Origin of the sequence: Pectobacterium peruviense (assembly GCF_002847345.1) — a bacterium.
GTDB classification, from domain to species: domain Bacteria; phylum Pseudomonadota; class Gammaproteobacteria; order Enterobacterales; family Enterobacteriaceae; genus Pectobacterium; species Pectobacterium peruviense.
In genome coordinates this window covers 1-57,671 of record NZ_LXFV01000012.1, presented here as the reverse complement: position 1 = coordinate 57,671, position 57,671 = coordinate 1, and the positions used below count along the sequence as shown (strand labels likewise).

Sequence of the window (57,671 nt, the reverse complement as noted above, 5' to 3'; positions counted from 1 at the left end):
GGGACAGGATGGTTGGGATTATCCGTTTCAGGTTAGCCATAAAAATCTGTGGAAGCTTGCTGTTGATGGTATGCGCGATCTGGCAGGGGCTAACCCCGATGTGAAATTCGCCATCGAATACAAGCCGCGTGAACCGCGCGTGAAAATGACCTGGGATTCCGCTGCGAGAACGCTGCTGGGTATTGAAGACATCGGGCTGGATAACGTCGGCGTGCTGCTGGACTTCGGGCATGCGCTGTATGGCGGAGAATCACCGGCCGACTCTGCCCAGTTGATTATCGATCGCGGCCGGCTGTTCGGCATGGATGTGAACGACAACCTGCGCGGCTGGGATGACGATTTGGTCGTTGGCACGGTGCACATGACCGAGATCTTTGAATTCTTCTATGTGCTGAAAATCAACAACTGGCAGGGCGTCTGGCAGCTCGATCAGTTCCCGTTTAGGGAGAATCACGTTGAAGCGGCGCAGCTGTCCATCCGTTTCCTGAAGCACATCTATCGTGCGCTGGACAAGCTGGATATCCCTGCGCTTCAGGCGGCACAGGAAGCACAAAATCCGTTACAGGCGCAGCGGATTGTGCAGGACGCGCTGTTGTCATCCATTAACGTTAGCGAGTAGCAGCGGCACGGCTTGTCAGACGCGGAGCAGGGGGGGCGCCTGCGCCTGACATTCCAACTAACGTTGATTGATACCGTACACCCAGCGTCACAAATCGCTGGGTGTGCAATGCGTTAGATCAGCGTCTCAGCGGTTAATCGGTCGGTAATTAATACGTCAATATAGTGGCCGATTAACGCGCCGCGAATGGCCGCGCTTTTTTCGACACCACCCGCCAACGCGACCACGCGTGGGCACTGACGCAACTGTGGTAACGCCATGCCAATCACCGGATCTTCATCATCTTGCAACACTGGCTCGCCTTCCGCGTTGTAGTAATGCAGACATAAATCACCGACGGCACCGCGTTCCGCCAACTGTTGCAGCATTGCTTCGTGATAATAGTTACCGGAGTTTTTCAGCAATTGTGACGGTTCCAGCACGCCGATGCCCACCAGTGCCAGGCTCACTTCGCTGAACTTATCGACTACGCTGGAAACTTCATCGCTGGTCACCAAACGAGCGCGATCTTCCACCGAACGTTCAATGCTCTGTGCCGGTAAGAGATAGGCTGGGCAACTTAATTGGTTAGCCAGCGTTTGTGTCAGGATGGTCGCCTGCACATTGCCGTTTGGTCCCACGCCGCCCAACAGTTGGATGACGCCCTGCGCCTTCACGCTTTGTGGATGCAGGTTGTCCACCATCGCCCGCAGTGTGCTACTCCAGGATGAGATACCGACCAGATCGTCAGGGCGGATACTGGTTTGAACATAGTGCGCCGCAGCGGAACCAATCGCCTGCTTGATTTGCGTCAGCGTTGCGTTGTCGGCGACGTCCACCACGATGGCCTGATCGATGCCGTAGCGCTTCTGAATGGCAGATTCCAGCCCCATGAACATGTTCGGGGGTTGAATTACGCTGATTTTGACCACACCTTCTTTAACACTGCGTGTGATCGCACGCGAGACAAAAGACTGTGACAAATGGAGTGAGGCGGCAATTTCTGCTTGTTTCATCCCTTCGCTATAATAGAGCGTAGCGATCTTGACCAATAATCGCTGTTCGTCCTGTTTTGACATGACTTTTCCCCTTGCTAGCACGCTGCTGTCATTTTTATTCAGTAAAGAATAAATAACAAGCGTAGACGGCAGTGGAGTGTGGTTCTGGATTTCCCTGTCTGTGCTGGACATGGTAATTTAATGGGGTTTGTCGCCAAAATTTGGCATAATTCATCCGGTTAATGGATATCACAGGAAGGAAAATGTGAAATATTTGCTGATTTTTTTACTCGTGCTAGCGATATTCATCATTTCTGTCACACTGGGTGCGCACAACGATCAGGTTGTGACATTTAACTACCTGCTGGCGCAGGGGGAGTATCGAATCTCCACGCTGCTTGCCACGCTGTTTGCTCTGGGCTTTGTCCTTGGCTGGGTTATCTGCGGTCTGTTTTATCTGCGTCAACGCATTGCGCTTGGCCGTGCACTACGTAAAATCAAGCGTCTGGAACAACAGCTTTCTACCTCCACCGAGGAGAATGTGGTGCCAGTGCAGACGGTCACCCACTAAGGAATTCTCTCTATGTTAGAACTGCTGTTTCTGTTGCTGCCCGTGGCCGCCGCGTACGGCTGGTACATGGGTCGCAGAAGTGCGCAGCAGGACAAAGAGCAGGAATCCAACCGCCTGTCCCGCGAATATGTCACCGGGGTTAACTTCCTGTTGTCTAACCAACAGGATAAGGCGGTAGAACTGTTCCTCGACATGCTCAAGGACGACAGCAATACCTTTGAAGCCCATCTTACACTTGGCAACCTGTTTCGTTCACGCGGTGAAGTTGACCGTGCGATCCGCATCCATCAGGCGCTGACCGAAAGTGCATCGTTAACCTTTGAACAACGCCTGCTGGCGGTACAACAGCTTGGCCGTGACTACATGGCAGCTGGGCTGTATGACCGTGCCGAAGAGATTTTCAACCAACTGGTGGATGAAGAAGATTTCCGGCGTAGCGCTTTGCAGCAGCTGTTGCAGATCCATCAGGCCACCAGCGACTGGCAGACGGCGATAGATGTTGCGGAAAAACTGGTCAAGATGGGTAAAGATGAGCTTCGCGTGGACATCGCTCATTTTTACTGCGAGTTGGCGCTGCTGGCGATGGGCAGTGACGATCTGGATAAAGCGTTAACGTTCCTGAAAAAAGGGGCTGCGGCGGACAATCAGTGCGCTCGTGCGTCCATTATGCTGGGGCGCATCTATATGGCTCAGCAGGATTATTCACGCGCGGTGGAAGCCTTGAGGCAGGTTCTCGATCAGGATAAAGAGCTGGTCAGTGAAACATTGCCGATGCTGCAGGAGTGCTATCAGCATTTAGGTAACACCTTGGATTGGGCGCATTTCCTCAAACGCTGCGTGGAAGAAAATACCGGCGCGACGGCGGAATTGATGCTGGCGGATATCCTCGAAAGGGAAGAGGGGGCTGAGGTTGCGCAGGTCTACATCAATCGCCAACTGCAACGTCACCCGACGATGCGTGTGTTCCATCGCCTGATGGATTTCCACCTGCATGAAGCGGAAGACGGCCGAGCAAAAGAAAGCCTTGTGGTGCTGCGCGACATGGTCGGTGAGCAGATTCGTACCAAACCCCGCTATAGCTGCCGCAAGTGTGGCTTCACATCACAATCACTCTATTGGCAATGTCCTTCTTGCCGTACCTGGGCCAGTGTGAAGCCGATCCGTGGATTAGACGGACAATAGCGTCTTGTTATATCGAGTCGTTATTTTTTAATGCTCTTTAGTTACAACATACTAAGGATTGTGCGTGATTTCCGTTTCAGTAAACGTCTTTAACGCCATTGCTCTTCAGGCGGCTGGGATTTCGCAGGCGGGGGATGTAGAATGCGGCGGGAATTTTGGCTTCGCTAGAGACTGGGTGACGAATGAAAAACGAGAATCTACAGCAAAAGAATCAAACGGTATCATCCCCGATTGTTGTCGCGCTGGACTATGCCAGTCAAGATGCGGCGCTGTCGTTTGTTGACCGTATCGATCCGCAGGATTGCCGTTTAAAGGTAGGCAAAGAGATGTTTACCTTATTTGGTCCACAATTCGTGCAGACGTTACAACAGCGCGGCTTTGATGTGTTTCTCGATTTGAAATTCCACGATATCCCGAACACCGTTGCGCATGCTGTTGCTGCTGCCGCCGATCTGGGCGTGTGGATGGTGAATGTACATGCCAGCGGCGGTTCACGCATGATGACTGCGGCGAAAGAAGCGCTGGTGCCGTTTGGTAAAGATGCTCCGCTGCTGATCGCCGTGACCGTGTTAACCAGCATGGATGAAGACGATTTGCGTGGGCTTGGTATTACCGTCAGCCCGGCTGAGCAAGCGGAAAGGCTGGCTGTGTTAACGCATAACAGCGGACTGGATGGCGTGGTGTGTTCCGCACACGAAGCGCAGCGGTTGAAGCAGGTATGTGGTCAGGCATTTCAACTGGTCACGCCGGGAATTCGTCCCGCAGGCAGTGATGTTGGCGATCAGCGCCGCATCATGACGCCCGTTCAGGCGCAACAGGCAGGCGTGGATTATATGGTTATTGGGCGTCCGATCACCCAATCGTCCGATCCGGCTCAGACGCTGCGTGATATTCGCGCGTCGCTGTTAAATGGTTCTGCATCATGAATCATGATAAGAACAGCCAACTGGTTTACTCTACAGAAACCGGGCGCATTACGCCGGAAGAAGAAAAGGCCGTTCGGCCGAAAGGCGATGGTATCGTGCGCATCCAGCGTCAAACGAGTGGACGCAAAGGGAAGGGCGTATGCCTGATTAGCGGTCTCGATCTTGACGATGCTGCGTTGGATAAGCTGGCTGCTGAATTGAAGAAAAAATGCGGCTGCGGCGGTTCAGTAAAAGAAGGCGTGATCGAAATTCAGGGAGACAAGCGCGACCTGCTAAAACAACTTCTTGAAGCGAAAGGGATGAAGGTTAAGCTCGCTGGCGGCTAATCATTATAGATATACTCTAAATAATTCGAGTTGCGTGAAGGCGGCAAGAGAGGGACAAATTCGTCGGGAACGAATTTGACCAGCCAATGGCTGGCCTGCGGTGAGAGACAGGATGTCTCTCATTTCATCCCGATGAGCTTACACAAGTAAGTGATTCGGGTGACAAATTTGCCGGGAGCAGATTTGAACGCTGCTTGCAGCGGCCCTTTAGGGCGAGGCCCACGACGGGCCGAGTATTTGAGCGTAGCCAACGTACATGCAGCTTGAAGTATGACGAGTATGAGAGCAGCAGGCTTACTCCCGTCAACCTGCTGCTCTAAATTCGTTATTTATCGACCTGACGGCCAATCAGCCCGCCGATAGCGGCACCGCCCAGCGTTCCTAATGTTCCGCCATCCGTTAAGATCGCCCCACCTACCGCCCCCGCACCAGCGCCAATGGCGGTATTGCGGTCACGTTTGGACATGTTTGAACAGCCTGCAAGCGTAACAGCAAGCGTAATTGCCAGAGCGGCCGTTGCAACGCGTTTGTTTAATTTCATTTTCTTCCCCTTTCTGCTCTTGGCCTCACGTTTCTTGTGAGGAAAATATCGAACAAAGTGCTTTATGCGGTATTAAATAAAGAAACCGAGCCCTTTACCGCGTAATGACAAGTATAATCATCGGGAAAAACTGCAACAGGTAAAAACTCTTAATTCCCCTACGTTACCTTAACGATAGCAATAATTGATAAATCTGGCTGTTTTTTGCTCAACTCTGTGGCGTGTCTCTTTCTTTTTCCCATAGCAGAACACCGCTAGGTCTTTAGCGATTTAGCCCATAGCGACGAACTCCTCAGGCCGCGAGAATGGTGTCATCGCGCCGATGGGAGGCTGATTATGTTAGAAACGCTAAAAAAACAGGTGTTGGAAGCCAATCTGGCTTTGCCGCAGCACCATCTGGTGACGTTTACCTGGGGAAATGTCAGTGCGGTAGATCGGCAGCGCGGTCTGATGGTGATCAAACCTTCCGGCGTGGAGTATTCGGCCATGACGCTTGAGGATATGGTTGTCGTTGAGCTGGAAAGTGGAAAAGTAATCGAGGGGACGAAGAAGCCGTCGTCAGATACTGATACTCACCGTGTGCTGTATCTGGAGTTTGCTGATATCGGCGGTATTGTGCATACCCATTCTCGCCATGCCACGATATGGGCGCAGGCTGGTAAAGACATCCCCGCCTGGGGAACGACACACGCGGACTACTTTTATGGCTCCATTCCCTGTACGCGACTGATGACGGACGAGGAAATCAACGGCCGTTATGAGTGGGATACGGGAACGGTGATCGTCGAAACTTTCCGCCAGCGCGGCATTTCTCCGGCGGATGTCCCCGCCGTATTGGTTAATTCTCACGGTCCCTTTGCGTGGGGCAAAGATGCCGATAACGCGGTGCATAATGCCGTTGTTCTGGAAGAACTTGCCTACATGGGGATTTTCTCGCGCCAGCTAACGCCTCAGTTGGGTGAGATGCAGCAAACGCTGTTGGATAAACACTATTTGCGCAAACACGGTAAGAACGCGTATTACGGGCAGTAAACCACAGCAGTTCCTCTTCAGTTTACCTTAACGACGTAACCCCGTTGCGTCGTTTGAGTCAAATGTCGCGGCTCCTAACCTGCACGAATTCAACTCTAATTCCCTAAAAACGTTATCTTTGATTAAAAAAATCCCTCCACGCAGGAGGCAGGAGGGATTGAAGAATATACATCGACGGCGTTTAAGGTTGGGCGCCGTCCCGTAAGACAATCGGAGTCTCCCTTGCCGTTGGGACATTACTATTTAGTGCGCGACGAATGACGAAGAACGCGGAAACCAGCATTGTCACCGCCACCAGCATGAAGAACCCGCACAGTGCGGCGTTGATCTGGTTGCTGAAGACGATAGTTTCCATGTCTTTAATCGATTTGGCTGGCGCGATCAGCGTGTTTTGTTCAATACCCGCCGCGAAGCGTTTCGCCTGAGCCAGAAAACCGATGCTCGGTTTTTCATGGAAGATTTTTTGCCAGCCCGCCGTCATCGACGTAATAAACAGCCAGACGGTAGGGACGATAGTCACCCACGCATAGCGCTGTTTCTTCATCTTAAACAACACGACGGTGCCCAGAATCAGCGCCATCGATGCCAGCATCTGGTTACCGATACCGAACAGCGGCCATAGCGTGTTGATACCACCCAACGGGTCGATCACGCCTTGATACACGAAGAATCCCCAACCAGCTACAGCAACGGTCGTACCGGCCAGATTCCCCATCCAGGAATGGCTGTTAGCTAATCTCGGAATCGCAATTCCGACCAGATCCTGCACCATGAAGCGACAGGCGCGCGTCCCGGCGTCAACGGCGGTCAGAATGAACAGCGCTTCAAACAGAATCGCAAAGTGATACCAGAAGGCCATCATCGCCCGGCTGTTAAAGATTTCCGTGATGATATAGGCCATGCCTACCGCGAAGGTTGGCGCACCACCAGCGCGAGAGAGAATAGAGGCTTCGCCGACGTCATTGGCAATCGCACTCAATTCCTGCGGCGTAATCACAAACCCCCAGCTGTTAATGGCCAGCGAGGCGCTCTCAACTGTGGTACCGATCAAGGCGGCGGGTGAGTTCATGGCGAAGTAAATGCCCGGTTCGATAACCGAGGCACAAATCAGCGCCATGATGGCGACGAAGGATTCCATCAGCATCGCACCATAGCCGATGAAGCGGATATGGCTCTCGCGTTCAACCAGCTTCGGCGTGGTGCCGCTGGAAACGAGGGCGTGGAAGCCGGAAATCGCGCCGCAGGCGATGGTAATGAACAGGAACGGGAATAGCGAACCGGAGAATACGGGGCCGCTGCCGTCAATAAAACGAGATACCGCGGGCATTTTCATTTCCGGCATCGCGAACACAATACCGAAGGCCAGCCCGATAATAACCCCGATTTTTAAGAACGTAGAGAGATAATCACGCGGTGCCAGCAGCAGCCAGACGGGCAGAACTGACGCCACGAAGCCGTAGATGACCAGTACCCAAGTGAGTGATGTGCCCTTCAGTGTGAAGAACGGCCCCCAGTACGGATGTGCAGCGATGTTGCCGCCGTAGACAATTGCCAACATCATCAGCACAAAGCCAATGATGGACACTTCAGCGATTTTACCCGGGCGTAAAAAGCGCATGTAAACGCCCATGAAGAGCGCAATAGGGATAGTGGCGGCAATGGTAAATAATCCCCACGGGCTTTCTGCCAGCGCTTTAACAACCACCAGTGCCAGCGCCGAAAGAATGATGATCATGACGCCCAGCGCGCCGAGCATGGTGATAATACCCGCGAACGTACCCAGCTCTTGTTTTGCCATTTCACCCAGTGAACGACCGTCACGACGGGTGGAGATAAACAGCACCAGGAAATCCTGCACGGCGCCTGCCAGCATCACGCCGACCAAAATCCAGATTGTACCGGGGAGGAATCCCATCTGTGCGGCAAGGATTGGCCCAACCAACGGACCCGCTCCGGCGATGGCGGCGAAGTGGTGGCCGAACAGCACCCATTTATTGGTGGGAACGTAATCCAGACCGTCGTTATGACGTTCAGCCGGTGTCAGTCGGCGATCGTCGAGCTCAAACACTTTTTTGGCGATAAACAGGCTGTAAAACCGATAGGCGATGCTGTAACACGATACCGCGGCGATAACCAGCCACACAGCATTCACGTGCTCACCGCGGCTTAGCGCCAGCGTGGCGAACGAAAAGGCGCCCGCCAGACCGACTAACAGCCAAATCACAATGCTCTTTACGTTACTCATAACAACGGCTCCTTCGTTATTCAGAAAGGGTATACCGTAATACTTCAAGCTGCATGTGCGTTGGCTTCTCTTACTCACCCCAGTCACTTACTTGTGTAAGCTCCTGAGGATTCATGCGTTTGCCGCGTTACGAGACTCATAGTGAGCCTCGCCCTCGCGGGCCAATGCTTTGCATTGTTCAAAACGTCAACGTTTTGTCCTGCAACTTGAATTATTTGGGGTATATGGCACGAGTGTTAATGCAATTTAACAATAGTGGGTTTGTTGGCGAAGAGAAGCGGATGGATGAGAAAATGTGAGCGAACGTGAATTTCTGTAAAGAAACTTAAAGGCTAAACAATGGCTAACGTGTTGGTGCAGTAAAATAAGCGCGAAAAAATAACAGGCTCTGCCGAGGGAAATTCAGAGGATGGCAGAGCCAATGCACTTGAGAAAAAACGTTTATTAAGGCAGGACGTTTCCGGCAGCGCGGTAAATCTCGTACCATTCTTCGCGGCTGAGCGTCAGCGTAGACGCCGCAGCGATGTCACGAATACGTTCCGGACTCATGGTGCCGATAACCACCTGCATGGCGGCAGGGTGACGCAGGATCCACGCGGTGGCGATCGCCGTATTGGTGACGTTATGGTGCTCGGCGATGTGATCAATCGTCGCGTTTAGCTTGGGGAATTTCTCATTATCGAGAAAAACGCCTTCAAAGAAGCCGTATTGGAAAGGCGACCAGGCCTGAATGGTCATCGTATTCAGACGGCTGTATTCCAAAATTGCGCCATCGTGGTTCACCGATGCTGGGTTTGTCATATTCACGTTAAAACCCGCATCAATCATACCCGTGTGCATAATGCTGAATTGCAACTGGTTGGCGATCAGCGGCTGGCGTACGGATTTCTTCAGCAACTCAATCTGCAACGGGTTCTGATTGCTGACGCCGAAATGGCGAACTTTCCCGCTGTTTTCCAACTCATCGAATGCGGCAGCCACTTCGTCAGGTTCAAACAAGGTATCCGGGCGGTGCAACAGGAGTGTATCAAGATAGTCTGTTTTTAAACGTTGCAGGCTGCCTTCAACGGACGCGATGATGTGCGCTTTGGAAAAATCAAAAAAGCCCTTACGAATACCGCATTTGGATTGCAGAAAAATTGATTCCCGGCGGGTGGACGTCTTCTGTAAACCTGCGGCGAAAACCTCTTCCGACAAGCCTGAGCCATAGATATCGGCGTGATCGAAGAAATCGATGCCAGCCTCAACGGAAGCATTGAGGATGTCAGCAGCTTCATTCGTGCTTTTCTTCGCCATTCGCATACAGCCCAACGCAATGTTGGAAGCCTGTATCGCGGATGTGCCGATTGTTATTTTCTTCATCGGGAACACTCCTGTTAGTAGGGTTGCATACCGTCTGTCATTGATTGTTTTTAAAACGGATCAGACGCGGCTATATCGTTGGTAAATCATGTAGCGGAATTAAAGATGATGACACGCGAGTCAGTTCACGATGAACGCTCGCGCGGAGATGCTGTATTGCAGCGGTATGACTACTATGCGGCAGGCTTTGCCACGATGCTGCGGTTTTCCAAACGAACTTCAGCGATGATGACGTCCAGCGTATCCCCCTGACGATAAAGCACTTCACCTTTCACTGTGAGGGTACCCATTTCCTGACTGCACACCAGTTCATCGCGCACGGCGTGGATAAAGGAGGACGGAATAAACGCTACCGCACCGTTATCCAGCAGACGAACGCGCAGGCCACCGCGTGTGACATCAATGATTTCCGCGTTGAAGCGAATATCTGTGCCAGCTTTGTCTTTGAGGTAGCGGGCGTACAGCCAGTCACCGACATCACGTTCAGCCATACGGTTCAGGCGACGGCGTTCGGCCAGTTGTACTGTGACGTCATCCTGCGGTTTTTCCGCGGCCTGTCCGGTGATAACCGCTTTCAGCAAACGGTGGTTCACCATATCGCCGTATTTACGGATCGGAGATGTCCAGGTGGCATAGGCTTCCAACCCCAGACCAAAGTGTGGCCCCGGAGTGGTGCTGACTTCTGCAAAAGACTGGAAGCGACGAATACGGCTATCCAGGAACTGCGTCGGCTGGGCATCCAGTTCGCGACGCAGCGTACAGAAGCCATCGAGCGTCAACAGTGTTTGTGCGTCGGCCTTAACACCATGTGTGTCCAGTACGGTGACGGCTTGCTCAATCGATGCAGGATCGAAGCCGTTGTGTACGTTATAGATACCGAAACCCAGTTTGTCGCGCAGCACAATGGCCGCACAGACGTTGGCTGCAATCATGGATTCTTCAACGATACGGTTGGCGATGCGGCGGTGCTCAACCACGATCTCCAACACGTCGCCTTTTTCACCCAGCAGGAAACGGTAATCTGGGCGATCTTTGAACACCAGTGCGTGTGTGGTGCGCCATTCGCTGCGTGCCAGACAGAGGCGGTGCAGCAAACGGATTTGCTCGGCAATCTCTTCGTTCTGCGGCTGCCATTCACCTTGGTTTTCCAACCAGTCGGAGACGTTGTCATACGCTAATTTGGCTTTGGATTCGATCGAGGCGGCAAAGAAGTGGGTATCGTCACCCAGTGCACCGTCGGCGGCAATTGTCACGCGGCAGGCGAGGACAGGGCGACGCTCGTTCGGGCGTAGGGAACAGATATCGTCCGACAGTGCGCGCGGCAGCATTGGGATGTTGAAGCCAGGCAAATAGTTGGTGAAGGCGCGCTGGCGTGCAATGTTGTCCAGTTCGCTGCCTGCATCCACATACGCGGTTGGATCAGCGATGGCGATCGTTAATTGTAGTGAGCCATCACCGTTATCCTGCACGTACAGCGCATCGTCCATATCTTCGGTGCTGGCGCTGTCGATGGTGACAAAGTTCAGTGCCGTCAAATCTTCACGGACGAGCTCGCCATCATGACGTTCAGTGGTTTCAACTTCTGGGGCTGAGCGCTCCAGATTGTGGCGTGACAATGTCACCCACCACGGCACCAGCGGGTCATCGCCCGTGGTGATGTACTGCGTCAGTTCGGCATGAAATCCACGGTCGCCCTTCAACGGGTGACGACGCATTTCTGCGACAGCCCAATCGCCTTCCTGAAAATTGTCGGTGACATCACGCGCGGCGCGGCAGGGAATCGCCTCTTTCAGCAGCGGATGGTCAGGTGTGATTGATAAGCGATCGTCTTTTTTATGAATGCGCCCAACAAACCGGGTAAGGAAAGGTTCGATCAGCGTTTCTGGCTCGACAATTTCCCGATCTTTTTCCGTATGCAGGGTGGCGGTAATGCGGTCGCCGTGCATCACTTTTTTCATGTGTGGAGGGGGAATGAAATAGCTTTTTTGTCCGTCAGCTTCAAGAAAGCCAAATCCCTTATCGGTACCTTTGACGACACCTTCAACACGCGGTGTCTTAGAGTGAAGTTGCTGTTTTAGCTGTGCAAGCAGCGGATTATCTTGAAACATAGCGTCCAGAAATACGATTGTGAGTGGCTTAATTAGCAGTTCACAGTTTTACTCGAATCAGGTGCTGGCGGCAAGAATAATCGGGGATAGCGCGGCCGGATAACGGTAGCAAAAGGGCGAATAAACTCGAATAAAGTCAATGCTGATTGGCGTGAGGCCCCTGTCATGTGCGCCATTAGTTTCGCGACACAACAGGGGGGCGTTTACGCTATAACGTAGACCCTAATGAATAGATCCTTAAGCGATACGCAGCAGAGATTCCGCCTGCATACTGCGACGAACGCTAACGGGCACCGACTTAGAGGTCGGCGTGTGCGTTTCATCTCCAAAGCTGGACAGCGGCACCAGCGGGTTGGTTTCCGGATAATAGGCCGCCAGATTACCGCGCGGAATATTGTAGCTCACCAATTTGAAACCGTTGACGATGCGGGTAATGCCATCATTCCACAGCGTCTCGATATCGACCAGATCGCCATCTTCCAGCCCTAGCGCGGCAATGTCATCCGGGTGCATGAACAGCACTTCCCGCTGACCATAAACGCCGCGATAGCGGTCATCCAGACCATAAATCGTGGTGTTGTACTGATCGTGAGAACGCAGGGTTTGCAGCGTAAAGGGCACGTCGCTGCCTTGTAGCTGCGGGAACAGTGTATCAGGCAGCGCGGCATGGCCGAATTGGGCTTTTTCGTTGAGGGTATTAAAGCGGAGTTCGGCGGCCGCATTGCCGAGATAAAACCCGCCCGGCAGGTCACAGTTGGCGTTGAAATCGGTAAAGCCAGGAATGGTGGCGGCGATATGGTCGCGGATACGTGAATAATCATCCGCCAGCGCCAGCCAGTCGAGTTTTTCATTGCCGAGAACCGCGTTAGCAATACCGCAAACAATGGCCGTTTCCGAGCGCTGCAACGGTGAAAGCGGCTGCCCGACACCCTGTGAGGCGTGCACCATGCTGAAGGAGTCCTCGACGGTAATAAACTGTGCACCGCTGGCCTGCATATCGAGATCGGTGCGGCCGAGCGTTGGCAGAATGAGCGCGTCAACCTTGCCGGTAACTAGATGACTGCGGTTGAGCTTGGTGCTGATGTGTACGGTCAGATCGCAACGACTGAGTGCGTCTTCGGTGCGTGCCGAATCCGGTGCGGCGGCAGCGAGGTTACCACCCAGCGCGATTAACACCTTAACTTCATCGCGCAGCATGGCTTCCAGCGCCTCTACCGTGTTGTGGCCTGCGGCGTAAGGTGGCGTGAAGTCATAATGTGCTGCCAGACGATCGAGAAACGCGGCCGTCGGCTTCTCATCGATCCCCATCGTGCGGTTACCCTGCACATTACTATGACCGCGTACCGGACACAGTCCCGCACCCGGTTTACCCAACTGCCCAAACAGCAGTTGCAGATTGACGATTTCCCGCACGGTGGCGACGGAATGCTTGTGTTGGGTAATGCCCATCGCCCAGGTGCAGATCACGCGCGGTGACTGCTGATAAATTGCCGCCACATAGCGTAACTGTGCTTCGCTCAGGCCGGACTGCTGTTCGATCTTCTGCCAGCTTGTCGCATCGACAACTGCCAGATAGTCGTTTACCTGTTGGGTATGCGTGGACAGGAAATCCTGATCGAATAACCCCGACTCTCCGTCAGACAGACGCTGACGATGCGTTTCCAGCAGCGCTTTTACCATGCCGCGCACGGCAGCCATATCACCGCCCAGATTGGGTTGCAGATAGGTTTCGCTAATGGTGCCGGACAGCGGCGTGAGCAGTTCCAGCGGGTTCTGCGGATTGGCAAAACGTTCCAGACCGCGCTCGCGTAGCGTATTGAAGGAGACGATATGCGCACCGCGATCGGCAGCGTGGCGTAGGCTGTGCAGCATACGCGGATGATTGGTGCCGGGGTTCTGGCCGAAGATGAAAATCGCGTCAGCGTGTTCGAAATCATCCAGTCGGATTGTGCCTTTGCCAACGCCGATGCTCTGTTTCAGGCCGATGCCGCTGGCTTCATGGCACATATTCGAGCAGTCAGGAAAATTGTTGGTGCCCAGCATACGGCCAAAAAGTTGATACAGATAAGACGCTTCATTGCTGGCTCGGCCAGACGTATAAAGCTCCACCTGATTAGTATGTGCCATGTTACCGATGTGGTGAGCGATCAGCGCAAAAGCCGCATCCCAGTCGATGGGAACATAGCGATCGCTGGCGCGGTCGTAGCGCATTGGATGGGTTAAGCGGCCCTGATACTCGAGGAAATAGTCACTTTGCTGGCGTAGCGTTGTAACGCTGTGGGCGGCGAAAAAATCCAGATCGACCGCTTTGCGCGTCGCTTCCCAACTCACCGCTTTTGCGCCGTTTTCACAAAAGCTGAACGTGCTGCTGTTGTCATCACCCCAGGCACAGCCGGGGCAGTCAAATCCTTTCGATTTATTGACCCGTAACAAGTTTCGGATATTTTTCAGCGCTTGCTTGCTGTCGAGGACAAAACGCGTGGTGGCTTCCAACGAGCCCCAGCCGCCAGCCGCGCTGCGGTATGGCTTGATAGATGGTTTGAATTTCATGAAATGTTCCGCAGGTGAATAAACCCGTCATACTTCAAGTTGCAGGTGTGTTGGCTGCGATACTCGGCACACTTACGTGTGCCTCACCCCGTTGGGGCCGCTGCAAGCAGCGTTCAAATCCGCCTCTGGCAGATTTGTCGCTCACCCCAGTCACTTACTTATGTAAGCTCTTGGGGACTCGCTGCGTTGCCGCCGGCCTGAAACTCGAATTATTTAGGGTTTTGTTTTTTTTATGTGAACAAAACTTTAAATGTTTGCTCTTGTTTTGAAGTCTAGGTGCCATCGGCGATCGCGTCTAATCAAATGCGGCTATGGTGGGATAGAGGCTATTTATCGGTATACTTGTCGCTTACCCACTACAGAGTCTGGCGATGGATATTAAACAGCTGCAATACCTGTGCAATTTGGAAAAAGAGCGCCATTTTGGTCGGGCAGCGGAAGCCAGTTTTGTCAGTCAACCAACGCTCTCCATGCGGTTGAAAAATCTGGAGCGGGAGCTGGATCTGGCGTTAATCAACCGGGGTAATAATTTTGAAGGCTTTACGGCTGAAGGTGAGCGCGTACTGGCTTGGGCACGGGAGATCGTCTCGGTTTATCAGGGATTGAAACTGGAAGTCGCCTCGCTGAAGCGCGGCGTAAGCGGGGTATTGCGCATCGGCGCGGTGCCGCAAAGCAGTATTGCATTGTCGAGCCTGCTGGCGGCGGTGAATGAGGAATATCCACAGTTGGATTTCCAGATCTCGCTGTTCAGTGCGGATCAACTGCTGGAAGCGCTGAATGCGCATTCGGTGGATGTTGGCATCGGCTTTTTTGAGTTTTCAACGCTAGAGGAACTGCACTTTCAGGCGTCGCCGCTGACGGAGCAGGGCGTTGATCTGTTGTTCCATCCGCATCATTTCCCTCAGTTGGTGGGGGATGCACCGCTGGCGCTCGATGCGCTTTCCGACGTACCACTCTGTTTAGCGGAAGCCAGTCGCTATTTTCGTCGCTATCTGGATAGTCATTTTCGTGAAATGGGCGTCTCGCCGTGGGTAAAGGTGGAAAGTGCCTCCGTTCTGCAATTAATCCAAAGCGTCTATGTTGGGCTTGGGTGTGGGATTGTGCCCCACGGTAGCCTGATCCCAGAGATGACGCCCGCGTTAACGCTGCGTCCGTTGCAATTTCCCCCGATGCGTCGCCAACCTGCTGTCGTCATCGCGCAGGCTGGCAGAGCGACGCCGCTGGCACAGAATTTCTTTGACGTCGCACAGCAGTGGTTGCTGGCTCAGTCATAGAGGCTCTTGTCCTGCACTGGGGCAACCGATTTACTGGCGCGAAGCCGTCTGACGGACTGACGAATCACCAGCGTACCGTTTAGTAGCAGGTTGCCCACGGGGGCGTCGGGGCGAATCAGACGATATTGCAGCAGCCTGACGGCCTCTTCGCCCAGCGCCTCACGCGGCACATGTACCGATGTTAGCGGCACGTCATGAATCGCGGAGAGATTGAAGCCATCCATGCTCATCACTGAGACGTCCTGCGGGACGCGTAATCCCGCCTTGTTCAGTGCATTCACCGCCCCAACCGCGATGAAATCACCGCCTGCCAGAATAGCCGTGGGCCATTTATCCTGCGGACAGCGGGCTAAAAAATCGGTCATCGCCTGTTCTGCATCCACCGTGCTGAAATTATCCAACGCCAGCAAATGCTCTTCGGTGGTGAAAGGGAGGTTGTGGTACTGATAGGCATCCCGGATACCGTCCAGACGCAGTTCCATCGTATAACGACGCAGGCATAACAGGGTCAACACGTTATGGTGACCCTGTTCAAAGAGATAGTGGGCGGAGAACTCGCCGATTAGCCGATGCGCGGGTGCTACACCCGGTAATCTCATCTTGCGGTCGATGCAGTTAATTAATATGCAGGGTTTACCGCTGTCCGCTGCCAGTGCGTGAATATACGGATCGTCGATGCCGATCAGCAGTGCGGCCTCCGTGGCCGGATCGCGCATTTTGTCTAAAAATAGCGCCACATCGCTGTCATTTTCCTCCAGCCCGCAGTATCGCACTCGCACATCATGGGGTTTCAAGGCGTCAATAATGCTTTGTACGACCTTGTGATAGAAAATGTCTGACCGAATATCAAACGCACGCGGCGGGGCGAAGATGGTCAGTCCGTTCAAGAGCAGGCGGCCGTTGGCGAGATCGGTCAGTACCCCGCACTGGCGGGCGCAGTTGAGAATATCCTCTTTAGCACGCTCGCTGGTATTGGACTGACCAGATAGTACGCGTGAAACCGTACTGATCGAGTAGCCTGTTCGCTGCGCAATTTCACGTATTTTCAGGTTTCCTTTCATTTTGTGATCCCGTTCACCTTCGAAAATGACAAAGTTTTCATTGCTACTTATCGCCTGTTATCAGCTGCTATAGATGTTTTTTTGCCTGCATTTTGACCATAGCATGAAAATGTTTTCAAAAAAGTGAGTGTTTCACGATTTTCAATTGTTCTACTCTCGATTTGGTAAACCAATTTCAGTAGTTAGATACGACAGATATAGGATTTAAGTCAATAAATACAATGACATAAAAATGATTTGGTAGTTCGATAGGCTATAAATACAAAAATGCCTTCGAGATATCAGACCAATGTAACCCTACTTTCCTGTAAAGGAGTCACCATGAGTCTCGACATCAATCCGTCTTCCATCGCTACCAAAGGTAAACGGACATTCAGAAATCTGCGTTGGTGGGTGCTGAGCCTGTTTCTGCTCGGCGTTACCGTTAACTACATCACGCGTAATTCGCTCGGTATTCTGGCGCCAGAACTGAAAACCAGTATGGGCATCACCACCGAGCAATACTCCTGGATTGTAGGTGCATTCCAGCTCGCATATACCATCTTCCAGCCGATTTGCGGCTGGCTGATCGATGTCATCGGTCTGAAAATGGGCTTTATGATTTGTGCGGTGATATGGGCGTTGATGTGCATCTTGCATGCGGGAGCGGGAAGCTGGCTGCACCTTGCGATTCTACGCTTCTTTATGGGGGCGTCCGAAGCTGCGGCAACACCGGCAAACGCCAAAACGCTGGGCGAATGGTTCCCTAAGAAAGAGCGACCGATTGCGGCAGGCTGGGCCGGTGTCGGTTTTTCCATCGGTGCGATGCTGGCACCGCCGATTATTGTCGTCGCGCATGCCTATCTCGGCTGGCAGGGCGCATTTATGTTCACGGGCGCGCTGGCGCTGATGTGGGTGGTGTTGTGGTGGCTGTTCTACCATAACCCAGAAGAACACCCTAATTTAAGCCGCGAGGAGCTGGATTTCATCCGTCAGGACAATGAAGCTCCCCCCGTCAAACTGCCTTTCTTTACCGCACTGAAAACCGTTTCAAAAAACAAACGCTTTTACGGTATCGCTATTCCAGCCTTTATGGCGGAGCCCGCGTGGGCCGTGCTCAGCTTCTGGGTGCCGCTCTATCTGGCGAATGAACGCGGTATGGATCTGAAGCAAATTGCGATGTTTGCGTGGCTACCGTTTCTTGCCGCCGATCTGGGCAGCATCGCCAGTGGCTACCTCACCCGACTCTACACCCGCTGGTTCGGCTGTTCACGCGTCAACTCAATTGTGGCCAGTTCGGTAACGGGTGCGTTTCTGATGCTGTCGCTGGCACTGGTCGCCATCAGCAAAGATCCGTGGGTAGCGATTCTGCTGATTTCCATCGGTGGATTCGGCCATCAGGTGATTTCCTGCATGTTGAGCGCACTGGTTGTGGAATCGTTTGATAAAGGGCAGATGGCAACCGTGAACGGGATGCGCGGTTCGTTTGCCTGGATTGCTAGCTTTCTGTTCTCGCTGCTGATTGGCGTCACCGCCGACAAGATTGGCTTTAACCCGCTGTTTGTGGCGATGGGCTTCTTCGATCTGATTGGTGCCGTCTTCCTTATCGCGTTTATTGCTGAACGCCGTGGGAAAACGCGCACGCAGGCATAACGGTTTATGCCGACCGTTTAATAAGCGAGATACACGGAGCAACCACGGAGTGAGGCTTCTCTACGGGAACCTCACCCCCGTGTTTCTCCTAACAATGGGCTTACGTGACCTGCATCAAGCGTAACGGCTGGTTTATTTTTTCCTGAAAAGGACGCTGTATGAAAACGTTGAAAAATTGGGTGTTTCGTCATCAGAGCACCGATCATGTTGAGCTGCTGGTGGACGACAGACATGTTTTTCGCCTGTACGTGCTGGAGCCGATGTTGGCCCGTGTGCTGATTAAACAGAATGGCGAACTGAGTCTGAACCGCACCTGGAGCATCGCGCCGCAGCAGGATGTTCCCTGGGAGGGACGCAACCGTGAAAGTAGCGACGGTTTCAGCCTACCGGGATTTTTGCTGGAAGAGTTGGACGACGCGCTGCGTATCAGCACCGCGCGGATGCGCATTACGATTCACCAGCCGCTGTGGCTGGCGTGGGAATATCGGGATGAGCAGGGCGAATGGCAGCCGTTTGCCGCCGACCGCCCCACCAGCGCTTATCTGCTGAACCCACACGGTGAGGGTGTTGCGCACTATCAGCGCCGTTTCCCGACAGAGCGCTATTATGGTTTGGGTGAAAAAGCGGGCGATCTTGAACGTACGGGACGCCGATTTGAGTTCCGTAATCTGGACGCCATGGGTTACAACGCGGCGAGTACCGACCCGCTGTACAAGCATGTTCCTTTCACCATCACCCGGCGTGAGGATGTCAGCTTTGGTCTGTTCTACGATAACCTAAGCACGACCTGGCTCGATCTCGGCAATGAAATCGATAACTATCATCTGGCGTATCGACGCTATCAGGCGGAGGCGGGTGATCTCGATTATTACCTGTTTATCGGGCCGCGCGTGCTGGATGTGACAAAAGCCTTCGTGCGGCTGACGGGGAAAACGCACTTTGGGCCAAAATGGAGCTTAGGCTACAGCGGTTCGACCATGCATTACACCGATGCGCCCGATGCGCAGCAGCAGTTGATGAAATTTATTGCGCTGTGCCGCGAACACCATATTCCGTGTGATTCGTTTCAACTCTCGTCGGGCTACACGTCGATTAACAATAAGCGTTATGTGTTTAACTGGAACCACGACAAAGTCCCTCAACCTGAAGTGATGTCGCAGGCGTTCCACGATGCGGGCCTAAAGCTGGCAGCCAATATCAAACCCTGTTTACTGCAAGATCACCCGAAATATGATGAGGTGTCGGCGCAGGGGCTGTTTATCCGCGATTCCGAATCCGATACGCCGGAGCGTTCCAGCTTTTGGGACGATGAAGGTTCGCACCTTGATTTCACCAACCCGGCAACGGTGGCGTGGTGGCAGGAGAACGTCACCCGACAACTGTTGGAGAAAGGCATCGACTCGACGTGGAATGACAACAACGAATATGAAGTCTGGGATGGTGAAGCCCGCTGTCACGGATTCGGCCAACCGATGGCGATCAAAAATATTCGTCCGCTGATGCCGCTGTTGATGATGCGCGCCTCGCTGGAGGCACAGCAGCGCTTCGCCCCAACACTGCGTCCTTATCTGATCTCTCGTTCTGGCTGTGCGGGAATGCAGCGCTATGTGCAGACCTGGAGCGGCGATAACCGCACCAACTGGCAGACGCTGCGCTACAACACGCGGATGGGCGTTGGGATGAGCCTGTCCGGCCTGTTTAATGTTGGGCACGACGTCGGCGGTTTTTCCGGTGACAAGCCGGACGCTGAGCTTTTTGTGCGCTGGGTACAAAACGGTGTGATGCATCCGCGTTTCACTATCCATTCGTGGAATGACGACCATACGGTGAACGAACCGTGGATGTATCCCTCGGTAACGGCGGCAATACGCAGCGCGATTGAACTTCGCTATCGCCTTCTGCCGTATTTTTATACGTTGCTCTGGCAAGCCAGTGCGGACGATGAGCCGATGCTGCGACCAACGTTCCTCGATCACGAACAGGATCGCGCGACGCTGGAGGAAACTGACGATTTTATGCTGGGGCGAGACATTTTGGTCGCCAGTGTTGTGGAGCCAGAGCAACGCCAGCGTACGGTCTATCTACCTGCTAATACCTCTGGCTGGTACGATTTTTATTCCGGCCAATGGTTCAGCGGCGGACAGACTATCGTGCTGGATGCGCCACTGGAACGCCTGCCGCTGATGGTCAGAGCGGGAGCGATGATCCCACTATCGGGGCGAACGGCGTATGTCAGCCAACATGAAGACGAACAGCGCGAATTCCTGCTCTTTCCACCTACCGCTGGCGGTACGGACTCTGGACTGCTGTTTGAAGATGATGGGGAAACGTGGCAATGGCGTGAAGGAAATGCGCTGTGGTTACGTTGGGAAATCCGCGCGGATATCCAACGAATTGACATCACGTTTACGTCAGAAGGACGATATCAGCCAGCCTGGAAGTACGCGACGCTGCGCTTGCCGGTAGGCGAACAGCGCAATTTGTACATTAACGGCGTTCGCACGGATACCTATCAACACCAATAGTCACCGCGATATCTATTGCTTCCTGTTGCGCCTCGGATTTATTACCGAGGCGTTTTTTTTGTTATGCAGAATATAAATAATATTCGATTGGTTATTGTCAGGATAAGGAGATGTTAATGAAGTGAACGGGATATTAAATATAAAAAAGAGTTGTGCTAATACCCTTAATAACAGCGGAACTACACAATAGTTTAAATAGTAAAAAAACGTTTTATAACAGTTAAAAAAATAGATACTTGGTAAGTAATAAGTTCGCGAATTATCAGCCAAAAGAATTAATAAAAACAAACATGGCTGCTTCTGATTCCTTTGCGAACAGAGTTTTTATTTTAAGTGGAGTATTCACTATGAAGAATAGTCACCATGATTTATTTGCCGCTTTTACTCTCCCCAACGGCGCGACGCTGAAAAATCGGGTGCTGATGGCCCCGATGACCACCTGTAGCGGGTTTTACGATGGGAGCGTGACAAAAGAGCTGGTGGAATATTATCAGGCCAGAGCAGGCAGTATCGGCACCGTCATTGTGGAGTGCTGCTTTATTGATGACAAAGGGTTGGCTTTTCCCGGCGCGATAGGGATCGACAACGACGACAAAATTGCCGGGTTGGCCAAAATTGCGGCCGCGATTAAAGAAAAAGGCTCGACGGCGATCCTGCAAATTTATCACGGCGGCCGTATGGTCGAACCGCGTTTTATCGGAGGTGCGACGCCGGTTGCGCCTAGCGCCATTGCTGCACCGCGTGCGGGTGCCATCGTTCCGGTCGCGTTGTCAGGCGATGAAGTCGAAGCCATGATCGGGAAGTTTGGCGCAGCCGTCCATCGTGCCATTCAGGCGGGATTTGATGGCGTGGAAATACACGGTGCCAACACCTACCTGATTCAACAGTTCTATTCTCCCCACTCTAATCAACGCTCAGATCAATGGGGCGGCAGCCGTGACAAACGTGCGGCGTTTCCGCTTGCTGTTCTGGATATCGCCCATGAGGTTGCTGGTAAATACGCCGATCCGTCATTTATCATTGGCTATCGCTTCTCACCAGAGGAGATTGAAGAGCCGGGTATTCATTTTGATGATTCGATCTATCTGCTGGAAAAACTGGCGGCGCGCGGGCTGGATTATGTCCACTTCTCTATGGGGAATATCCTGCGCTCGTCCATTATCGAGACAAATGATCCGACGCCACTGATTAAAAAATATGTTGCTCGTCGTTCTGCGACATTAGCAGCTATTCCGGTTATTGGCGTAGGCGATATCGTCAATCAAGCAGACGCCGATGCGGCGTTAGAAAATGGTTATGACCTGATTGCTGTTGGCAGAGCCTGTATTGCTTATCCCGATTGGACGGATTGCATTGCCGAGCAGAAAAAACTCGATCTTTATATTGCCAGCGATAAACGTGAAGCACTCATGATCCCCGAGCCGCTGTGGCGTTTTTCATTAGTCGAAGCCATGATTCGGGACGTGAATTTAACCGGCAAGAAATTTAAATCTGGGGTGTATCAGGAAAACGTTCAGGACGAATGTGGCGAATTGCAGATTACTGTCCATTTTGAGCAGAATCGGGTCGCTGATATTGCGTTGGATAATTGTGATATCGATGATTCACTGAAAATCAGTTTTGAAATTATCCGTGAACGTATTTTGGATACCAATAGCCCACACGTTGACGCCGTAACGGGCGCAACAGCGCAGAGTGAGGCGATCAAAAAAGCCGTCACCAAGGCGATGGTGAAATCGAGCAAAGACGCCATTATTGCCGATGGTGGTAATCCGAATGCACGCCGCGAAGCGGACGTTGTGGTGATTGGCAGCGGCGGCGCGGGGCTGGCGGCGGCAATTCAGGCTAGCGAAGAGGGCGCTCGCGTTATCGTCATTGAAAAGATGCCAGTCATCGGCGGCAATACCATCAAGGCCTCTGCCGGGATGAACGCGGCGGGAACGGTCTTCCAGCAAAACAGAGGTATCGAAGATAGCCACGCGCTGTTCTATAACGAAACCCTGAAAAGTGGAAAGCAGAAGAACAATCCGACGCTGGTGCAATATTTCGTCGATCACGCGTCTGATGCGATTAACTGGCTGGCACAGCACGATATCGAGCTGAGCGACATCACGACGACGGGCGGCATGAGCGTGGACAGAACGCATCGGCCTGCCAACGGCGCAGCGGTGGGCGGCTATCTGGTCAGCGGACTGATTAAAAATCTCAATAAATACAATATTGAGGTACTGCTGGAAACGTCGGTGACGGAGATTGTGCAAGAGAAGGGCAAAGTGACCGCCGTCAAAGTCGTTAATGACGAACGGGAAGAAAGCCTGATTACGACAAAAGCGGTGATTGTTGCTACGGGTGGTTTCAGCGCGAATCAGGCGATGGTGGAGTCGTACCGTCCAGACCTGAAAGGTTTTGTCACGACCAACCACAAGGGCGCGACGGGCGGCGGGATTCGTCTGTTGGAGCGGATTGGCGCGGATACGGTGGACATGGGAGAAATTCAAACCCATCCAACGGTTGAACAGACGACCTCTTATCTGATCTCCGAATCCATTCGAGGTGGTGGCGCTATTTTGGTGTCACAGCGTGGAGAACGCTTCTTCAACGAGATGGAAACACGCGATAACGTCTCGTCAGCCATTGTTAACCTACCGGAAGAATACGCGTACATCCTGTTCGATGAACAGGTGAGAAACCGCAATCGGGCGGTTGAAGAATACGTCGCCCAAGGGCTGACCGTCAGCGCCAGCAGCGTGACTGAACTGGCCGAGAAACTCGACATGCCACCAGCGGCTCTGCAAGCCACGCTCGAACGTTACAACACCTTTATTGCCGATAAACACGATGAAGATTTTGGTCGTTCAACCGGCATGCGCGATCAGCTGAATCAGGCACCTTACTACGCGATTAAAGTGGCTCCAGGCGTGCACCACACGATGGGCGGTGTGACGATTAACGCGAAAGCAGAAGTGCAGAACTGTCACAAAGAGACGATCTCTGGTGCTTATGCGGCAGGGGAAGTGGTGGGAGGGATTCACGGTGCGAACCGCATTGGGGGGAACGCCGTGGCAGATATCATTATCTTCGGCATTCAGGCGGGGATTCAGGCGGCGGCTTATGCGACGTCACCGCGCCATTCTGGCATTTTTCCTACCAAGGCGCGTAAAGCCAAGTTTGTGACATCGACGGCTAAAACGGCTGAAAAACAGTCTGTTATGATAGAAGAATAGCGCGACTGGCGAGCGTCTGAAAAGGCGCTCGCCATTTTCCACCGTTTCCTCTCAGTACCGCCTTCGTTCATGGGAGCCACCCTATGCCTTCTGTCGATAACGCTTACGTCTATTCCGTTCACCTGATGGGCAGTCCCATCCAGCTTAAACTGTTCGTCCACGATGAGGTTGTGGTCAGACAGGTTTTTCATCGCATTAAGCAGCTCGAAGACCTGCTAACCGTTAATCGGGCGCAGTCGGAAGTGATGAGCATCAACCATGCGGCGGGGAAAGAATACGTTTCGGTCAGCCCAGTTGTTTTTGAACTGATTAAACGCGCCAAAGCCGTGAGTCTGATTGAAAACAGCGGCTTTAACGTGGCAATAGGCCCCGTCGTCAAACTATGGAAAATCGGTTTTAGCGGCTGCACGGTGCCTGATGAAGAATCGATACATCGGGCGCTGGCATTAACGCATCCCGAGCGCATTCTCCTCAGAGAGCAAGACCATGCTGTGTTATTAGAAAATGCAGGAATGGAAATTGATCTGGGCGCGATTGCGAAGGGCTATATTGCTGATATCGTCAGGGATGTCCTGCGTCAACACGCTATTCAGGACGCGCTGATCAATCTGGGGGGAAATGTGCTCGCTATCGGCAGCGCGTTGGCGGATGAGCAAGGGCTATGGAGCGTCGGATTGCAGAAGCCCTTTGCGGATCGCGATAGCCTGCTGGGCATTATTAAGGTGAAGAACAAATCTGTGGTGACATCCGGTGTCTATGAACGCTTTTTTACCGTAGACGACCGTATCTATCATCATATTCTCGATCCCCAGACTGGTTACCCACTGGATAACGAACTGCACAGTGTGACGATTATCTCGAATGACTCTCTCGACGGTGATATCTACACCACACTGCTCTATGGCATGGGCGTGAGCGCAGGCATTCACTTTCTAAAAAACCGGCAAGATATTGAAGCTATTTTTGTGACGAAGAATAAAGAGATAATCTTTTCCTCGCAGCGGCACTATCGGTTTGAATTGCTGGATGAGGATTATTCGGTGACTATGTTGTAGTTATCGTTATTCTAAAATAGACAAATGGATGGCCAAGAAAAATCGGCCATCCATTTTTAGTAATACTATTAATCGATGTGTATTTTTAATTGTTAACAGTGATCGTCGGGTCCCATTGGAAATAACCAAAAAGCTCCTGCGCCCCCCCATTTGGGCGATAGTACAACCCGAATTGCACTTGATAGTTTTCTTTGCCTTTCTGGTTGATATCCGCCTGAATGAACCAGTAAGATTGATCGGTATACGTTACTGGAAAAGGACCGTTCTGCGCTGGCAGCATTGAGGTCTTTGTGTACATTTTAAAGGTTGGGCTGGTAAATACATCTTGCCCACCAAATTTTGGTAAACCATAAATCAACACACTGGAGTCAAAGTTCCCCGATTCTGATGTTCCGGTCCAGCGAATCACATCACCAACATTGGCGCTGATATTAAGATCGGCTGTGCCTGAACCACTAATGGCCGATTCAGAAGCGACAACCATATACGAATATTGATGGCCAATAGGGGTCGGGCTTTTTTCATTTTTGCTGGGATTTTTACCTGTAAAATCATCAATAATGCTATCCGTATCAATAACAACAATGATGTTGATAATACTATTACTGGATTTGAAACTAGATGCATCAGCGTTACTCATAATGACCTCGTTTTAAAATGATAGGTAAATATATTATTTAACTAAACGTTAAATAATTAGCATGTAAATTTTTTTGAAAAATAAAATACGGCTCGACTGGCGCGCAGATAAATAATAGATGAGGATTTGTTTTTTGCGTTCTGCTCTATTATTTCTCATTCTTTTGATTTGATAGGATTTGTTTTTTAATAAATCTGTAATTAATTCACTATTCCCTTGTTATTTAATGAGTATTATGAATATGTGTTTTTTATGGATAAATGATAAAAAGTTAATATTTTTAAATATACAGTTATTAATGTTAGGGGTTGTTTTTTGTATGGAGGTTTATTCTGCATAAATATACTTTTTATGCATATTATTTTGTATGCGTTAATTCAATTATTATATTTTATCTATGAAGGATGATCGTACTGACGATCTTCTTTTGGGGATGGGGAATAACAATGCGCTCCTTTTCAAGAGCGCATTGTTGAAACACCGTTAGCGGTAAGAACTTATTTCAGTTCCAGCTCGTTCATGGCAGCGATGCTGAAGCCGCCGTCAACGTGCAGAACTTCACCGGAGATACCGGCTGCCAGATCGGAACACAGGAACGCAGCAGAGTTGCCCACGTCTTCAATGGTAACGACACGGCGGATTGGCGTAACGGCTTCGCAATGCGACAGCATTTTCTTGAAGTCTTTGATGCCGGATGCAGCCAGTGTACGAATCGGGCCTGCAGAGATGGCGTTGACACGCACGCCCTGAGCACCCATGGCATTTGCCATGTAACGTACGTTCGCTTCCAGAGAGGCTTTTGCCAGACCCATCACGTTGTAGTTAGGGATGGCACGCTCAGCACCCAGGTAGGACAGGGTAACCAGCGCAGAGTTCGGGTTCAGCATCTTGCGGCAGGCTTTCGCCATCGCGACGAAGCTGTAAGAGCTGATGTCGTGAGAAATGCTGAAGCCTTCACGGGTAACGGCATCAACATAGTCACCGTCCAGTTGGTCGCCCGGTGCATAAGCAATGGAATGCACGAAGCCATCAAAGTTCGGCCATACGTTAGCCAGTTCGGTAAACAGTGCTTCGATGCTCGCATCTTCAGCGACATCACACGGCAGAACGATGCTGGAACCCAGCTCGCTGGCAAAACCTTCAACGCGTGCTTTTAATTTTTCGTTCTGATACGTGAATGCCAGTTCGGCACCTTCACGTTGCATTGCTTGTGCAATACCGTAGGCAATAGAACGGGTGCTGGCAACGCCTGTTACCAGAATGCGCTTACCGGTAAGAAAACCCATAGCAGTAATCCTTGTGATCATTGTTGCTGCGATCGCCACTTCTGTGCCTGTAAACCTACGCGGCAAGTGACGACCGAGATGAATAAACCGCGCAATTCTACCATGTTGGGGACGGTAGGGGTACTCCGAGCAGTATCCCTCCTTTGTCACAGTCCTGTGGGCGCAGAGGAATTGCTGTCGTTGTGCGCGAAGATTAACGTTGTGCGCCGTCTCGTCGCCAGGCATCGGCGCTGAGCGCTTCGCCAAAGTGGCTGGCAATCAAACGTTTCGTCAGGTCATGGAGCGGGGCGGACAACACATCGGCGGTACTGCCGCGTTCGACCACTTCGCCTGCCTGCATCACCAGAATCTGGTCGCTGATGTGCTTCATCATGCCCAGATGCTGCGTCACGTAAATATAAGAGATACCGTGCTTTTCCTGTAACTCCAGCATCAGATTGATAATCTGTGACCGCATAGACATATCCAGCGACGCCAGCGCTTCATCGGCAACAATCACTTTCGGTTGCAGAATGAGTGCGCGCGCTAGGCCGACGCGCTGTTTTTGCCCCGGCGCGAGCGCGTGCGGATAGTAATAAGCGTGATCGGGCCGTAACCCGACCTGCTGTAGCGCCTGATTAATTGCTTTTTCGCGTGCTTCGGCGCTGAGGTCGGTATTTAGCCGCAGCGGAACATCCAATAGTTGCCCGATACGCTGACGCGGGTTGAGCGCATTGCTCGCATCCTGAAAAATCATGCGGATGCGCTGGCTGCGGTAGCCATAATCGCCGTAATGCAGTGGATGATCATCGATAACCAGTTCACCGGACGTCGGAGCGATCATGCCTGACAGCATTTTGGCCAGCGTCGATTTCCCCGAACCGTTCTCGCCGATGATGGCGAGCGTCTGGCGTTCACGTAGCGTAAAGCTGACGGATTTCACCGCCTCAACGTGCTGACGACGAAACAGCCCGGTCCGGTAGCGGAACGTCTTGGTCAGGTTGCGGGCTTCAAGTAGCATCTCAACCATCACGGTTCCTCCATGTTGAGCGGGAAGTGGCAGGCATATAAGTGGTTCTTAACAGAGAGCAGCGGCGGCGTTTGCATACACTGCTTTTGTGAATAAGGGCAGCGCGGGCCGAGTCGGCAGCCAATCGGCAGGTGCTCCAATGAGGGAATCGCGCCATTCAGAGTGTTTAACCGGCTTTTATGCGGTAACGAGCGGCCGAAATCAGGCATTGCGCGGATCAGCGCCTGCGTATAAGGATGATGAGGCGCGGTGATCAAATCTTCACAGGTGGCGCTCTCTACCGTTTGCCCGCAATAAAGCACGTTGATCCGGTCTGCCCATTTGCTCATGGTTTGCAGGTCATGGCTGATGAGCAGAATCGTGGTGTTATTGTTTTGGTTCAGGCGCGATAGCAGGCGGAAAATTTGTGCCTGCGTGGTGGATTCCATTGCGTTGGTCGGTTCATCGGCAATCAGCAGACGCGGCTGGTTCGCCAGCGCGATGGCAATCATCACCTTCTGGCACTCACCGTCGCTCAGCTCATAGGGATAGCTGCCCATGATGTCTTTGTGATCTTTAATCCCGACGCGGTGCAGCAGTTCGATAGCGCGGCGCTTGCGCCAGTTAAATCGCTGCCACCAGCGGCCTTTATACGTCCAGCCGGGAATCGCTTGCACCAGCTGCCGGCCCACACTTTCGGACGGGTCGAGACAGGATTGCGGTTCCTGGAAAATCATGGAGACGTTATGACCGACCAGTTTACGTCGCTCGCGCGACGACAGTTGCAGCAGGTCGATATCATCGAAGCGGAAGCGGTCGGCGGTGACGCGCCAGTTCTCTTTGGTAATTCCGCAGATGGCTTTGGCGATCAGGCTTTTGCCTGAGCCAGATTCGCCCACCAGCCCGCGGATTTCCCCTTCGCTCAGCGTCATACTGACGCGATCGACGGCTTTTACGGCACCGTCAGCGGTCATAAATTCAATCGTCAGATTACGGATATCAAGTAATGGCATTGGGAGTCGTCGCCTCTTATTCCGTTTCCGCGACGAGCGCGCGGCGGATGCCGTCGCCCAGCAGGTTGACGATTAATACGCTCAGCGCGATCGCTGCACCGGGCAGCATCACGGTCCACGGCGCGGCATAAACCAGCTCCAGCGAGTTGCCGAGCAGGGCGCCCCATTCGGTGGTGGGCAGTTGTGCGCCCAAATCGAGAAAGCCCAGCGCGGCGATATCCAAAATGGCGATCGACAACGCGCGAGTAAATTCTGAAACCAGCAGCGCGGCAATATTCGGTAAGACAACGTACCAGACCAGATAAAACGTGGAGGCTCCGTCAAGACGGGCGGCGATCACGTACTCTTTGTCCATCTCATCGTGTACGGCGTTGTAGATGGTACGCACCATACGTGGCAACAGCGCCAGCCAGACGGCAAGCATTGCGTGTTCGAGCTTCGGGCCGATAAAGGCAATCACCACTATCGCCAGCAACAGCGACGGAATCGACAGCAGCGTATCCAGAATATGGTTGAGCATTGCCGAACGTAGCCCGCGCGTGACGCCAGCAAAGACGCCCAACACTATGCCGCACAGTGCCGCTGCATAGGTGACGATGAGCGATGCGCCGACGGTGGGTGCGGCACCGCTCAACAAGCGACTTAGTTGGTCGCGCCCTAAATCATCGGTGCCGAGAAAGAACGACACTTCGCCGTAGTGCGACCAGGAAGGGGGCAACAGTTGATAGCCCAAAAATTGCTGGTCAACTTCATAAGGCGCAAGAAATTTGCCGAACAGGCACAGGCCGATCAGGATCAAAAAACCGTATAACCCGACCATCGCCAGCATATCCTGATGGAATGCCCGCCAGGTATCGCCCAGTCGGCTAGGCAGCCGCTTTTCGCTATAGACGTTATCGTAGGGCATACCATTCCTTATGTTTCAACGGATTTGCCATCGCGCCCCAAATATCAGACAGGATGTTGACCGTGATAACCATCGCGCCAACCACCATGACGCCCGCAGAAATCGCAGCGAAATCCTGTTGGCGAATGGCATTCACCAGCCAGCGACCCACGCCCGGCCAGTTAAAGACCACTTCGGTAATCATCGCCAGCGTCAGCATGGTGGAAAATTGTAACCCTAGCTTGGGAATAATCGGCGGCAGCGCGTTGTGAATCAGGTGGCGACGAATGATCGTGAAGCGGGATAGCCCACGCGTTGCTGCCGCTTTAATGTAATTTTTGCTAATAATATCAGTAGTACTTACGCGCATCAGGCGGATCACCTCGGTGGTCGGCCCGACGGCTAGCACGGTAATCGGTAGAATCAGGTGGCGGATGGCGCTGGCGATCATTTCACCACGATGCGGTGAATCGGACAGCCAGGCGTCAATCAGCGCAAATCCGGTCACCGTTTTCACCTGATAGAGCAGATCGAAACGGCCAGAAACCGGCAGCCAGCCGAGATGCAGCGAGAAGAAGAGCGTTAGCAGCAGTGCCAGCCAGAACACTGGCAGGGAAAAGCCGATCAAAGCCAGCGTGCTGATCACGATGTCCGCTCCACGATTCTGCATCACGCCTGCGGTAATCCCCAGTGGAATACCGACCAGCAGCGAGAGCGCAAACGCCAGCAGACAAAGCTCGATCGTGGCTGGGAACACTTCTTTCAGCAGCTCGCTGATGGCTTGCCCGTTAATACTGGAACGACCGAAATCGCCCTGAAGCAAGCTGGTGAGATAGAAGTGATAGGCATCAAACAGCGCTGCACCATTGAGCGGCGCGTTAGGCGTGTAGTAGCTGAGGCTGAAGCCAACCAGCGTCAGCAGTGACAATGTCACGAACAGTAACACCAGACGTCGCAAGGTAAAAATAATCACGGCTGTGCTTCCTCCACGGTTTCTGGTGCAGAGGGTTTCTGCTGCGCCTGTTGATCTTCGCGGAATACGCCCGCGAACGAGGCATTGCCGAATGGGCTCAAGACCAGCCCTTTCATATCATAGCGGTAGGCGAGCAATCGTAATGACGACGCCAGCGGTAGAACGGGTAATTGTTCTGCCAGAATACGCTGTGCCTGCTGATAATAGTCAATCCGCTTAGAGAGCTGTTGTGACGAGAGCGCGTTTTGCAGCACTTCATCAAAAGTAGGGTCGCACCAGTGCGCGTAGTTGCTCTGGGAGCGAATAGCCGCGCAGCTTAACAACGGCCGGAAAAAGCTGTCCGGGTCGTTACTGTCCGTTGCCCAACCTGCCAGCGTTAAATCGTGACTGAGTTCCATCAGTCGTGCTTCCTGAAAGCGACCTTCTACCGGCACGATGGTGACGGTGACGCCAATTTGCGCCAGATCGGCCTGTATCAACTCTGCCGTTTTTAGCGGACTGGGGTTGTAGGATTGTGAGGCGCTGGGCACCCACAGGCGCAGATTCAGGTTCGTGAGCCCCAGTTCCTGCAAGATTTGTCGCGCTTTCTGCGGGTTGTATTCCGTTACCTGTGATTCATTGTCGTACGCCCACGAGGCGCGGGGCAGAATAGAGGCAGCGGTTTCTGCCGTACCGTAATAGATCGACTGCATCAGCCTGTCGTTATTGATCGCCAGCGCGATAGCTTCTCGCACGCGGCGATCGTCCAGCGGCGGTTTTCGTACGTTGAAGGCTAAATAGGCGACGTTCATGCCGGGACGTAGCGACAGACGCAGACGCGGGTCATTACGCAGGATGGTTAGCTGGCTGGCAGCCGGATAGGCAAGAACGTCACATTCGCCCGTCAACAGCTTGGATAAGCGGCCTGTGCCGCCGGAGCCGAGATCGATAACAACCTGCGGCATACGCGGCAAACCGCGCCAATAGTCGGCGTTGCGCGTTAGTCGGATATATTGCCCGTTACGGTATTCATTGAGCATATAAGGCCCAGTACCAACCGGTTCGCGATCCAGCAGTTCTTTCTTATCTTCTTTCGCCAGACGCTGTGCGTATTCATCGGACAGAATCGGGGCGTAGTGGGTAGCCAGATGCCACAGAAACGACGCATCTGGGCTATTTAGGCGGATCTCAACGCTGTATTCGCCTAGTTTGCGAATACTTTGCACTGAATCGGCAAATTGCAGGCTGTCGAAATAGGGATATTCGCCGCCGTTGACATCATGATACGGATGTTTTTTATCCAGCATGCGCTGGAAGCTGAATATCACGTCATCGGCATTCATATTTCGCGTGGGGCTGAACCACTCGGTACGTTGAAACGGTATATCGTGGCGCAGGTAGAAACGGTATGTCGAACCGTTATCCAACACTTCCCAGCGCTGGGCCAGTTCTGGCATCAGGCGATAGGTATAAGGATCGACGTCCAGCAGGCGATCGTAAAGCTGCGCTGCCAGCGTATCAATGGTGACGCCGCTGCGCGCCATCTGCGGATTAAAGGTGTTCAGGACATCATTGACGCAATAGACAAAACCGCTCTGGCGAATATTATCCAGCGGAGCGGGGGGCGTTAGCACGGACTGTGGTGCGGCCAGTGCAGGTAAAGCCAGCCAGGTGAATGCCAGTGCGAAACAGGTTTTTCCGAACATACGGGATTTTTCAGTCAATACGTATATAAAGAGAGTGTATCGTACTCTTGGCATCCTCCCCACTCTTGTTGTGTGCGTCTGGCGACTTTCCAACCGTTTAAGCCATTTGGTGAGCAATTGAAAACGTTATAATGAATGCTAATGGGTTATTCCGTGGGGCATTACGTTTGTTATCGGCAGAACCGATGCTCGGCAGGAACCCTATAGTCAGTATGGAAATGAGAAAAATTCTCAACAAAGTGCTTTACAGATGATACTGATAACTATTATCATCATTTTCGCACTTCAGCAGTGGCTCCTCGCAGACACTGAAGGAGAGCACGACATTGCTCACATTGCTTCCAGTATTATTTTAGCCAGCCTACGTGCTGGCTTTTTTTTTGCCCGCTAAATCTCGCCGCCAGATACTTACCTTGCTTTCTATTTCCTTGTAAATAATTAATTAAATCAATATGGTTGGGAAATTTCCTAAATTATTTGCGAGAGCGGAAATCTCCCTTATCATGCCTATACCCAAGATTATGGGTGTTCACAATGGAGATAAGGAATATGTGGATCAGAAGGAATCAAATCGTCAGGAAATTGACGTTAGGTGTAGTAACAACGGTGCTGGGCATGTCGCTCAGTTTCTCCGCATTATCTGCAACGCCAGTGGAAACGCACGGCCAGCTGTCCGTCGAGAATGGGCGACTGGTGGATGAACAGGGGAAGCGGGTGCAACTGAGAGGGATCAGCTCACATGGGTTGCAGTGGTTTGGTGACTACGTCAACAAAGATTCGATGAAATGGCTGCGTGATGACTGGGGGATTAACGTGTTCCGCGTCGCCATGTACACGGCAGAAAATGGTTATATTGCTAACCCTTCCATCGCCAATAAGGTAAAAGAGGCCGTTGCGGCGGCGCAAAGCCTTGGCGTCTACATCATTATCGACTGGCACATCTTGTCGGATAACGATCCCAATACTTATAAAGCGCAGGCAAAAACTTTCTTTGCTGAAATGGCGGGGTTGTATGGCAACTCGCCGAACGTGATTTATGAAATCGCCAATGAACCAAACGGCGGCGTGACATGGAACGGGCAGATTCGACCCTATGCCCTGGAAGTGACTGACACCATCCGTAGCAAAGATCCCGATAACATCATTATCGTCGGTACTGGCACTTGGAGTCAGGATATCCATGACGCCGCAGACAATCAACTGCCCGATCCGAATACCCTGTATGCACTGCATTTCTATGCTGGCACGCACGGGCAGTTCCTGCGGGATCGTATTGACTATGCACAAAGTCGCGGTGCTGCGATTTTCGTCAGCGAGTGGGGAACAAGCGATGCGTCCGGCAATGGCGGGCCGTTCCTACCAGAATCGCAGACCTGGATCGATTTCCTGAATAACCGTGGCGTAAGCTGGGTGAACTGGTCGCTTAACGATAAATCAGAGGCGTCCGCGGCGCTGGCTCCGGGGGCGAGAAAATCGGGTGGCTGGATGGAGCAAAATCTGTCGACGTCAGGCAAATTTGTTAGAGAGCAGATTCGTGCGGGTGCAGATCTGAGCGGTGGCGATACGCCGACCACGCCAACAGAACCGACTAACCCAGGCAATGGAGCAACGGGTGATGTCGTACTGCAATATCGTAATGTGGACAACAACCCTTCCGATGATGCAATTCGTATGGCCTTCAACATCAAAAACACCGGAAGTACGCCGATCAAACTCAGCGATCTGCAAGTGCGTTACTACTTCCATGATGATGGTAAACCTGGTGCGAACCTCTTTGTTGACTGGGCGAACGTCGGCCCTAACAACATTGTGACCAGCACGGGGACGCCAGCCGCCAGCACCGATAAGGCCAATCGCTATGTTCTGGTTACCTTCAGCAGCGGAGCCGGTTCCCTTCAACCGGGCGCAGAGACGGGCGAGGTGCAAGTCCGCATTCACGCTGGTGACTGGAGCAACGTGAATGAAACGAATGACTATTCATACGGCGCTAACGTCACGAGCTACACCAACTGGGAGAAGATCACCGTGCATGATAAAGGCACGCTGGTATGGGGCGCTGAGCCGTAATAGCGCGCCATAACCCATTAACCGACTGACAGTGCGGGCGTTAATTCGCCCGCATTTTCTTTCCAGATCTTCACTCATTCACCGCGATATCGTGTTTCTTCAATAGCCCACGCAACTGGTGATAGGTTAATCCCAGCAGTTCAGCGGCCTTGCGCTGGTTAAATTTCGCCTGATTTAATGCCCGATCGATCAACCCTTTCTCTTGTTCCAGCAACCACGGCTTCATGTCCAACGGTAAATCCGGCTGGGTGGTTACGGCATGTTGCGACTTTTCCTGAACGGCGGTAGACCGGCTGAAGGGATTAAGAATGATGGTATCGAGAGGCTGTTCGCTATCGCCGTGACGATACACTGAGCGCTCAACCACGTTTTTCAGTTCACGAATATTGCCCGGCCAATCATAATTCAGCAGCGTCGTATGTGCGGCAGAGGTAAAACCGGGAAACAGCGGCAGGTGCAATTCTCGGCACATCTGAATGGCAAAGTGTTCCGCCAGCAACATGATGTCCTGCTGGCGTTCGCGCAGTGGCGGAAGCTGCACGACATCGAAGGCTAGACGATCGAGCAGATCCGCACGAAATTTACCGCTGGCAGCCAGCGCAGGCAGGTCGTCATTAGTCGCACACACCAGACGCACGTCAACTTGGAGCTGATCTCTGCCGCCTACGCGCTCCAGCATGCCGTATTCGATCACCCGCAGTAATTTTTCCTGCACCAGCATTGGCGCGGTGGCCAGTTCGTCCAAAAACAGCGTTCCGCCGTCGGCGCGTTCGAAGCGTCCCAGATGGCGTTTCTGCGCTCCGGTAAAGGCACCCGCTTCATGACCAAATAGCTCGGAATCAAGCAGGTTCTCGTTGAGCGCCGCACAGTTGAGAGAAACGAACGGCCCTTGCCAACGCGGAGAAAGGTAGTGCAAGCGGCTGGCGATCAGCTCTTTACCCGTACCGCGTTCGCCGATCACCAGTACCGGTTTATTTAACTGTGCCAACTGCGACACCTGTTCCAGTACCTCTAAAAAACTGTTGGCTTCGCCCAGCAGGTTCTCTTTTTCCTGAAGCATGATGTTTCACCGTGTTATTTTTACTAACTATTAGTGTATTTGACTAATTTAACGAAAAGGAAAAAATAGTCAAAATTATCTATCCCTTTATTTTCAGTTAGTTAAATTGATTTAAAAGTTGGCATGCTTATTGATATATCTAGAACGAGATCGTGACTGGCTCGGCTGGTCACGATGATAAATCAGGCGTAATCAGACGCTGGAAATCATGAAGAGGATGTAATTATGGGTATTTTTTCTCGTTTTGCCGACATCGTGAACGCCAACATCAATTCATTGCTGGATAAAGCTGAAGATCCGCAGAAATTGGTGCGGCTGATGATTCAGGAAATGGAAGATACGCTGGTTGAAGTGCGTTCAACCTCGGCGCGGGCGCTGGCAGAAAAGAAACAGATTGCCCGCCGTATTGAACAAGCGCACGGTCAGCAAGAGCAGTGGCAGGAAAAAGCAGAGCTGGCGCTGCGTAAAGATAAAGACGATTTGGCCCGTGCGGCGCTGATTGAAAAGCAGAAGCTGACCGACCTGATCGCTGTGTTGCAGCATGAAGCCGAAAACGTGGATGAAACGCTGGATCGCATGAAGCGTGAAATCGGTGAGCTGGAAAACAAATTAAGCGAAACCCGTGCTCGTCAGCAGGCGTTGACCTTACGCCATCAGGCCGCTGCATCATCGCGTGATGTGCGCCGTCAACTGGACAGCGGTAAGCTGGATGAAGCCATGGCGCGTTTCGATCAGTTTGAGCGCCGTATCGACACGATGGAAGCGGAAGCGGAAAGCCACGGGCTGGGGAAACAAAAATCGCTGGATCAGCAGTTTGCCGAGTTGAAAGCGGACGATGAAATCAGCGCGCAGCTAGCGGCTCTTAAAGCTAAAGTTAAGCCAGCAGAGTAATCAAAGCGTAAACGCCATTGGGCGGGCTGTCGTTGCAAAATGGCAGCCAACGCTTAGCCCCGCGCTGTTTGAGGCGTGTGAATAATACTAAGGAGATACAATGAGTGCGTTGTTTCTTGCCATTCCGCTGACCATTTTCATGTTGTTTGTGGCACCGATATGGCTTTGGCTACATTACAGTCAGCGTAAAAACAGTGTTCAACTGGGACAAAACGATATGCAACGTCTGACACGCTTAACGGAAGAATCCAGCCGTATGCGCGAGCGTATCGGGGCGCTGGAAGACATTCTGGATGCAGAACACCCGGACTGGAGAAAATCGTAATGAAAAATACGTGGTCAGGTAAAAAATTATACCGCTTACCGGAAGAAGGCATGCTGAAAGGGGTTTGCGCTGGTTTAGCACGTTATTTTGACGTGCCAGTGAAGCTCGTACGGCTGATTACGGTGCTGTCGATGTTTTTCGGCCTGTTCTTTTTCACGATTGTGGCTTACATCATTCTGACCTTTATGCTCGATCCGGCTCCGGCAGGAATGGGATTTGAGGATGAAAAAGCGGCACGAACACCCAGCCAGCTGCTGAATGAGGCAGATGCAACATTGCAGGCCAGCGAGCAGCGTCTGCGCAACATTGAACGCTATGTCACCTCGGATACGTTTGGCGTTCAGAACCGCTTTCGTCACCTGTAATTTGTTATCAGTTATTACCTCCATTCGTTATAGACGCTATCCACCGTTCGGTTTGCATCGAGAGTGGGTAGCGTCGTGCTGCTTTTTTCTCCGCGATCAATGCGATAACCTGAATGCGCTTTCGTAGCGACAGGTTTTTGCAACGACATGCTTTTTCAACGACAGGAGTGATGGTTCATTCAATGAGTCGACTACAGAACGAAATTAACTCACTGGTCAATCGCGGCGTGGATCGCCATCTGAGGATTGCTGTTACTGGGCTGAGCCGTAGTGGCAAAACTGCGTTTATCACGGCATTCGTCAATCAATTATTGAATACTCACAGCGGCGCGCATCTGCCGATGTTTTCTCCCGTGCGTGAAGAGCGTTTGCTCGGCGTGAAGCGTGTGCCACAGCGCGATCTGGGCGTGCCGCGCTTCGCCTATGATGAAGGCATGACAGCGCTGTATGGGTCGCCGCCAGACTGGCCAACGCCGACGCGCGGTGTGAGTGAGATCCGTCTGGCGTTGCGCTATCGCTCCAAAGATTCACTGCTGCGCCACTTTAAAGACACCTCGACGCTCTATCTCGAAATTGTCGATTACCCCGGAGAGTGGTTGCTGGATTTGCCGCTGCTGGAGCAAACCTATCTGAGCTGGTCGCAGCAGATGAGCGGCTTGCTGCAAGGGGGCCGTACCGAATGGGCGAAGCCTTGGCTGGCACTGTGTGAGAAAATCGATCCGCTGGCACCAGCGGATGAAAATCAGTTAGCCGAGGTTGCGCAGGCCTACACCGACTATTTATACCGCTGCAAACAGGAAGGGCTGCACTTTATTCAACCTGGACGGTTTGTGCTGCCGGGCGATCTGGCGGGGGCGCCCGTGCTGCAATTTTTCCCCTGGCCGCAGGTGAATAACATCGGTGAAGCCAAACTGGCGCAGGCGGATGAGAAAACCAACATTGGCATGCTGCGCAAGCGTTTTGACTATTACTGCCAGTCGGTCGTCAAAGGGTTTTATAAGGATCACTTCGTACGTTTCGACCGACAGATTGTTCTGGTCGACTGTCTGCAACCGCTGAATAGCGGTATTCATGCGTTTAACGATATGCGGCTGGCGCTGACCCAACTGATGCAAAGTTTTCACTACGGTAAGCGTACGTTGTTCCGGCGTTTGTTTTCGCCCTGCATCGACAAGTTGATGTTTGCCGCGAGTAAAGCCGATCACATTACCGCCGATCAGCACGCTAATCTGGTGTCTTTACTTCAGCAACTGGTGCAAGAAGCCTGGCAGAATGCGGCCTTTGAAGGCATTGATATGCGCTGTGAAGGTATTGCGTCGATTCAATCAACGCAGAGTGGGCTGGTCGATCATCAGGGTCAGAAAATCCCCGCGCTAAAAGGGCATCGGCTCAGTGATGGTCAACCGTTGACGGTTTATCCCGGTGAAGTGCCCGCGCGTTTACCGGGCGCTGCATTCTGGCAAACGCAGGGCTTCCACTTCGATCAATTTCGTCCGCGCGAGATGACGGTAGACACGCCGTTGCCACATATCCGGCTGGATACGGTCATGGACTTTCTGCTAAAGGATAAATTGCGATGAACGAGCCATTAAAACCACGCGTCACATTCGACGATGTTTCACCGCAAGAGCCGCAGCCACAACTGCGTGCCGGGTTGGCATTTGACGAGCAGAGCGGCACGCCATTTTCCCCGATTAGCCGCGAAGAGGAAGTGCCGGAAGAAGGCGCGGCGGAAGAGGCTATCAGTGCGGCGCTACGTCCTAAACGCAGCCTGTGGCGGCGTATGGTGATGGCCGGTGTCGCATTGTTCGGCATCAGCGCGCTAGCGCAGGGCGTTCAGTCGCTGCATAACGCCTGGGTGCAACAAGATTGGATCGCGCTGGGCGGTATTACGGCGGGTAGCCTGATTGTGGCGGCGGGCGTTGGCTCGCTGGCCGTCGAGTGGCGACGGCTCTATCGCCTGCGAGAACGCGCGGAAGAGCGCGATGTGGCGCGCGATCTACTGCACAGTCATGGTGTGGGACGCGGACGCGAATTCTGTGAAAAACTGGCGCGGCAGGCAGGGTTGGATAACGGTCATCCGGCGATACAGCGCTGGCAGGCTTCACTCCACGAAACGCACAACGACCGTGAAGTGCTGGAACTGTATGCGCGTCTGGTTCAGCCCGTACTGGACACGCAGGCACGGCGTGAAATCAGCCGCTCGGCGGCGGAATCGACCTTAATGATCGCCGTCAGCCCGCTGGCGCTGGTGGATATGGCATTTATTGCCTGGCGTAATTTACGACTTATTAATCGTATTGCCGCGCTGTACGGCATCGAACTCGGCTATTTCAGCCGCATTCGCCTGTTCCGTCTGGTATTGGTGAATATTGCGTTTGCTGGTGCGTCGGAGCTAGTGCGGGAAATTGGCATGGACTGGATGTCGCAGGATCTTGCCGCACGGCTATCGACCCGCGCCGCGCAGGGCATTGGTGCAGGTTTGCTGACCGCCCGTTTGGGCATCAAAGCGATGGAATTATGCCGTCCGCTGCCGTGGCTGGATGACAAACCGCGCCTCGGTGATTTCCGCCGTGAACTGATTAGTCAGGTAAAAGAAACGCTGCAAAAAGGGCGTTAGTGGTCAAAAAATTCGTTGAGAGGAAGAGGGTTCTCTTCCTTTTTCTTTTGCTTATTCCCTATACAGTCACACAGTAAACTTCCCTCAATATTGAAATGTTCACGTTCACATTTGTGCTTTATCTGTGATCTTGATCTGTTTTTCAGTCTTGAACAGAAATGTGAACGTGCACATAATGCTCGCAGGCTGTATTAGGGGTGAACTATGAAAATTACGCAGTTAAATGTTTACGATGTTGATCTAAGGCACCGCGCACCAGCACACAACCTGATCGTGGTTGAGATTGAAACCGATGAGGGCGTGACGGGTATCGGCGAAGTCGCGATGAGCTATGGCGTCGGCGCGAAGTCTGTCATTCCAATATTGGATGCTCTGACGAAAAAATTCCTGATCGGGCAATCGCCATTCGATTCTGAGAAAATTTTCCAGCAATGTTTTGATAATACCTATTGGGGAAGAGGGCGTTCGCTTGCTATTTACGGTGCGATCAGTGCCATAGATATGGCGCTGTGGGATATCAAAGGCAAGCTATTAAATGTCCCGATTTACCAACTGCTGGGAGGGAAATGCCGCGATACCATCCGGCTTTATGCCAACCATTGGTATTTTGATGCCTGGCGGCCTGAAGAATTTGCTGAAAAAGCAATGAAGGTGATAGACGACGGCTATACCGGATTAAAATTTGATCCTTTTAAAATGTCGCCAACGGGTGAGAAATCAACGCCATGTCGCCCCATTAGTAAAGAATGGGGAGACATGGCGGTAGCACGAGTTAAAGCAGTAAGAGAGGCTGTGGGTGAGCACATCGATATTATGCTCGATCTTCACGGCTGCCTGAATGTTTCTGATGCCATTAAATGGGGACGAAAATTAGAAGAGTTTGACCCTTATTTTTATGAAGAACCGACGGATACGTTATTAACCAATTCGAGCCTGGAAGTAAAAGCGGGTGTTAATTTATCGCTGGCTGGCGGAGAACGCTTATATACCCGCTTTGACTTTGCCCCCTTTATTGAAAACCGGGTGTTCGAGTTGATTCAACCTGATATGGGGTTGGCTGGCGGATTCACGGAAATGAAAAAAATTGCCTCTTATGCAGAAACACATCAGATCCAGGTTCAGCCGCATAATGCCTCAGGGCCGATCTTAACGGCAGCCTGTATTCAATTTGATATCAGTACGACAAATGTGCCAATACAAGAGTGGTTTCCCTATTGGCAGGATGAACGCTACAACATCGTGCAGAATGCGTTAGAACCGCAGGCTAAAAATGGTTATTTCACCGTAGGTGAAATGAAGTCGGGTCTGGGGGTGGAATTGAATCATTCCTATTTATCAAACTTTAAAAAACACACTTTCCAATAAATAAAACTTGCTAAGGTGAAAAAATGAAAAAGATATTTCTCTGCTGTAACGCAGGAATGAGCACATCCATGCTCGTAAAAAAAATGAAAGAAGCCGCAGCGGCAGAAAATATTGATGTGGAACTGGCGGCGCTTCCTTTAGAGAAATTTAACGAAGGAATCGAACAGTACGATCTGTGTTTATTGGGGCCTCAGGTTAGATATAAACTGGATGAATTTAAGAAGATTGCTGCACAGAAAAACAAAAAAGTGGAGACAATAAATCCAATGGATTACGGCATGATGAAAGGCGACAATGTACTTAAATTCGCCCTTGGTCTGCTTTCATAATATTTTGCTAACGCCAGGGGATGATAATGAGTATCTATAATAATGTGATCTCTTTTATTGAAAGAAAAATAGCACCTTTAGCCGGGAGCATCGGTGGGCAACGGCATGTTCTTGCCGTTCGCGATGGCTTTATTTCTGCTATGCCTTTCATGATTGTCGGCAGTTTTCTGATGATTATGGCGTTTCCGCCTTTTTCAAAAGATACGACGTTCGCGCTAGGACAGATGTGGGTGGAGTTTGCGACCAACAATAAAGACGCAATCATGATGCCATTCCGCATGACAATGGGGATAATGACGATCTATATTGCTGTTGGGATCGGGTACAACCTTTCTCAGGGGTATAATCTTAGCCCACTGATGGGCGGATTACTGTCACTCTGTTCTTTCCTTATTGTTGCTGCACCCTTTACCAATGGTAGTATTCCAGCGGCATTTATGGGTGGCACCGGTATTTTTACGGCATTGATGACATCGATATATTCAGTCGAGCTGATGCGGTTTTTAAAAACTAGAAACCTGACTATTCGTTTGCCTGAACAGGTGCCTGAAAAAATCGCTCAGTCATTTGAATTGCTTGTGCCAGTGTTGGTGATGATCGCGACGTTATATCCGTTATCACTGCTGGTTCAGCATTTTACTGGGATGCTGGTGCCTGAAGTGATTATGGCCGCCTTCAAACCCTTTGTTGCCGCGTCCGACAGTTTAACCGCCATACTCATCTGTGTGTTGATTTCCCATCTTTTATGGTTCTGCGGCATTCACGGTGCGGCTATCGTGACCAATTTACTGCAACCCTTCTGGCTGGCAAATATCGCAGCAAACCAAACGGCGCTGGAATTGGGGCAGGTGCTTCCCCATAGCTTCGTTGATCCATTCTGGCGATTCTATATCGTTATTGGTGGCTGTGGCTCCACGCTTGCGCTCGTCATCATGTATTTGCGTAGCCGTTCCGCGCATCTACGTTCGATAGGAAAATTGAGCGTTGTTCCTTCTTTTTTTAATATCAATGAACCCGTTATTTTTGGTTCGCCAATTATCATGAATCCTTTGATGCTGATCCCTTTTGTGGGTGCGCCGCTAATTAATGCAACGGTAGCCTGGTTTGCATTGAGCTCAGGGTTTGTTGATAAGCCGATGTCTATTGTTCCCTGGACGACACCTTCTCTTTTAGGGGCTCCGTGGGCAGCAGGGTGGTCTATTGGACCAGTCATCTTAGTGCTGACTAATTTCGCTATTTCTTGTGTGATATGGCTTCCCTTTTACAAGGCGTATGAAAAGCAGCTATTAGCGCAAGAAGCAGAATCTAAAGCGTAAAAAATCATTTAATTTTGAAAGAGGATGACGTTATGGATCTTGAATTGGAAATAATGGAGATCATTACCAATGCGGGAGAAAGTAAAAGCGAAGCAATGATCGCATTACAGCATGCGAAAAAAGGCGAATGGGAAGCCTGCGATAATGCATTGATTCGTTCGCGAGAAGCGGCAAGCCGGGCACATTTAGTGCAAACTAAATTGATCGGCATGGATGAAGGGGAAGGAAAAATTCCTGTAACATTAGTTATGGTTCATGCACAGGATCATTTAATGACATCCATGCTGGCAAATGACTTAATCAAAGAAATGATTGAACTCTACCGCGATAAAGTGTAATAGTTTCAGTTAATTTGATAGTAAATAAGCAGTGTCGCAGTCAGGCATTGCTTTTCTTTATAATGGAATTCTATGTCAACAATAGTCGATGTTGCCCGGATGGCAAATGTGTCGCGTGCAACGGTAACTCGCGTACTTAACGAGCCGGAAAAAGTTAAGGAAGAGACAAAGTTACGCGTCGAGAATGCCATCAAGCTATTGAACTATAAACCCAATTTAAGCGCCCGCTCATTGGTAAGCAAAAGTAGCGGCGTGATAGGCATGCTTATTCCTAACAACGTGTCAGGCTTCTTTGGTTCAGTGATGAGCGCAGTGCATAAAGAAGTGAATGCCAAAGGCAAAATGCTTATGGTGCTGGAAAGTGCCGGGCAAGATGAAGAAGAAAATGCATTAAGAAAATTGGATGAAATCAACTGCGATGGATTTCTTCTCTACACCCGCCATTTATCAACCGAAACGATTAAAGCCTATACTGAAAATAAACCTGTAGTATTGCTCGATGCTTCTGGTTCGGCGGATATTTATTCCGTTTCATTCGATCATTATTTATCGGCATTTGATGCTACAAATAAATTGATTGCGGCAGGTCATAAAAAAATCGCCGTAATTGGTGGGCCGGAATCACGCCATAGCGCGACCCAACGTTTAAAAGGCTGCATTGATGCTATCCGAGCGGTTAATAAAACGTGGGGAGACGAATATTATATCCAAGGCAGTTACGATCATGTCTTCGGTGAAGAAGCAACATTAACATTAATACAGCGGAAGCTAGATATTACGGCCATTGTCTATTGTGGTGAGCGTGCCTGTTCGGGCGGATTAAAAACGCTACGCTTACAGGGTTTGTCTGTTCCTGACGATATTTCGGTCATTTCTTTTGATAGCTTTGGGCTCACTGAATATTTGGCACCACATATTGATAGTGTAGTGTATCCGGTAAAAGAAATGGCGGAGTATGGGGCAAGAGAGATTCTTATGAAATTGACGCGTAAGGATTATCTTATACAGTCGCGACAGTTTCCTCATTCCTTCATCCAAGGGCAATCTATTAGCCAGGTACGTGACGAGCCGTGATCGTACGTTAATCGGCAGTCCGTTATTATAGAGAACGGCAATAGAGAACAGGCAGAATACTGGTATAACACGGAGTACCGTTGTTACAGAATCGTGTGTAGGATAAATACTTCTCATTTCTGTATAACAGGACGTTTTTATGATTCTCGGTAAAAAATTGACGCTGGCGGCGCTGTCGCTGTCAGCAGCCATTCTCTGTTTGCCTGCCAGCGCGCAGCTGGTACTGGCACCTGCCGATGCTGAACGTTACGCGCAAAACAGCTTCCCTGAATATCTCGAATTACTGACGCTGCAAAATGATGCCGCCGTGCCTGCGGATATCCAACGTAATGCCGACTGGTTGGAAAAGGCGTTCCAGAAGCGCGGGTTTAGCACGCAAACGTTGACGAATGGCGATAAACCGCTGGTTTATGCTGAGTTTGGTGCTGCAAAGCCCGATCGTAAAACTATCCTGTTATACATGCATTTTGACGGGCAGCCCGTGAATCCGTCCGAGTGGCAAACGCCGCCGTGGCAGCCTGTGCTAAAAGAAAAAGATGCCGCCGGAAAATGGCAAATGCTGCCTGAGTCGCGTCTTCTGAAAGGCGATATCAACCCGGAATGGCGCATTTTCGCCCGTGCATCGGCCGATGATAAAGGGCCGATCGTGATGTTCCTCGCGGCAATGGATGCGATGAAGGACAAGGGTGTAGAACCTGCGGTCAACATCAAAGTGCTGCTGGATTCTGAAGAAGAAAAAGGCTCACCCGGCCTGACGACGGTGATGGCCGAGCATCTGGCGCTGCTGAAAAGCGATGGCATGGTGATTTATGATGGTGCGATGCCGTCCAGCAATCGCCCTGGCATCAACTTTGGCAATCGTGGCTCAATCCAGATCGACATGACGGTTTTCGGTGCGAATGCCGCAGCCCACAGCGGTGGCTATGGGAATGTCATTCCAAATCCGGTGCAAAATTTGGTTACGTTGCTGGCCAGTATGAAAGATGCGGACGGCAAGGTCACGATCCCCGGTTATTATGACCGCGTTACGCTCAGCGATAGCGATAAAAAACAGGTAGCCGAGACGGCACCTCCTGCTGGCTCACTGGAAAAACGCTTTGGCCTCGCGCAGTTGGATAAGGTTGCAGGCAATGCGGCAGAGGCGGTGCAGTATCCTTCGCTGGATATTCTCGGCATTAAAGCCGGTGACACAGGAAAGAAAGCCTCTAATGCCATTCCATCAACCGCGACCGCCAGTGTGAATATTCGCACTGTACCGGAAACACCGCCGGATAATATGTACGCGCTTTTACGCCAGTACATTGCCAGCAAAGGTTTTCATATCATTGCAGGCGAATCGCCTACACAGGCAGAACGCGAGCAGTATCCGCATCTGATTTCACTTCACCTGACGGCCTATCCGAGCAGCGCCTATGCGGCCAGAACCGAGATCGACTCACCGTTGGGTCACTGGGCTGTCGCTACCACAACGGCACCGCGCGGTATCGCTCCGGAGAAAAACCGTATGATGGGCGGTACGCTGCCGATGAGTGGTGCGGTCAGCGTGTTGAAAGTGCCGTACGTGATCGTCCCTCTGGTTAATGCCGATAATAATCAGCATAGTTTTGATGAGAATTTACGTCTCGGTAACTATCTGGAAGGCATACGGACCATTGTGGCGATGGCAACCACGCCGCTGTCTTAACCCCGTTTCGTTATTGACGTGGAAAAAACGTACAGATGTGTCAACTTTTGCTGCCACTTTACTTCATCCGGTGCAAACGAAAGGGTATTATCAGTAGCAATAGCCATGTCGTGTCTCTTGAAGAAGGTAGCCGTTGATGCATCTGGAAGTTATTTGTGAAGACCGCATTGGTATGGTCCGTGAGTTGTTAGATCTGCTTGCGTCACGCCATATTGATTTACGCGGCATCGAAATTGCGACTATTGGCCGTATTTACCTCAATTTTGCCACCCTCGATTTTGATGATTTCCGTCCACTGATGACGGAAATCCGCCGTATTGAAAGCGTCAGCGATGTGCGCACCGTGGCGTTTATGCCATCTGAACGTGAACATCGCGCGTTGAATGCGCTGCTGGAGTCGATGCCTGAGCCGGTGTTCTCGCTGGATATGAAAGGGAAACCTGAACTGTTTAATCCGGCCGCGCTGGCGCTGTTTGAACAATCGGCAGAAACCATCAGCGAATTGACGATTGCCACGATGATCCCCGGATTCAATTTCACCAACTGGCTGGAGAAGAGCAGCTCGGTCGTCGCGGAGCGCGTGGTGATTCGTGGTCAAGATTTCTTGCTGGAGATGACGCCCGTCCGTCTGGAAGATGATGCTGGTAACGTGGCAACGGCAGGCGCACTGGTGATGTTGAAATCGGCTGCTCGCATGGGCCGACAGTTACAGAATCTCGTCGTAAACGATGATAATGAATTCGATCACATCGTTGCTGCTAGCCCGAAAATGCGTCAGGTGGTTGAGCAAGCACGCAAGCTGGCGATGCTGGATGCGCCGCTGTTGATCGTGGGTGACACAGGGACGGGCAAGGATATGTTGGCGCGAGCCTGCCACCTGCGTGGGCCGCGTGGCAAAAATCCTTTCCTGGCGCTGAACTGCGCAGCATTGCCCGATGATGTAATGGAAAGCGAGCTGTTCGGCCATGCTTCCGGCGCGTATCTCAATGCGCAGGAAGGTAAGAAAGGATTCTTCGAGCAGGCGAACGGCGGCTCGGTTCTGCTGGATGAAGTCGGTGAAATGTCGGCACAGATGCAGATTAAACTGCTGCGTTTCCTGAATGATGGGACATTCCGCCGCGTGGGCGAAGATCACGAAGTTCATGTGGATGTGCGGGTGATTTGCGCGACCAAGAAAAATCTGCTGGAACTGGTGCAGCGCGGGGAATTCCGTGAGGATCTTTATTATCGCCTCAACGTGCTAACGTTGATGTTACCGCCGTTGCGTGAACGTCCGGCCGACATTATGCCGCTGGCTGAACTCTTTGTGGCGCGTTTTGCCGACGAACAGGGAATTCCTCGTCCCAAACTGGCAGCGGATGTGGAACATTTCCTGCCACAGTACGGCTGGCCGGGTAACGTTCGGCAGTTGAGAAATACCATTTATCGCGCGCTGACGCAGTTGGAAGGTAGCGAATTGCATATGCAGGACATCGATCTCCCGGCGTTTTCGATTGATGCACCACAAGATGAAACCTTGCTGGATGGTTCGCTGGATGACATCAACAAGCGTTTTGAGCGCTCCGTGCTGACTCGTCTTTATCAATCTTATCCAAGCACACGTAAGCTGGCGAAGCGGCTAGGTGTATCGCACACGGCGATAGCCAACAAACTGCGGGAGTATGGACTCAGCCAACGCAAACCTGCGGGGGATGACGAAGAGTAAATAACAAAACGGCTGCTTGCGCAGCCGTTTTGTTATGAGAAGGAGGATAGTAGATTCAGGCATACCACAAATCAGAAGATGTAGGGAGCGTGAAGCGATCTGTAATCATTTCTGAGTGTAATTGAACGTATTGGTCAACGAGCTGATCCATATTACTGGCATGTGAAGCAGCGGCATTCGAATAGTTAGGAACAACGAGAGACTTAAATTTTAATCCAAGATCGCCAGCATCATAGTTTTCAATAATGGCTTCTGCGGGATCCAGATTAGCAAAAGAAGCCGATACGAGCAGCGTTGTTCCGGACAAAGTATAACGAACAATAAATTGATCGCCCAACGTTTCATCAATCATATTCCTGCTTCCCCCAAGCGCAGGCGAAAAATTCATAGGGTTAGGGATAGCAGGATAAAACACAGCGGTATCACCATCTTGAAGCGCGACTTCTCCTCCGGGGTTTGACGAATTACTGCGAACAATAAATCCACCTTTTAATTCTATACCGAGGTCTCTTTGGTTAGTTAACTGATTTATAGAGGAAAGATTAATGTAAAGTTTGTCATTGCTATCAGCATCTTTGATAGTGTTCACACCCTGAGTGATAACGAATTTATCTGCACCTCCGTTGCCGTAAATAATGTTATCTCCTCTTCCGCCAATAATAATATTATTTTCACTATTGCCATATAAGATATCATCAAATGATGTGCCAATAATATTCTCTATATTTCTGATTGTCAGGGATCCTTCACCTTCGAAGGGGATGACTATTTCGTTACCGACTAATGAAAGATCAACGCCATGGTTAATATGGGAAAGGTCAATAGTATCGCCATACCCAGTTGTAGAGCCTAATAAATCCACGATGATGTTTTCATTAGATACAGGACGTTCCTTTATAATAATAGTGTCAGAGTTACTTGTCCCTTCGAGTTTCTCTATGCTATAAGCATAATCATGACCTTTATAAATACTATACCCTTCAGATGGCGATTTATCGACAGAGAATCTCCAGTTATACAGAGGACTGTCTATTTCTTCAAAAATAATACTGAGTTTCAGCGGTACGGTGTTATCTCCACCATCGCGAGTAGCATGATATGATAACGTGTCATAACCCATCCCACCATCAATAAGTGCGCTGCCGGGGATAAGGCCTAGATAGGTCGTAGGGACGCCAAGAATGTTGTCATTTCCTATACCGGCATGCACGATGTAATTAAGATAGTTTGCTCGGTCACCTATCCAAAAGTCCTTATAATCGTCATCGCCTTGACTACCAGATGAAAAGCCTAAATTTGTAGTTTGAAATAAGACTTTATCATAAGGTAGTTTATTACCAGCTAAAAATGGGTGATCGGTTGGTAGTGCGTACGTTGCACTAATAAAGTTATTGGTTTTTTCGATAATTTCTTGCTGTGATTTATCGACGTTTTCAAAGCTGCGAATAACGGCGTAAATAGATTCTAGCAAGTTATAACTATCAATGGTTTCTTGGTTAGCCTGAAGTGCGGAAATCAAGTCATAAGTTCCGCTATGCTCTTTTATGACGCGATCGACAATACCACTCCCAGTCCGTATTTCTGCATTAACTTCCTCTGTGGTTAATAACCACTCTTCATAAAACCGATCATAGCCTAAGAAAGAGAAAAGCATTGTGCCAGCCCAGCCTGTAAAGTCGCCTTCTGGATAAATATCACCCTGAAACACTTTTCTAGCAGCTTCACCACCGTCTAATACGCCTAGCCCCTCTAATCCGGGAAGTAAGCCATTGTGGTTAAGTATATTTCTAACCAACTCAAACCCTATATTGTTTGATGCCTCATTGATTTTATTATTAAGTATACTTAATTCGAGTTCGTTCAGTTCTCCATAACGTAATTCATACTGTATCTTGGTATAATTCCTAATGAAAACGGAATATACGCTTGAGTCGTTATTGACTTCACGAGCACCCTGTAACCAAGTATAGACCTTAAAATAATCACCAACATTTATGCTAGGTACAGGAATATAACTGAGGATTTTATCATATAGCGGAACAGCGAGCGATTTCTCTCCTGTGCCAGATTGGATTAGCTGTTTATCAAGTAATGTTCTAAGCTCTTTCTGTTGTGGTTCAGATAGAATGAATCCGCCATTTCCGTAATGATATTCATAGGTGATCGCCATATATCTATCTCCATGTAATATAAGATTAAATTAGGGGGCGCTCTTCTTCCAGGGATAATCTTTAACCATCGCCTGTTCTAATTCGGCTCTCAGATGTTTATCAAAGTTAATAACCTGAGTAAGCGGTAATTCTGTTGGTTTAAACTCATAGCTAAGGTTCACCGTAGGGGAAATTTTATAACCGACTTCGCAGTCGGTTCCTCCAGAAATGGCAAACATACAAAAAATAGCGAGTCTCTTATTAAACGGAGCAGAATATACCTCAGGATCAATCAGCCAGCTTCCTGCCTCCTCCACGTCATATCGATCCGGGCGTTCAGGATTCTTCTCAAATAAACAGGCCGTCATGTTGGGAATCAGACCTGTCTGTTTTAAGCGATTTTCACACATCTTGTCATGGCGCTCGTCTAGATGGAGCCCCCAATGACTCGGCGTTGAACTGAATAGCTGAAGTTTCCGTAACGGCCAGACTTTTGGCCAGTCAGGACGATCGCCCAACTTTCCGTTGAAATTGCGGCTGAACAATAAACTTTGCTGGCTTAGCGGATTGCCTTTACAGCCAAGAGGCTCGCTAGGATCGGGCGGGAGTAGCAGAGTTTCGCCATCGCGTAAAACAGGATCGTGCAGGATACTGAGCTGATCGATAGAAATATGGAATACCGTATCACGTAAGGCAACATAAGCTTTGCCCTCTGGATCCGGATCGTGGCATTTTTGTGGATCAAACGTGAATGCCGCCTCGCTGTTTTGGCTAAAAGCGAGGCCAGAAAATAAAACGGCTACTTGAAGGGGAATTAATAATTTTTTCAACAGCAATCACTCCTTTGAATAAAGCTACCGCTATACCCTAAATAGTTATAGCTACAGCCAACACGCATGCATCTTGATGTATGATGGGTATATGAGGGAAATCCTTATCCTTTGTTTTTATAAAGTAACGGCTCGATGGATATTACAGGAAGTGCAACATGTATTTTATGCAGAGTAATATCAACGAATCTATTCATATCATAAGAACGATAAGAAAAGTATTAAGAAAAGTTCATGATCTGCTAGAAATTAACACATGGAATAACCCATGTTTATTTGTGGAATAAAGCTTTGATGAATAAAAAGTAAAATAACAAAACGGCTGCTTGCGCAGCCGTTTCTTCACTATCATCAGTATGAATAACTGACGGTATGGCTTATTTCAAAACAGCCAATGCGGCGTCATAGTCAGGTTCAGTGGTGATTTCATTCACCAGTTCGCTATGCAGCACGTTGTCGTTTTCATCCAGCACGACGACAGCACGAGCGGTCAGACCCTTCAATGCACCATCAGCAATAGCAACGCCGTAGCTTTCTTTGAACTCACCGCCACGCAGAGTAGACAGTACAACCACGTTGTTCAGGCCTTCTGCGCCGCAAAAACGGGACTGTGCAAACGGCAGGTCGGAAGAGATACACAGCACAACGGTGTTATCCAGTTCAGAACCCAACTGGTTAAATTTACGCACGGACGCGGCACAAACACCGGTATCGATGCTTGGGAAAATGTTCAGGATTTTGCGCTTGCCAGCATAGTTGCTGAGTGAAGCATCTGACAGGTCTTTAGCTACCAGAGTGAATGCTGGCGCTTTGCTTCCTTTGGCCGGGAATGACCCAGCTACTGGCACAGGATTGCCTTGAAAATGTACGTTCTGTGACATGTTTGCGTCCTTAATTACAGGTGATTAACACGCTGCTCAGTTTAGGGCAACATTAGCAACATTGGTATAAAAATTACGATTAAAATTGCTGGCTTAGCAACGCAACCATCGCGTTGAGGTAGCATTCGCTGGCCGCATCTGCCGAGATTGGCGGAAGCTCAGCGGTAATGCAATGGAGTGAACGATCGGCGCACCAGCTTCCGAAAGAGCCCGGTGTGTCGTAACCGATGCTGGACACTAATGGTAGCTCGCACTGTTGCGCTAACCATCGACCCAGTTCGGAATCGTGTGGATCTTCAATACACGCGAGCGGCTCATGAAAAGAGACAACCCAGCGAGGATTAAGTTTCTCAATCAGTGTGCAAAGGGCTTTCGTTTCCGGCTCTGAACCTGCGGTTTCACCGGTCGATAGCTCGACATCACGTTCATCTGCCGCGCTATTCCAACGATATACCGTATTTCCCGGTTGCCAGTTACTGGCTGGAAAATTGCGATTGAGATCGACACCGTTAGCATTGGCACGCAGGCCCAGCTGGCAGCCATCGGGATTGACCGCAAGAATAACGTGATGGCGGCGCTGTCCTGAAAATAGAGTACGAAGCGCGCAAGATAACGCCACAACCGCCGCGGTTTCATCACCGTGCATCCCGGCAATAATCAGCCCGCTTTCTGAAGGCGCTAATTCAGCGGGAAAATAGAGTAGCGGTGCGCCCAGTAGCGATTTCCCATAAGGTTCGCCCAGCGATGGCAAATTACCTCGTTGCTGACGTGCCTGAAGAGGAATGATTGTATTTTCCATGATATCGCCCAGTGGTTACCTATGCGTTTCATCATAAAAAAATCGCCCCAGAGACGCAAACGGTGATGTGGATTGACAAATTGCAGGCGTATCGCTGGATGATAGCGATGATTTCTGACTATTATATTCTTCAATCAATTCATTACGCTTTCAGGTCAACTCATCATGCACTATGGATATTCTGCATTTTATGCCGCGTTGATGGCGGCCATGACAGGCAACGCTGTCGCGGCGCAGGTTCCGGCGGGAACGGTTCTGGCTGAAAAACAGGAAATCGTCCGCCACATTAAAGATGAACCCGCTTCTCTCGATCCGATAAAAGCGGTGGGGCTGCCGGAAGCACAGGTGGCGCGCGATCTGTTTGAAGGGCTAGTTAATCAGGATGCCAAAGGAAATATCATCCCAGGCGTAGCGCTGCGCTGGCAGACGACCGATAACCGTACGTTTATCTTTACCCTGCGTGATAATGCCCGCTGGTCTAATGGTGAACCCGTTACGGCAAACGATTTTGTCTACAGTTGGCGTCGCTTGGTCACCCCTGAAAACAGCTCGTCATTCGCCTGGTTTGCTCGGCTCGCGGGGATTCAGAATGCCGAACAGATTCTTGCGGGCAAGATGCCCGCCGATCAACTTGGCGTGACGGCCGTTAATGATCACACGCTGAAAGTACAACTCAGCAAGCCAGTACCTTATTTTGTCAGCCTGACGGCAAATTTCAGCCTGTTTCCAGTCCATCAAGCCACGGTAGAAAAATTCGGGAACGACTGGACGAAGCCGGGAAATCTGGTCGGAAATGGTGCATTTAAGCTGGATCATCGCGTTGTTAATGAGAAACTGGTACTTACGCAGAATCAATATTATTGGGATAACGCCAATACGCGCCTGACAAAGGTGACATTTGTTCCGATCAATCAGGAATCGAACGCGACTAAACGCTATCTTTCCGGGGATATTGATATCACCGAGTCATTCCCTAAAAATCTGTATCAGAAGCTGCTGAAAGATTTACCCGGTCAGGTTTATACGCCGGATCAGCTTGGCACCTATTACTACGCGTTTAACACGCAACGTGCGCCCACCAGTGATGTGCGGGTACGAAAAGCACTGTCTTATGCCATCGACCGTAAAGTGATTGCCGAAAAAGTGCTGGGCACAGGGGAAAAACCGGCTTGGCACTTTACGCCTGATGTCACCGCAGGCTTCAAACCGACGGAAAGCCTGTTGCAGCAATACTCTCAAGATGAGTTGGATGCGCAGGCCAAAGCGCTGATGGCGGCCGCAGGTTATGGCCCAAATAATCCGTTGAAACTCTCGCTGTTGTACAACACCTCGGAAAGCCACCAGAAGATCGCGATTGCCGTAGCTTCCATGTGGAAGAAAACGCTGGGAGTAGATGTACGCTTATCCAATCAAGAGTGGCAAACCTACATCGACAGCCGCAATAGCGGTAATTTTGACGTCGTGCGTGCGTCCTGGGTCGGTGACTATAACGAACCCTCGACGTTCCTTTCTCTGATGACATCACACCACAGCGGGAATATCGCACGCTTTAAAAGTGCGAATTACGATCGTGTGCTGGATGAAGCCGGTAACCAGACTAACCCGCAGGCGCTGAATATAGACTACAACCGGGCAGAGCAGATATTGATGGATGAAGCGCCGATTGCGCCGATCTATCAATATACCAACGGGCGCTTGATTAAGCCGTGGGTGAAGGGTTATCCGATTACTAACCCTGAAGATGTGGCATACAGCCACACGCTCTACATCGAAAAGCATTAAGTACGAATACATTGAATAATGTAGCAATAAAGCCGGAGCGGCCATGATGGTCCTTCCGGCTGCTAGAACGCAGAGCGGGTAGTAAAAAACGTATAGTAAAAGAATGAATAATAGGTAAAGAACTGATAGCAAAAACCGTTGGAGGCAAGACGTGGAATCCTTAGCAGGAGAAGAGTTGCAACACAGCGGTGCGGTTCATGCGTATCAGTTGGACGGAAAGGGGGGGATTACCCCGATTGGTGAGCAGGAGGTTGTCAACAGCGAGAAACCCTGCTGGCTACACTTGGATTCTACACTGCCAGCCAGCGCACGCTGGTTGAATAAAACGACAGTGGTACCCGATAGCGTACGTAATGCGTTGGCGGGGGAAAGCGTCCGCCCCAGAGTCACGCGTTTGGGGGAAGGTACGCTGATCACGCTGCGCAGCATTAACCTGAATGCCAATGCGCGGCCAGATCAACTGGTGGCCGTTCGGGTGTTCATTACCGACAAGCTGATTATCTCTACCCGTCGCCGTAAGATTCTGGCTATCGACGAAATTCTTACCGACCTGAAGGAAGGCAATGGCCCGACAGACAGCGGAAACTGGCTGGTTTCCATCGCGGAAGCGTTGACCGATCATACCAGCGAGTTTATTGATGATTTGCATGAGAAAATCATCGATTTGGAAGACGACTTGCTGGAACAAAAGATTCCGCCACGCGGCGAGCTCGCGCTGATTCGCAAACAGCTTATCGTGTTACGCCGCTATATGACGCCACAGCGCGATGTCTTCTCGCGTATTTCCGGCGAGAAGCTGCCCTGGATGCAGGATGACGACCGCCGCAGAATGCAGGAGATCGCCGATCGATTAGGGCGTGGGCTGGAGGATTTGGATGCCAGCATTGCTCGTACCACGGTGCTATCGGATGAAATTACCGCCTTGATGACCGAAGCCATGAACCGCCGTACCTATACGATGTCGCTTTTGGCGATGGTTTTTCTGCCGACGACGTTCTTAACCGGTTTATTTGGCGTCAATTTGGGGGGGATTCCCGGTGGCGATGCGCCGTTTGGCTTTGTCACGTTCTGCCTGATGTTGGTGATATTGGTTGGCGGCGTTGCATGGTGGTTAAAACGCAGTAAATGGCTATAGGGGCTTGCAGTGATTGGGTGCGCAGAGAATCACAAACTGTTGCGAACAACTAAAAAACCACGCGTAAATTGAGCAATATCAACATTTTTTACCTTGTTGTGCGGCACTATCATTCCCGCAGGTGAATGCAACGTCAAGCGATGGGCGTTGCGCTCCATATTGTCTTACTTCCTTTTTTGAATTACTGCATAGCACAATTGATTCACACCATGCCGACAGTTTTGTCGGCTTTTTTTTGTCCCTCGATCCTGCTCCTTCCTGATTCACCCCAAGCGGCGTTGTAAAATGCCTTTGGCATTTTATTATAGTGGGCTAACGCGCCACACCCTTCGGGCCGTCGCAAGCGACGTTGTAAAATGCCTTTGGCATTTTATTATAGTGGGCTAACGCGCCACTCCCCTTCGGGCCGTCGCAGGCGACGTTGTAAAATGCCTTTGGCATTTTATTCATTAGCTTACTACGCTTAAAGGGAAGCGCTGGTGCTGCTCGGCCAGCTGTAACGCATGTCTGTACTGCTTCAGTAGCTGGATTTGCCTTAACATTATCCAACACCGAGGAGGAAAATATGCGCATTCAAAGCGCGATGGATTACCTGCAAGCCGACACGGTTCCGGTTGAACCGATTCCTATTGTACCGAACGACCCGTCACCTTATCCGCTTCCCGATCCACCGCCCATTCCTGACCCATCACCAACAGGGCCAGAACATGAACCTATTACCGAACCACCGCAAGATAGATAGCGGCACGGTATTCGGTGGAAAACGGAAATAAAAAACACGGTGGTGAAACAGTAATTGCTGCTTCTTGCCACCGTGTCCCTATTCTTAACGGTAATGCCATTTTGGGCGATAACGCCGCGCTTATTTTATTTCCAGCACGTCAAGACGGGTAATTGACGGTATTTCGTCATCGTCTTCCGGTTGCCAGCCAGCAGGCTGTAACGGTAGTTCTTCGCGGTCGAAAGCCAGATCGCCACCATCCACGACTTCACTACCGTGACGAATGCTTTTGAAATCAAACAGCGCGTGATCGGCGAGATGAGAAGGAACAACGTTCTGCATAGCGCTGAACATGGTTTCAATACGGCCAGGGTGGCGTTTATCCCAGTCGCGCAGCATGTCTTTAATCACCTGACGTTGCAGATTGGGCTGCGAACCGCACAAGTTACACGGAATAATCGGATATTGACGAGCTTCAGCAAAGCGTTCGATATCTTTTTCACGGCAGTAGGCAAGAGGGCGGATGACGATATGTTTGCCGTCGTCGCTCATCAGCTTCGGTGGCATACCTTTCAGTTTGCCGCCGTAGAACATATTCAGGAACAGCGTTTGCAAAATATCGTCGCGGTGGTGACCAAGGGCGATTTTTGTCGCACCGAGTTCCGTCGCGGTACGATATAAAATCCCGCGGCGCAGACGTGAGCACAGCGAGCAGGTCGTTTTCCCTTCTGGGATCTTGTCTTTCACAATTCCGTAGGTATTTTCTTCGACGATCTTGTATTCCACGCCGATGGTATCAAGGTATTGCGGCAGAACATGTTCCGGGAATCCTGGCTGCTTCTGATCCAGATTCACTGCGACCAGAGAAAAGTTAATTGGCGCACTTTGTTGTAGATTGCGCAGAATTTCCAGCATGGTGAAGCTATCTTTCCCGCCGGACAGGCACACCATAATGCGGTCGCCTTCTTCAATCATATTAAAATCAGCGATAGCTTCGCCGACGTTACGACGCAGGCGCTTTTGCAATTTGTTGAGGTTGTATTGTTCTTTCTGGTTAGTTTGTTGATTTTCTTGCATTTTATTCTGTGCTCGTTGCAAAGGCATTGCGGATGGAAAACGGTTCAGCGCAGAAGCCAACACGGTCTGCACGATCATGGCGTGTATGGTACGGATTACGGCGACGAATACCAGATCGTTTTACCGTGGTGTTCCTAATTACCATATGAGTGAGGGCGTTGCTGCTTTGTGCTCGTCTGTAGGGAAGTTGTCGCGTAACGTCTGTTGCGGTTTGATACTTAGGTCGTGAAAATGAGGGTGTTTATTTAAATGACATCATGGTTAAGGCCGGATTTACGATCTTTACCGAATCCTGATGACGGCACGCTAAAACAGTGCTGGGGCATTGTGTTTTCCAATAGGAGGGGAAAAGTGGCTGATATGAAAGAAATTATTAAAAATGAAACTTTGGGTGATGTTCTTACGGTTTTCGCATTAACATCAGATTATCGACAATTGGATAGACTTTATACCTATACTAATTTCGATGTTGTATC

The 57,671-nt window shown here is 50.9% G+C and carries 48 protein-coding genes (1 of these 48 running past the window's edge); 27 read left to right on the top strand and 21 right to left on the bottom strand.

Features of this window, described 5'->3' with window-relative positions; translation table 11 throughout:
* Positions 1-619, top strand: the 3' portion of a protein-coding gene (locus A0G03_RS11105; RefSeq protein WP_014700270.1) for a sugar phosphate isomerase/epimerase family protein. Its footprint begins 380 nt before the window's first position; the window shows 619 of its 999 coding nt (coding positions 381-999); its start codon lies beyond the left edge, outside the window; it ends in the stop codon at positions 617-619.
* A gap of 113 nt (positions 620-732) precedes the next feature.
* Here A0G03_RS11105 and A0G03_RS11100 read toward each other — a convergent pair whose 3' ends face one another.
* The gene (locus A0G03_RS11100) at positions 733-1,677 is read right to left on the bottom strand and encodes a sugar-binding transcriptional regulator (RefSeq protein ID WP_048259854.1); all 945 of its coding nucleotides are present in this window, start codon (positions 1,675-1,677) and stop codon (positions 733-735) included.
* Between the two features lie 184 nt (positions 1,678-1,861).
* Here A0G03_RS11100 and A0G03_RS11095 point away from each other — a divergent pair, with 184 nt between their 5' ends.
* From A0G03_RS11095 to yciH, 4 genes are all read left to right on the top strand, one after another.
* Positions 1,862-2,167, top strand: coding sequence for a LapA family protein (locus tag A0G03_RS11095; protein WP_048259855.1), 306 nt, complete (start codon positions 1,862-1,864; stop codon positions 2,165-2,167).
* Between the two features lie 12 nt (positions 2,168-2,179).
* A complete protein-coding gene (gene lapB / locus A0G03_RS11090) occupies positions 2,180-3,349 on the top strand; it encodes a lipopolysaccharide assembly protein LapB (protein ID WP_048259856.1) in 1,170 nt (389 codons plus the stop codon).
* 182 nt (positions 3,350-3,531) lie between these two features.
* Positions 3,532-4,275, top strand: a complete 744-nt coding sequence (pyrF, locus tag A0G03_RS11085) for an orotidine-5'-phosphate decarboxylase (protein WP_048259857.1) — start codon at positions 3,532-3,534, stop codon at positions 4,273-4,275.
* Positions 4,272-4,601 carry a stress response translation initiation inhibitor YciH gene (yciH, locus tag A0G03_RS11080; protein ID WP_048259858.1) on the top strand — a complete coding sequence of 110 codons (330 nt, stop codon included), beginning with the start codon at positions 4,272-4,274 and terminating at the stop codon, positions 4,599-4,601. Before pyrF ends, yciH begins: the two co-directional genes overlap by 4 nt.
* A 325-nt stretch (positions 4,602-4,926) precedes the next feature.
* On the opposite strand, the gene osmB is transcribed toward yciH, so the two are convergent.
* A complete protein-coding gene (gene osmB, locus A0G03_RS11075) occupies positions 4,927-5,142 on the bottom strand; it encodes an osmotically-inducible lipoprotein OsmB (RefSeq protein ID WP_048259859.1) in 216 nt (71 codons plus the stop codon).
* 336 nt (positions 5,143-5,478) lie between these two features.
* Here osmB and araD point away from each other — a divergent pair, with 336 nt between their 5' ends.
* On the top strand, positions 5,479-6,174 hold the full coding sequence (gene araD / locus A0G03_RS11070) for an L-ribulose-5-phosphate 4-epimerase (RefSeq protein WP_048259860.1): 696 nt from the start codon (positions 5,479-5,481) through the stop codon (positions 6,172-6,174).
* A gap of 181 nt (positions 6,175-6,355) precedes the next feature.
* On the opposite strand, the gene A0G03_RS11065 is transcribed toward araD, so the two are convergent.
* From A0G03_RS11065 to A0G03_RS11050, 4 genes are all read right to left on the bottom strand, one after another.
* Positions 6,356-8,419: a carbon starvation CstA family protein gene (locus A0G03_RS11065; RefSeq protein ID WP_048259861.1), complete on the bottom strand. Its 2,064-nt coding sequence runs from the start codon at positions 8,417-8,419 to the stop codon at positions 6,356-6,358.
* A 444-nt stretch (positions 8,420-8,863) separates the two neighbouring features.
* Positions 8,864-9,781: an aldo/keto reductase gene (locus tag A0G03_RS11060; protein WP_048259862.1), complete on the bottom strand. Its 918-nt coding sequence runs from the start codon at positions 9,779-9,781 to the stop codon at positions 8,864-8,866.
* Positions 9,782-9,954: 173 nt separating this feature from the next.
* Positions 9,955-11,889 carry an exoribonuclease II gene (locus tag A0G03_RS11055; protein WP_048259863.1) on the bottom strand — a complete coding sequence of 645 codons (1,935 nt, stop codon included), beginning with the start codon at positions 11,887-11,889 and terminating at the stop codon, positions 9,955-9,957.
* A gap of 237 nt (positions 11,890-12,126) precedes the next feature.
* A complete protein-coding gene (locus tag A0G03_RS11050) occupies positions 12,127-14,439 on the bottom strand; it encodes an FdhF/YdeP family oxidoreductase (RefSeq protein ID WP_048259864.1) in 2,313 nt (770 codons plus the stop codon).
* 371 nt (positions 14,440-14,810) lie between these two features.
* Here A0G03_RS11050 and A0G03_RS11040 point away from each other — a divergent pair, with 371 nt between their 5' ends.
* Complete coding sequence (locus A0G03_RS11040; RefSeq protein ID WP_048259865.1) at positions 14,811-15,713, top strand: LysR family transcriptional regulator; 903 nt, start codon at positions 14,811-14,813, stop codon at positions 15,711-15,713.
* Here A0G03_RS11040 and A0G03_RS11035 read toward each other — a convergent pair.
* Complete coding sequence (locus A0G03_RS11035) at positions 15,704-16,774, bottom strand: LacI family DNA-binding transcriptional regulator (RefSeq protein WP_048259866.1); 1,071 nt, start codon at positions 16,772-16,774, stop codon at positions 15,704-15,706. The two genes, A0G03_RS11040 and A0G03_RS11035, sit on opposite strands and share 10 nt — an antisense overlap.
* A gap of 321 nt (positions 16,775-17,095) precedes the next feature.
* Between A0G03_RS11035 and A0G03_RS11030 the strand changes: the two genes are divergently transcribed.
* From A0G03_RS11030 to A0G03_RS11015, 4 genes are all read left to right on the top strand, one after another.
* The gene (locus tag A0G03_RS11030) at positions 17,096-18,406 is read left to right on the top strand and encodes an MFS transporter (RefSeq protein WP_048259867.1); all 1,311 of its coding nucleotides are present in this window, start codon (positions 17,096-17,098) and stop codon (positions 18,404-18,406) included.
* Positions 18,407-18,564: 158 nt separating this feature from the next.
* On the top strand, positions 18,565-20,931 hold the full coding sequence (locus A0G03_RS11025; protein ID WP_048259868.1) for a glycoside hydrolase family 31 protein: 2,367 nt from the start codon (positions 18,565-18,567) through the stop codon (positions 20,929-20,931).
* A 347-nt stretch (positions 20,932-21,278) separates the two neighbouring features.
* Positions 21,279-24,155: a flavocytochrome c gene (locus A0G03_RS11020; RefSeq protein WP_048259869.1), complete on the top strand. Its 2,877-nt coding sequence runs from the start codon at positions 21,279-21,281 to the stop codon at positions 24,153-24,155.
* 83 nt (positions 24,156-24,238) lie between these two features.
* Complete coding sequence (locus A0G03_RS11015; RefSeq protein WP_048259870.1) at positions 24,239-25,210, top strand: FAD:protein FMN transferase; 972 nt, start codon at positions 24,239-24,241, stop codon at positions 25,208-25,210.
* 85 nt (positions 25,211-25,295) lie between these two features.
* Here A0G03_RS11015 and A0G03_RS11010 read toward each other — a convergent pair whose 3' ends face one another.
* The 7 genes from A0G03_RS11010 to sapA all read right to left on the bottom strand — a co-directional run bounded on the left by A0G03_RS11010 (position 25,296) and on the right by sapA (position 32,681).
* A complete protein-coding gene (locus A0G03_RS11010; RefSeq protein WP_048259871.1) occupies positions 25,296-25,850 on the bottom strand; it encodes an inclusion body family protein in 555 nt (184 codons plus the stop codon).
* A gap of 497 nt (positions 25,851-26,347) precedes the next feature.
* Positions 26,348-27,136, bottom strand: coding sequence for an enoyl-ACP reductase FabI (gene fabI, locus A0G03_RS11005; RefSeq protein ID WP_048259872.1), 789 nt, complete (start codon positions 27,134-27,136; stop codon positions 26,348-26,350).
* Positions 27,137-27,329: 193 nt separating this feature from the next.
* Positions 27,330-28,145, bottom strand: a complete 816-nt coding sequence (gene sapF / locus A0G03_RS11000) for a putrescine export ABC transporter ATP-binding protein SapF (RefSeq protein WP_048259873.1) — start codon at positions 28,143-28,145, stop codon at positions 27,330-27,332.
* A complete protein-coding gene (gene sapD, locus A0G03_RS10995) occupies positions 28,145-29,137 on the bottom strand; it encodes a putrescine export ABC transporter ATP-binding protein SapD (protein WP_048259874.1) in 993 nt (330 codons plus the stop codon). Before sapD ends, sapF begins: the two co-directional genes overlap by 1 nt.
* 16 nt (positions 29,138-29,153) lie before the next feature.
* Positions 29,154-30,044: a putrescine export ABC transporter permease SapC gene (sapC, locus tag A0G03_RS10990; RefSeq protein WP_048259875.1), complete on the bottom strand. Its 891-nt coding sequence runs from the start codon at positions 30,042-30,044 to the stop codon at positions 29,154-29,156.
* Entirely contained in the window at positions 30,031-30,996 is a 966-nt protein-coding gene (sapB, locus tag A0G03_RS10985) for a putrescine export ABC transporter permease SapB (protein WP_048259876.1), read from the bottom strand. Before sapB ends, sapC begins: the two co-directional genes overlap by 14 nt.
* On the bottom strand, positions 30,993-32,681 hold the full coding sequence (gene sapA, locus A0G03_RS10980) for an ABC transporter substrate-binding protein SapA (RefSeq protein WP_048259877.1): 1,689 nt from the start codon (positions 32,679-32,681) through the stop codon (positions 30,993-30,995). Before sapA ends, sapB begins: the two co-directional genes overlap by 4 nt.
* A gap of 549 nt (positions 32,682-33,230) precedes the next feature.
* Here sapA and A0G03_RS10975 point away from each other — a divergent pair.
* On the top strand, positions 33,231-34,748 hold the full coding sequence (locus tag A0G03_RS10975) for a cellulase family glycosylhydrolase (RefSeq protein WP_048259878.1): 1,518 nt from the start codon (positions 33,231-33,233) through the stop codon (positions 34,746-34,748).
* Positions 34,749-34,818: 70 nt separating this feature from the next.
* Here A0G03_RS10975 and pspF read toward each other — a convergent pair whose 3' ends face one another.
* Positions 34,819-35,808: a phage shock protein operon transcriptional activator gene (gene pspF, locus A0G03_RS10970; protein WP_048259879.1), complete on the bottom strand. Its 990-nt coding sequence runs from the start codon at positions 35,806-35,808 to the stop codon at positions 34,819-34,821.
* Positions 35,809-36,033: 225 nt separating this feature from the next.
* On the opposite strand from pspF, the gene pspA reads away from it, so the two are divergent.
* The 3 genes from pspA (at position 36,034) to pspC (ending at position 37,389) form a co-directional block, all read left to right on the top strand.
* Positions 36,034-36,699, top strand: a complete 666-nt coding sequence (gene pspA / locus A0G03_RS10965; RefSeq protein WP_039299343.1) for a phage shock protein PspA — start codon at positions 36,034-36,036, stop codon at positions 36,697-36,699.
* Positions 36,700-36,799: 100 nt separating this feature from the next.
* The gene (pspB, locus tag A0G03_RS10960; RefSeq protein ID WP_048259880.1) at positions 36,800-37,024 is read left to right on the top strand and encodes an envelope stress response membrane protein PspB; all 225 of its coding nucleotides are present in this window, start codon (positions 36,800-36,802) and stop codon (positions 37,022-37,024) included.
* A complete protein-coding gene (gene pspC / locus A0G03_RS10955) occupies positions 37,024-37,389 on the top strand; it encodes an envelope stress response membrane protein PspC (protein ID WP_048259881.1) in 366 nt (121 codons plus the stop codon). The genes pspB and pspC overlap by 1 nt, the downstream gene beginning before the upstream one ends.
* Before the next feature lie 14 nt (positions 37,390-37,403).
* Here the strand turns inward: pspC and A0G03_RS22055 are convergent, their stop codons facing one another.
* Entirely contained in the window at positions 37,404-37,538 is a 135-nt protein-coding gene (locus tag A0G03_RS22055) for a hypothetical protein (protein WP_262982870.1), read from the bottom strand.
* 33 nt (positions 37,539-37,571) lie between these two features.
* Between A0G03_RS22055 and A0G03_RS10950 the strand changes: the two genes are divergently transcribed.
* The 9 genes from A0G03_RS10950 to tyrR all read left to right on the top strand — a co-directional run bounded on the left by A0G03_RS10950 (position 37,572) and on the right by tyrR (position 47,820).
* A complete protein-coding gene (locus tag A0G03_RS10950) occupies positions 37,572-38,969 on the top strand; it encodes a YcjX family GTP-binding protein (protein WP_048259882.1) in 1,398 nt (465 codons plus the stop codon).
* Positions 38,966-40,009, top strand: coding sequence for a YcjF family protein (locus A0G03_RS10945; protein ID WP_048259883.1), 1,044 nt, complete (start codon positions 38,966-38,968; stop codon positions 40,007-40,009). Before A0G03_RS10950 ends, A0G03_RS10945 begins: the two co-directional genes overlap by 4 nt.
* Positions 40,010-40,213: 204 nt before the next feature.
* On the top strand, positions 40,214-41,374 hold the full coding sequence (locus tag A0G03_RS10940) for a mandelate racemase/muconate lactonizing enzyme family protein (RefSeq protein ID WP_048259884.1): 1,161 nt from the start codon (positions 40,214-40,216) through the stop codon (positions 41,372-41,374).
* A 23-nt stretch (positions 41,375-41,397) separates the two neighbouring features.
* Positions 41,398-41,703, top strand: a complete 306-nt coding sequence (locus tag A0G03_RS10935) for a PTS sugar transporter subunit IIB (protein WP_048259885.1) — start codon at positions 41,398-41,400, stop codon at positions 41,701-41,703.
* A gap of 26 nt (positions 41,704-41,729) precedes the next feature.
* Positions 41,730-43,019, top strand: a complete 1,290-nt coding sequence (locus tag A0G03_RS10930; RefSeq protein ID WP_048259886.1) for a PTS sugar transporter subunit IIC — start codon at positions 41,730-41,732, stop codon at positions 43,017-43,019.
* A gap of 32 nt (positions 43,020-43,051) precedes the next feature.
* Positions 43,052-43,357, top strand: a complete 306-nt coding sequence (locus A0G03_RS10925) for a PTS lactose/cellobiose transporter subunit IIA (protein WP_048259887.1) — start codon at positions 43,052-43,054, stop codon at positions 43,355-43,357.
* Between the two features lie 72 nt (positions 43,358-43,429).
* Positions 43,430-44,431, top strand: a complete 1,002-nt coding sequence (locus tag A0G03_RS10920) for a LacI family DNA-binding transcriptional regulator (protein WP_080965236.1) — start codon at positions 43,430-43,432, stop codon at positions 44,429-44,431.
* Between the two features lie 139 nt (positions 44,432-44,570).
* Positions 44,571-46,115 (top strand): M20/M25/M40 family metallo-hydrolase, encoded by a 1,545-nt coding sequence (locus A0G03_RS10915; protein ID WP_048259889.1) that lies wholly within the window; start codon positions 44,571-44,573, stop codon positions 46,113-46,115.
* Positions 46,116-46,251: 136 nt separating this feature from the next.
* Positions 46,252-47,820, top strand: a complete 1,569-nt coding sequence (gene tyrR, locus A0G03_RS10910) for a transcriptional regulator TyrR (protein ID WP_048259890.1) — start codon at positions 46,252-46,254, stop codon at positions 47,818-47,820.
* A gap of 55 nt (positions 47,821-47,875) precedes the next feature.
* On the opposite strand, the gene A0G03_RS10905 is transcribed toward tyrR, so the two are convergent.
* The 4 genes from A0G03_RS10905 to mpaA form a co-directional block, all read right to left on the bottom strand.
* Complete coding sequence (locus A0G03_RS10905) at positions 47,876-49,990, bottom strand: calcium-binding protein (RefSeq protein ID WP_048259891.1); 2,115 nt, start codon at positions 49,988-49,990, stop codon at positions 47,876-47,878.
* 30 nt (positions 49,991-50,020) lie between these two features.
* Positions 50,021-50,800 carry a hypothetical protein gene (locus tag A0G03_RS10900; protein ID WP_131701681.1) on the bottom strand — a complete coding sequence of 260 codons (780 nt, stop codon included), beginning with the start codon at positions 50,798-50,800 and terminating at the stop codon, positions 50,021-50,023.
* A gap of 377 nt (positions 50,801-51,177) precedes the next feature.
* Positions 51,178-51,681, bottom strand: coding sequence for a thiol peroxidase (gene tpx / locus A0G03_RS10895; protein ID WP_005972398.1), 504 nt, complete (start codon positions 51,679-51,681; stop codon positions 51,178-51,180).
* A gap of 79 nt (positions 51,682-51,760) precedes the next feature.
* Complete coding sequence (gene mpaA, locus A0G03_RS10890) at positions 51,761-52,480, bottom strand: murein tripeptide amidase MpaA (RefSeq protein WP_048259893.1); 720 nt, start codon at positions 52,478-52,480, stop codon at positions 51,761-51,763.
* 165 nt (positions 52,481-52,645) lie between these two features.
* Here mpaA and A0G03_RS10885 point away from each other — a divergent pair, with 165 nt between their 5' ends.
* From A0G03_RS10885 to A0G03_RS21870, 3 genes are all read left to right on the top strand, one after another.
* On the top strand, positions 52,646-54,262 hold the full coding sequence (locus tag A0G03_RS10885; protein ID WP_048259894.1) for a peptide ABC transporter substrate-binding protein: 1,617 nt from the start codon (positions 52,646-52,648) through the stop codon (positions 54,260-54,262).
* 151 nt (positions 54,263-54,413) lie between these two features.
* Complete coding sequence (zntB, locus tag A0G03_RS10880; protein ID WP_048259895.1) at positions 54,414-55,397, top strand: zinc transporter ZntB; 984 nt, start codon at positions 54,414-54,416, stop codon at positions 55,395-55,397.
* Between the two features lie 565 nt (positions 55,398-55,962).
* Positions 55,963-56,139, top strand: coding sequence for a hypothetical protein (locus A0G03_RS21870; protein WP_167389297.1), 177 nt, complete (start codon positions 55,963-55,965; stop codon positions 56,137-56,139).
* Positions 56,140-56,259: 120 nt separating this feature from the next.
* Here A0G03_RS21870 and ttcA read toward each other — a convergent pair whose 3' ends face one another.
* The gene (ttcA, locus tag A0G03_RS10870) at positions 56,260-57,195 is read right to left on the bottom strand and encodes a tRNA 2-thiocytidine(32) synthetase TtcA (RefSeq protein ID WP_048260542.1); all 936 of its coding nucleotides are present in this window, start codon (positions 57,193-57,195) and stop codon (positions 56,260-56,262) included.
* Positions 57,196-57,671 lie beyond the last annotated feature (476 nt).

Bases quoted from the DNA above. Each gene is read 5' to 3' on its own strand.
- A0G03_RS10920 (WP_080965236.1), top strand. From the start codon at position 43,430: ATGTCAACAATAGTCGATGTTGCCCGGATGGCAAATGTGTCGCGTGCA.
- sapA (WP_048259877.1), bottom strand. From the start codon at position 32,681: ATGTTCGGAAAAACCTGTTTCGCACTGGCATTCACCTGGCTGGCTTTA.
- pyrF (WP_048259857.1), top strand. From the start codon at position 3,532: ATGAAAAACGAGAATCTACAGCAAAAGAATCAAACGGTATCATCCCCG.
- osmB (WP_048259859.1), bottom strand. From the start codon at position 5,142: ATGAAATTAAACAAACGCGTTGCAACGGCCGCTCTGGCAATTACGCTT.
- fabI (WP_048259872.1), bottom strand. From the start codon at position 27,136: ATGGGTTTTCTTACCGGTAAGCGCATTCTGGTAACAGGCGTTGCCAGC.
- A0G03_RS11010 (WP_048259871.1), bottom strand. From the start codon at position 25,850: ATGAGTAACGCTGATGCATCTAGTTTCAAATCCAGTAATAGTATTATC.
- A0G03_RS22055 (WP_262982870.1), bottom strand. From the start codon at position 37,538: ATGTCGTTGCAAAAACCTGTCGCTACGAAAGCGCATTCAGGTTATCGC.
- A0G03_RS10925 (WP_048259887.1), top strand. From the start codon at position 43,052: ATGGATCTTGAATTGGAAATAATGGAGATCATTACCAATGCGGGAGAA.
- lapB (WP_048259856.1), top strand. From the start codon at position 2,180: ATGTTAGAACTGCTGTTTCTGTTGCTGCCCGTGGCCGCCGCGTACGGC.
- A0G03_RS10945 (WP_048259883.1), top strand. From the start codon at position 38,966: ATGAACGAGCCATTAAAACCACGCGTCACATTCGACGATGTTTCACCG.
- A0G03_RS11065 (WP_048259861.1), bottom strand. From the start codon at position 8,419: ATGAGTAACGTAAAGAGCATTGTGATTTGGCTGTTAGTCGGTCTGGCG.
- tyrR (WP_048259890.1), top strand. From the start codon at position 46,252: ATGCATCTGGAAGTTATTTGTGAAGACCGCATTGGTATGGTCCGTGAG.
- tpx (WP_005972398.1), bottom strand. From the start codon at position 51,681: ATGTCACAGAACGTACATTTTCAAGGCAATCCTGTGCCAGTAGCTGGG.
- sapC (WP_048259875.1), bottom strand. From the start codon at position 30,044: ATGCCCTACGATAACGTCTATAGCGAAAAGCGGCTGCCTAGCCGACTG.
- sapD (WP_048259874.1), bottom strand. From the start codon at position 29,137: ATGCCATTACTTGATATCCGTAATCTGACGATTGAATTTATGACCGCT.
- araD (WP_048259860.1), top strand. From the start codon at position 5,479: ATGTTAGAAACGCTAAAAAAACAGGTGTTGGAAGCCAATCTGGCTTTG.
- sapF (WP_048259873.1), bottom strand. From the start codon at position 28,145: ATGGTTGAGATGCTACTTGAAGCCCGCAACCTGACCAAGACGTTCCGC.
- pspF (WP_048259879.1), bottom strand. From the start codon at position 35,808: ATGCTTCAGGAAAAAGAGAACCTGCTGGGCGAAGCCAACAGTTTTTTA.
- A0G03_RS11015 (WP_048259870.1), top strand. From the start codon at position 24,239: ATGCCTTCTGTCGATAACGCTTACGTCTATTCCGTTCACCTGATGGGC.
- A0G03_RS21870 (WP_167389297.1), top strand. From the start codon at position 55,963: ATGCGCATTCAAAGCGCGATGGATTACCTGCAAGCCGACACGGTTCCG.
- A0G03_RS11050 (WP_048259864.1), bottom strand. From the start codon at position 14,439: ATGAAATTCAAACCATCTATCAAGCCATACCGCAGCGCGGCTGGCGGC.
- A0G03_RS11040 (WP_048259865.1), top strand. From the start codon at position 14,811: ATGGATATTAAACAGCTGCAATACCTGTGCAATTTGGAAAAAGAGCGC.
- A0G03_RS10915 (WP_048259889.1), top strand. From the start codon at position 44,571: ATGATTCTCGGTAAAAAATTGACGCTGGCGGCGCTGTCGCTGTCAGCA.
- A0G03_RS10940 (WP_048259884.1), top strand. From the start codon at position 40,214: ATGAAAATTACGCAGTTAAATGTTTACGATGTTGATCTAAGGCACCGC.
- yciH (WP_048259858.1), top strand. From the start codon at position 4,272: ATGAATCATGATAAGAACAGCCAACTGGTTTACTCTACAGAAACCGGG.
- mpaA (WP_048259893.1), bottom strand. From the start codon at position 52,480: ATGGAAAATACAATCATTCCTCTTCAGGCACGTCAGCAACGAGGTAAT.
- A0G03_RS10975 (WP_048259878.1), top strand. From the start codon at position 33,231: ATGTGGATCAGAAGGAATCAAATCGTCAGGAAATTGACGTTAGGTGTA.
- A0G03_RS11060 (WP_048259862.1), bottom strand. From the start codon at position 9,781: ATGAAGAAAATAACAATCGGCACATCCGCGATACAGGCTTCCAACATT.
- pspC (WP_048259881.1), top strand. From the start codon at position 37,024: ATGAAAAATACGTGGTCAGGTAAAAAATTATACCGCTTACCGGAAGAA.
- A0G03_RS10935 (WP_048259885.1), top strand. From the start codon at position 41,398: ATGAAAAAGATATTTCTCTGCTGTAACGCAGGAATGAGCACATCCATG.
- pspB (WP_048259880.1), top strand. From the start codon at position 36,800: ATGAGTGCGTTGTTTCTTGCCATTCCGCTGACCATTTTCATGTTGTTT.
- A0G03_RS11025 (WP_048259868.1), top strand. From the start codon at position 18,565: ATGAAAACGTTGAAAAATTGGGTGTTTCGTCATCAGAGCACCGATCAT.
- A0G03_RS11030 (WP_048259867.1), top strand. From the start codon at position 17,096: ATGAGTCTCGACATCAATCCGTCTTCCATCGCTACCAAAGGTAAACGG.
- A0G03_RS11035 (WP_048259866.1), bottom strand. From the start codon at position 16,774: ATGAAAGGAAACCTGAAAATACGTGAAATTGCGCAGCGAACAGGCTAC.
- A0G03_RS10885 (WP_048259894.1), top strand. From the start codon at position 52,646: ATGCACTATGGATATTCTGCATTTTATGCCGCGTTGATGGCGGCCATG.
- A0G03_RS11055 (WP_048259863.1), bottom strand. From the start codon at position 11,889: ATGTTTCAAGATAATCCGCTGCTTGCACAGCTAAAACAGCAACTTCAC.
- A0G03_RS11100 (WP_048259854.1), bottom strand. From the start codon at position 1,677: ATGTCAAAACAGGACGAACAGCGATTATTGGTCAAGATCGCTACGCTC.
- A0G03_RS11020 (WP_048259869.1), top strand. From the start codon at position 21,279: ATGAAGAATAGTCACCATGATTTATTTGCCGCTTTTACTCTCCCCAAC.
- A0G03_RS10950 (WP_048259882.1), top strand. From the start codon at position 37,572: ATGAGTCGACTACAGAACGAAATTAACTCACTGGTCAATCGCGGCGTG.
- pspA (WP_039299343.1), top strand. From the start codon at position 36,034: ATGGGTATTTTTTCTCGTTTTGCCGACATCGTGAACGCCAACATCAAT.
- A0G03_RS10930 (WP_048259886.1), top strand. From the start codon at position 41,730: ATGAGTATCTATAATAATGTGATCTCTTTTATTGAAAGAAAAATAGCA.
- A0G03_RS10905 (WP_048259891.1), bottom strand. From the start codon at position 49,990: ATGGCGATCACCTATGAATATCATTACGGAAATGGCGGATTCATTCTA.
- ttcA (WP_048260542.1), bottom strand. From the start codon at position 57,195: ATGCAAGAAAATCAACAAACTAACCAGAAAGAACAATACAACCTCAAC.